Here is a 48,843-nt window from a genome sequence, read left to right on the forward strand (position 1 = left end):
CGCGCGAACCCGGCGGCAGCGAGGGGGCGGAGGCGATTCGCACCTTGCTGATGGAAGGCGCGGTGACGCGGTGGAGCGCGCATAGCGAAGCGTTGCTGTTCGCCGCGGCACGTGCCGACCATGTCGAGAAGACGGTCCGTCCGGCGATCGGCGCCGGGCGCTGGGTGATTTGCGACCGGTTTCTCGACAGCAGTCGCGCGTATCAGGGACTGGCGGGCGGGATCGACGATGCCGCGATCCTCGCGCTGCACGGTTTTGGGTCGCGCGGGCTGCTTCCCGATCGCACCTTCGTCCTCGAACTCACGCCGGACGCAGGCCGCGCGCGGGCCGAAGCGCGGGATGGCGCAGCGGCCGACCGGTTCGCGGCGCGGGGGGAGGCGTTCCATACCGACGTCGCGAGCGCGTTTCGCCGCTTCGCCACGAACGAGCCGGATCGGTTTCGCATCATCGACGCATCGCTCGACATTCACGCGGTCTCTGATGCCATCCTGGCGCAGCTCGCGGATTACCTGCCGTGACGATGCCCATCGGCAATGACGCTGCGCATGGTGCCTTTGCGGCCGCGATGCGGAGTGGGGCGCTGCACCACGCCTGGCTGTTCGCGGGGCCAGAGGGAATCGGCAAGGCAAGCTTTGCCCGCGCCGCGGCATTGCGATTGCTGGCGGAGGGTGCCGGCGCGGACTTGCCGCCCGGGTACGACGTTCCCGATACCGACCGGACGCGGTCACTGGTCGCTGCCGGGTCGCACCCGGATTATCGGGAACTGACTCGCCAGCCCAAGGAAGGCGACAAGACCGGGCTCGATCTCGCGCGCAGTATCCCGATCGCGCAGGTCCGGGCGCTGGGGCCCATGTTCGCGACTCGCCCGTCGATGTCCGAGCGCCGGGTGGTCGTGATCGACGCCGTCGACGATCTGGAGCGGCCCGGCGCGTCCAACGCCTTGCTCAAGAACCTCGAGGAGCCGCCACAGGGAACGATCTTTCTGCTGGTGAGCCACGCCCCCGGACGCTTGCTGCCGACGATCCGGTCGCGGTGCCGGACGTTGCGGTTCGACCCGCTGAACGACGCTGCGATGGCGACGGTCCTGCGCGAGGCGCTGCCGCGTGCCGACGACGCCGAGATCGCCGCGCTGATCCGGGGCGCGCAAGGATCGCCGGGGCGTGCGATGGGGTTTGCGGGACTGGACCTCGCCGCGCTCGATCAGGCGCTTTCCGCGATTGCGCAGGACGGCGACCCGACCAACGCACGCCGGGGGAAGCTCGCCAAGGCGCTTGCGCCCAAGGCGGCACAGCCGCGCTACGAGGCGTTCCTCGATCGTGTGCCGGCCTTCATCGCATCAGAGGCGCCATCGCGGCAGGGTCAGCGGCTGCGGACCGCGCTCGAAAGCTATGACGCGGCACGCGCGCTGTCCGCGACGGCACGCTCGCTCACGCTCGATTCCCAGGCGACGGTGTATGAAATGGCGGGGATCGTCGCTCGGCTCGCTGCCTGAGGCCTTCATTTCGCGATCGGCTTGCAGTAGGACGCGCCGATGGCAGACCCGTTTTATATTACTACCGCAATCAGCTATCCCAATGGCCGCCCGCATATCGGGCATGCCTATGAAGCGATCGCGACCGATGCGATCGCGCGCTATCAGCGCCAGCTGGGGCGCGAGGTGCGGTTTCAGACCGGCACCGACGAGCACGGCCTCAAGATGGTGCAGGAAGCGCGCAAGCGCGACCTGACCCCGCGTGCGCTGGCCGATGAAATGAGCGGCTATTTCAAGCAGATGGCCGACAGTCTCGATATTTCATACGATCGCTTCATCCGGACCAGCGACGAGGATCACTACCGCGCGAGTCAGGCGATCTGGCGGGCAATGGAAGCGGCGGGCGATCTCTATCTCGATCGCTACGAAGGCTGGTATTCGGTCCGCGACGAGGCGTTCTACGACGAGAAGGAACTTGTCGAGGGGGAGGGCGGCGCCAAGCTTTCGCCGCAAGGAACCCCGGTCGAGTGGACGGCTGAGGAGACGTGGTTCTTCCGACTGTCCAAATATCAGCAACCCTTGCTCGATTTCTTCGAAGCCAATCCCGATTTCATCCGCCCAGAAGCCCGGCGCAACGAGATCCTGCGGTTCGTCGAAGGGGGTTTGTCGGACCTGTCCGTATCGCGCACGAGCTTCGACTGGGGTGTTCCGGTTCCGGGCAGCCCCGGGCATGTGATGTACGTCTGGGTCGATGCGCTGACCAATTATCTGACAGGTGTGGGCTATCCGGACGACGTGGAACTCTATGAGACGTTCTGGCCGGCGAATATCCATATCATCGGCAAGGATATCGTGCGTTTTCATGCCGTTTACTGGCCGGCGTTCCTGATGAGTGCGAACATTCCGCTGCCGCGTGGCGTGTTCGGGCACGGGTTCCTGCTCAGCCGCGGCGAGAAGATGTCCAAGTCGCTCGGCAACGTCACCGACCCGATGGCATTGGTCGAGCATTTTGGGGTGGATGCGCTGCGCTACTTCCTGCTGCGCGAGGTCAGCTTCGGGCAGGACGGCAGCTATTCGGAAGAGGCGATCGTCACGCGCTGCAACGCGGACCTCGCCAACAACCTCGGCAATCTGGCGCAACGGTGTCTGTCGATCATCGCCAAGGCTTGTAACGGCCTCGTGCCGGAGGCGGGTGCGGTCACCGATGCGGAGACGGCGCTCGCGGACAGCGTCGCGGCAGCCGAGCGCGGTTTGCATGAGGCGATGAAGGACCTGTCGCTGCATAATGCGCTGGAGGCCGTCTGGTCCGCGGCGCGCGATGCGAACCAGTATTTCGCGGATCAGGCGCCGTGGAGCGTCCGCAAGACCGATCCGGCCCGCGCCGACACGATCCTGTACCATGCTGCGGACGCGATCCGGCGGATCGCGATTCTTGCGCGCTGGGCGATCCCGGGTGGCGCGGACAAGTTGCTAGATCTTCTCGCGCAATCGGCGGATGCGCGCCGGTTCGAAGCACTGGCGCATCCATTGGCGTCTGGGACGGTTCTTTCGGCACCGAGCGGCGTGTTTCCCCGGCTCGAAGCCCCGACGGAGACGTAAATGTTCGCCGACAGCCATTGCCACCTCAACTACAAGGGCCTCGGCGAACAGCAGGCGGAGGTGCTGGCGCGTGCGCGCGCGCGAGGTGTGGAAGCGATGCTCAACATCGCGACCCGGGAGAGCGAATGGGATGCGGTGGTAGAGACCGCGGAGCGCGAGCCCGACGTGTGGGCCACCGTTGGCATTCACCCCAACGAAGCCGATCAGCATCCCGACGTCGGGACTGCGCGCTTGATCGAACGAGCCGCGCATCCTCGGGTCGTCGGGATCGGGGAGAGCGGGCTCGACTATTTCTACGACCATAGCGATCAGGCACGGCAGCAAGCGAGCTTTCGCGCGCATCTCGCAGCGTGTCGTGCGACCCAGTTGCCAATCGTGGTCCACACCCGCGATGCCGAGGCGGACACTGCGCAGATCCTGCGCGAAGAGATGGAGCAGGGGGCCTTTCCGGGGGTCATCCACTGTTTCACTGCGAGCGGTGAATTTGCCGACATCGCGCTCGATCTTGGGTTCTATATCTCGATTTCGGGGATCGTGACGTTCAAGAATGCCAAGGACCTTCAGGAAACGGCCGCGCGGCTTCCGCTCGACCGGTTGTTGATCGAGACCGACGCGCCGTTTCTCGCACCGGTCCCGCATCGCGGCAAGACCGGCGAGCCCGCCTTCGTCGCCGACACCGCCGCGTTTTTGGCCGACCTGCGCGGGGAATCGATCGAGACGCTGGCCGCTGCGACGCGGGACAATTTTCACGCCCTGTTCTCCAAGACGATCGCGTGAAGATCCGCATTCTCGGTTCGGGAACGTCGTCCGGCGTACCACGGATCGGTAACGATTGGGGCGCGTGCGATCCAAAGGAGCCACGCAACCGGCGTACGCGGGCCTCGGTGCTGATCGAGACCGAGAAGACCAGAATCCTGGTCGACACCGGGCCGGACATGCGCGAACAGCTTCTGGCGGCGGACGTCTCGACCCTGGACGCGGTGATCTGGACGCATGATCATGCCGATCACACGCATGGGATCGACGATCTCCGGCAAGTGTATCATGCGCTCGGGCATCCGGTGCGTGGGTTGGCGAGACCGTCGCTGGTTACCCGCCTGACGGATCGATTTTCGTATATTTTCAGCGGCAAAGGCGGTTATCCTAAGGTCGTTTCGATCGAGCCGCTGAGTGATACCATGACGATCGGCGACATCAGCGTCGGTGTCGTCGACCAGCCGCATGGGGGAATTCAGTCCGCCGGATTGCGTTTCGAGGCCGATGGCGGCGCCATTGGGTATGCGACCGATCTGAGTGGCATGACGGATGCGATGCGCAGGTTGTACGCGGGGCTCGACATCTGGGTGGTGGACGCGTTGCGGCGTCGACCGCATCCGTCGCATCCGGACTTGCCGACTGTATTGACGTGGATCGAAGAGTTACGCCCCAAACGCACAGCGCTGACGCATATGGACCAGACGATGGACTATGCCGAGCTGGTCCGCACATTGCCGGACGGTGTGGAACCGGGGTTCGATGGGCTGGAGTTGTCGGCGTGAGCGCGTTCTTTACCGCGCTGTTGCTGATCCTGCCGATCAGTGCGCTTGCAGCCCGACGTTTGCCGCTGAGCACGACGATCAAAATGGCGTTGGTCTGGGTTGCGATCTTCGCAGTTTTCTTTCTGGTCGTGATGCTGTGGCAAAGAGGCACCGGAGTAGCGTGACGCCACCCTCAAACGCCATCTAATTTAACATAATGTGTATTATCGGACTTTAATGTATTGACGGGGAGGCCGGTTCGAACCGGTCCTCCCGCTTTCCATCAGGGCTTTGCACTCTCCAGACCATGCTTGCGCAACAGCGGCGCCACTTCCGGGTCGTGACCCGTCATGGTGCGGAACATGACGCCATAGTCCTGCGTGTGCCCGCGAGACAGCACCAGGTCGCGGAACCGCTGACCGTTCGCCCGGGTCATCCCGCCATGCTGCTGGAACCAGTCATAGACGTTCTGCTGGATCATGTCGGTCCACAGATAAGCGTAATAGCCCGCTGCATACCCCGAGCCCCAGATATGCGCGAAGTAGCTTGTCCGATACCGCGGCGGTACGAGCCCGACCTTGAGGCCGGTTTCGCCTAACGCCTTGGTTTCGAACGCATCGACGTCCTGCGGCACGCCGTTTGCCGGAACCGAATGCCACGCCATGTCGAGTTGTGCCGCCGTCAGCGTCTCGCCGAAACTATACCCCTGGTTGAACGTCTCGGATCGTTTGATCTTGTCGACCAATGCCTGCGGCATCGCGGCCCCGGTCTGATAGTGCCGCGCATAATGCGCGAGGACGCGCGGCTCCAGCGCCCAATGTTCGTTGAACTGGGATGGAAACTCGACGAAGTCGCGCGCGACCGCGGTGCCCGACAGCGTCGGATAGGTCTGGTCGGCGAACAAGCCATGCAGGCCGTGGCCGAACTCGTGAAACATCGTTCGTACTTCACCGAAGGTGACCAGCCCGGGTTGCCCGGCGGCGGGCTTGGTGAAATTGGCGGTGTTCGAGATGACGGGTTTGGTCCCGAAGATCTTGGCCTGGCGGACGAAGCTGTTCATCCACGCGCCACCCGACTTGTTGTCGCGTTTCCAGTAATCGAAATAGGTCAGGCCGAGCGGCTTGCCGCTTGCCTCGAACACTTCATAGACGCGGATGTCCGGGTGGTAGGTCGGGATATCGGTCCGGCGTTTGAAGCTCAGGCCGTAGAGTTCGTGCGCGGCAAAAAAAATGCCGTTTTCCAGCACGTTCCAGATTTCGAGATAGGGTTTGGTATCGTTGAGGTCGAGATCGTATTTCGCCTTGCGGACCTTTTCGGCATAGCGCGCCCAATCCCACGGCGCGAGCTTGAAGCCCCCCTGCTCCGCGTCGATCGCCTTCTGGAGCTCGCCGGCTTCGCGGCCCTGCGCAGCTGCCGTCGGGGCATCGAGTGCGTTGAGAAAATCGCGCGCCACGTCCGCGGACTTGGCCATCTGTTCGGCAAGCGAATAATCCGCCCAGGTCTTGTAGCCGAGTAGATTGGCCTTGCGCGTCCGCAGATCGATCAGTTGCAGGATCGATGCGCGCGTGTCGTTTGCATCCCCCTGCTCCGCGCGCGTCCAGCTCTTGGTGAACAGCGTTTCCCGCGTTGCGCGGTCCGACAGTGCCTCGAGCGCGGGCTGCGCGGTCGTGTTCTGGAGCGGCAGGATGTATTTCCCGGGCATCCCGCGGTCGGTCGCGTCGCGCGCGGCGGACTGGATTGCGCCCGGTGTCATTCCGGCAAGCTTGGCGGGGTCGTCCACAACCATCGCGCCAGCCTTGGTTGCGGCGAGCAACTTCTGACGGAACGCGATGCCGACGGTCGAAATCTGCGTGTTCAGCGCGCGCAAGCTGGTCTGGTCGGCAGCCGATAGCTGTGCGCCGGCGCGAACGAACGTCTTGTAGTATTCGTCGAGCAGGATCGCTTGCTCGGGGTTGAGGTTTAGCGAAGTCTTGGTGTCGAACAGCGTCTTGACCCGCGCGAACAGCTTGGGATCGAGGTAGATCGTGTCGGTATAGGCGGCCAGCTTGGGCGCCAGAGCCGATTGCGCAGCCTGAAGCGCCGGGTTGGTGTTGGCCTGTGCCACCTGTCCGAACGCGGCTTGCGCGCGTGCGAGCATCTGACCCTGGCGTTCCATCGCGACGATCGTGTTCTCGAAAGTCGGCTTGGCGCGATTGTCCGCGATCTTGCGGACTTCGGCCAGGCTTTCCGTCATCCCCTGCTCGATCGCGGGCTGGTAGTCGGCGTCGGTGATCCGGTCGAACGGCGGCGCTTCGTACGGCAACCTGCTGCGCGCCGCGAAGGGATTGTCGGCCTTTGCTGGCCCGGCCAAAAGCGTCGCACTAACAGTAGCTAATAGAATGCTGCGGAGCATGAAGGATCCTTCCCGGGTAGCCCCTTCGCTAGCGAAACCGACCCCGCCTTGTCGACCCGCTTCCGTTACATCACGGCCCGCTCCCTCCCCTGCCTCAGGGCTTGGCGTAGCCATCGATGAAGGGTTGCAGCCAGGCGCGATACGGCTCGGCCACCCCAAGTCCGTCGCGATTGATCGGGCGACGGACTTGTAGCGCGCTGGCGGTGACGACACGCCGCGGGTTGAGATGTGGTTCGTACACCGCCGGTTCGTCCGCCAGCCCGCAATGCGCCAGCAGGCGCGCCGTCCACGTGGACGGATCCTCGACCAATTCGCTATAGGGTATGACGAGCAGCCGATCGCCCAACCGCTGTTTCCAGAACGCCATCAACGCGTCCTCCAGGCGAAAATGATTGGCGATGTCAGCGAGATCGAAGCTCCACCCGACACCGTGAATGAAGAACGTCCGGAAACATGACCACGCGGTATCCAGCGGGTCCCGTCGCATCCACACCAATGGCGCATCTGGTAACACCGTCGCGATCAGCCCCAGGAAACGACTGGCATCGATCGTCTTGTCGACGATGCGCCCGCTTGGCCCGAACCTTTCCTGCAGCAGATGGAGGTAAAGCTCCGCGAGGCCGTTGAGCGTACCACCGCGCGCCAGATGCTGTTCGATCGCCGTCCCTGAGACGCCCCCGGCCGCGACGGCCACGTGCTGGATCATGTTGAGTTCGCCGCCGTCCTGCACCGCGCTATGGCTCGCGAGGATCTGTTCCACCAGCGTCGTCCCTGACCTCGGCAAGCCCGTCACGAAAATGGGACGACCAGTGGCGATCGAACCAGAATCGGCCTTCTGGTCGAGGCGCGCGCCGTCAAATCCTTCCATCGCGGCCGTCGCGTTGGCTGCGTCGGCATGGCAGTTATAGGAAACCTCCGCCTTGAGCAGCGCCGCACCGCGCACGAACGCAGCGAACGCCGCGCCATGTTCGCCCCGATCCGCATGAAGCTTGCCTAACGCATAGGAATAGCGCGCAAAATCACCCGCCCCCTGCCGCTCTGCCGCCGCTCCTTCCGCGAGCAGACGGTCGCCAATCGGCCCGTCGGCAAGGTTGGTTGCCGCGGCCAGTGTCAGCCACGCGGGTCCCCACCCTGGCCGGTGCGTAAGCGCATCGAGCAAATGCGCACGGGCAGCGTCGACGTTCCCCAGCGTCATCGCGGTATTCCCGAGTACATAAGCGTGGCCGGCGGCGTCGGGCACGGTAGCCGGTAAGTGCGCGAGCAAGTCGTGCGCCTCGCGGACACGATGCGCCTGCGTCAGCAGCACGACCTTCGAATAGACCGCCATCGGATTGTTGCCGGTAGCCGCGACGAACGCGTCGATCGCGCGCAACGCCAGCGTCAGCTCGCCGCTGGTTTGCATCAGCTGCGCGATCGCCCGCCAGTGCTCGCCGAGCGGCGCGCGGTGATCGAGCATTTCCGCGACGACGCGCCGTGTTTCGGCACGGTCCTTAGAGGCTAGCGCCCCTTTCAAACGCGCCATCAATTCCGGCAGAATGGTCTTTCCCGTCGCGGGCATGAGAGATCGGCAAACCCATTTTTCGAGCAGGTATGCCCGGTTCGAATCCCGTATGCCCAATGTGTTGCCCGCGTACAACAGCATCGCGCTTTAACGGTTTGGTCGGGTTGACAGTCCGGCGATCGACCAACATTCCTTTAGTTAACGGGGCGTTAACCAGGACTTGAGTCGAAAAGTCGCGTGACCGGGTAATCGAGGGGGACCTATGCGTATCAAGAGTTTCATGGCCTGCGGTGCGGCGATCATCGCCCTGACGGCAGCGCCGGTGATGGCCACGACGATCAATCTGATCGACCTCGGTGGCGTTAAGGGTTCGCAAGCCGAACGTGGTTTCAAGATCGCTGCCGCCTACTGGAGCTCGATGTTCACCAACAGCGCGGTGATCGACCTGGGCGTGAAATTTTCGCCGCTCGATCCCGGCATCATCGGCTCGACGGGCAGCAATCGCGTCGATTTCGCGACCGCGAGCTGGGCGCGGCAGCTCAATCTGACCAAGAGCGGGTCGACCATCGATCAGGGGATCGTCCTGCCGCGTCTGACCGACGGTGGCGCAAGCTTCATCACGAACGGCACGACTACGACCGCGGCCACGGCGACGACCCCTGCCGAGATCAACGACGACCTCAGCAAGCTCGCGTTCAATCCCGGCGCCACCACCAGCAGCCAGACGCTGTATCTCAACTCCTCGCTGGTCAAGGCAATCGGTGGATCGACCGGCCAGCAGCCCGGCGTCCGTGACGGCAACGTGACGTTCAGCAGCAACTTCGCGTTCGACTTCGATCCGACCGACGGCATCACCGACGACACGTTCGATTTCATCGGCGTCGCGATCCATGAGATCGGCCATGCGCTGGGGTTCGTATCGGGCGTCGACCTGTTGGACGTCTATGGCATCGGCAAGGGTCCCGGTTCGGGCACCTTGGGCTACAGCCTGAACGACACGTCGATCTACAGCGCGCTCGACATGTTCCGCTACAGCACGGATCCGACGAACGTCGTCCTCGGCACGGCGCCGGTGCTGGATCTCTCGGTCGGCGGGGACAAGTATTTCTCGATCGACGGCGGCAAGACCGCGCTGTTCGGCAATCGCTTCTCGACCGGCCGCTACAATGGTGACGGCCAGCAGGCGTCGCACTGGAAGGACGCGCCCGGTTGCGCGATCGGCAACGGGATCATGGATCCGACGTTCTGCTATGAGCAGACCGGCTATGTCACCGGGCTCGATCTCGCCGCATACGACGCGATGGGGTGGAACCTCAGCACCGACGCGCTGACCTACAAGACGACCTCGACCGCGCAGATCTACAGCCAGTTCGCCTCGTCCGTGCCCGAGCCCACGACGTGGGGGATGATGCTGATGGGCTTCGGCCTGGTGGGTGCGACGATGCGCCGCCGCGTGACCAAGATCAGCTACGCGGCCTGATCGCATAATCCGATAAGCGCGCGCGCCGGATCATCCAGGATGATCCGGCGCGCGCTTTACGCTGCGGGCAAGGACCCGAGCGTTTCGCTGATCCGCGCGCGCAAATCGGGTTCGCGAGTGATCTCCAGCATCGCGCTCAAGCTCTTGCGGGCGGCCGGGATGTCGCCGTCCACCAGTTGCAGCCGCGCCAGCTCCCACCACGCATGCGGGTAGGCCGGGGCGATGACGGTCATGCGGTCGAACAGCGTCAGCGCGCGCCGGCCCTGCCCCGCCGCCTCCGCGCGCTTCGCCTGATTGAGCAACAGCCGCACCAGAACCGCCCGGTTGGGCATTGCGGCGACATGCCGGACGGCAGGCCCCTCGCCCGGGTGCATGGCCTTGAGAAGCGTGACGAGTTGCTCTTGGCTGACCCGTTCGCCCCCGCGAAACGGATCGATCATGATCGGTGCCGCTTTGTCGCCGATCAGCACCAGCACGTGCCCGGGAACGTCAAGCGCATTCGCCATCCACCCCATTCGCCGTGCCGCGGAAACGTAGAGGATCGACAGGCTGACCGGCAGACCCCGCCTGCGATCGAGCACCCTGATCAAATCGGCGTTGGCGGAATCGTCATACGTATCGCGGTCGCCGAGGAAACCGAACGCCCCACCGATCACCTGCGCGAGCAGCTCGGCCTGCTCCTCTGCATCGGGCTCTGCGGCGGAAGCGGTGGCTGCGGCTTCTTCCAGCGCTTCGACAATCGCCTGGAACAAGTCGAGATACGGCGCATCGTCGGTTTCGGGGTGGTCGAGCAGCGCGAGTGCCAGCGCCGCTTCATCCAGAATGATCTCGTCGTCATCGACAAGTCCAAGGCGAACAAGGTCATCGTCTTCCATGCCTCCCACATGGGTGGCCGTGCCTGATCTGCAACGCATTCAACAGGAAAGATCACCAGAAGTGCTAATGCGATTGATAATCGTTCGCATCTACGTCATAGGCCGCGGCGTAGCAGTTGAGGACCCACGATGAACCGTTCGCTCGTTTCCGCCCTGATGTTGACGTCGGTTGCGTATGCAATGCCCGCGTTTGCCGAAACCGACGAGGACCAGGACGCCCCGTCGATCGTCGTGACGGGCGAACGTCCGCGCAACGAGGCGGCTGCGGGAACCAAGGGATCGGCTCCGATCGCGGAAACCCCTCAGTCGATCAGCGTGATCAGCGCGTCGGATATCGCCAATCTCGGGCTTTCCAACCTCAACCAGTCGCTGCGCTTCGTCGCCGGGGTCACCACCGAACAGCGCGGCTCGAGCGCGGAAGTCTATGACCAGTTCAAACTGCGCGGGTTCGATGCGCCGCAATTCCTCGATGGATTGAAGCTGATCGGTGGGGCCAGTTACTTGAGCCCCCAGATCGATGTGTCGCGGCTCGACCGGATCGAAGTGGTCAAGGGCCCCGCATCCGTGCTGTACGGCCAGTCCGGCCCCGGCGGCCTCGTTGCGCTGTCGAGCAAGTTGCCGGTCGACAAGGCGCTTTATGGCGCAGTCTCGGGCACCTACGGGACCTATGATCTTTACCGTGTCGATGGCGACATCGGGGGGAAGCTCGGCGAATCGGTGCTGTGGCGCCTCAACGGCAGCGTCAACGGCGCGCACACCCAGCAGACCTTCAGCGCGCGCGAACGTCAGACGGTGTCCGGCGCAGTGACGATCAATCTCGACCATGCGACCAAGCTGACGCTGCTCGGCGCCTATTCGCGGGATCCGCAAAACGGGTCGTACGGCGTCTTCCCGGCCTCGGGCACCTATCTGCCCAATCCCAATGGCCAAATCCCGACCAGCCGCGATTTCGGCGAACCCGGCAACTTCTTCGAGCGCGAGCAGGTCGCAGGGACCTATATCCTGACGCATGACCTCAACCCGGACTGGAGCCTCAAAGCGTCAGGCCGCTACCAGCATGCCACGTCGAAGCTGGGGATCGTCTACGCCGGTGGAACGCTCGCGGCGGCGAACAACGCCAGTTTGCAAATCTATGATCGCTATTCCTATTCCACCCGCGAGCGTGCCGGCTCCTGGGTGTTCGACAATCAACTGCGCGGGCGTTTCGCGACGGGCGAGGTCTCGCATGAGGTTCTGTTTGGGGTGGATTATCAGACCGGCAACGCACGGTCGGTCAACGCCTTCGGTTCGGCGACCCCGCTCAACGGCTATGCGCCCGTCTATGGCACGATGGTCGTACCGCAGTCGCCCGAGCAAGTGCCGAACAATTTCGGCGTCGCTGACAACAAGCCACGCTCGAACCAGGCCGGCGTCTATGCACAGGACCAGATCTCGTACGGAGCGTTGCGCGTCCTTTTGAGCGGTCGCCAGGATTGGGCGGCGGTGCGCGCCGCACCCGGCACTGCGTCGGAGGATTCGCAGAAGTTCACGTATCGCGCCGGTGCGCTGTACACGCTGCCGTTCGGGCTCGCGCCGTACGTCAGCTATTCAACGTCGTTCGAACCCAACGGCACGATCCGCACGACCGTTGGCGGTCCGCTCGTCGTTGCAAAGCCGAGTGAGGGCAAGCAGATCGAGGCAGGCGCGAAATATACCGTGCCCGGCACCCAGATCCTGCTGACCGGTGCGTGGTTCCAGATCGACCAGACCAATCTCATCACAACCGCGCCGCTTTCCAACGTCTCGACCCAAAGCGGCAAAGTCCGTTCGAGCGGCGTCGAGGTTGAAGCGATCGCACCGCTGCCGTTCGGCTTCAACGCGAGGCTCGCCTATAGCCGCCAGAAAGTCCGGACGATCGCCGATGCCAACCCTGCCAACATCGGGAACGGCATTCTTGGGGTCGGCCGGGGTGGCGTTTCCGCCAATCTCGAATGGGCACCGACAGAGGGTGCCTTGCAAGGGTTCGCGATCGGCGGCGCGGTCCGTCATGTCGACAGCATCTATGCCGGTACGCTCTTTTCCTCGGACGGCGTCGCTGGTCCACGGCAGAGCACACCGGGGTTCACCCTGGTCGACGCGCTGATCCGCTACGACCTCGGCAAGCTCGCGCCGCGCCTGCAAGGGCTTTCGCTCGCGGTCAACGCGCAGAACCTGTTCGACAAGAAATATGTCACGACCTGCTATCTCGATTATGCCTGGTGCTGGTACGGCAACCGCCGCACGGTGCAGGGAACGATTGCGTTCCGCTGGTAACAGCGCCCTCCCCCGGCCGACGGCGCTTCCGCCGCCGTCGGCCAGGGAGCCACGTGCGCGGAGGCGATTGAAACGCGCCGCCCGTCGTCATACGCACGCACCTTCACGAACCGTCGTGGCTGACCGCGACCGAGAAGGATGGGCATGATGATCGAACGGCTCGTGGAGATCATGGTGCGGCTGCGCGATCCCGAGACGGGCTGCAGTTGGGACGTCGCGCAGGACTTCGCGACGATCGCGCCCTACACGATCGAAGAAGCGTATGAGGTCGCCGACGCGATCGCGCGGAACGACATGCCTGACCTGAAGGACGAGCTCGGCGACCTGTTGCTGCAGGTGGTTTTCCATGCGCGGATCGCCGAAGAGGCGGGCCATTTCGCCTTGCCCGATGTCGTCGCTGCGATCAGCGACAAGATGGAACGCCGCCACCCGCATATCTTCGGCGACGGGGCCGAGGGCGGCCACCCTCTATGGGAGCAGATCAAGGCGAACGAACGCGCGGACAAGGGCGCGGGCGGCGCGCTGGACGGCGTTGCGGTTGGTTTGCCCGCGTTGCTGCGGGCCGGAAAATTACAGAAACGCGCTGCCCGGACCGGCTTCGACTGGCCCGATCCGGAGGGCGCGCGCGCCAAGGTTTTCGAAGAAATCGACGAAGTGGAGACGGCCACGAGCGCCGATCACCAAGAGGAGGAAATCGGCGACCTGTTGTTCTCGGTGGTCAATTGGGCGCGCAAGCTCGGGATCGAGCCGGAAGCGGCGCTGCGTCGCGCGAACGATAAATTCGAACGCCGTTTCAAAGCGATGGAGGCCGATGCTGGTCCGGCCTTCGAAAGTCTCGACTTGGCGGCGATGGAAGTCCTGTGGCAGCGTGCGAAGGTTTCGAACGAGCAGCGTTAAGCTACTCGTTCATCGGCGCGCGCGGAAAGGTTCATCATTCGCCGCGCTGGCAGAACCGTTCGTAATCCCGCTCGGCCATCCGCACTTCATAGATCGCGGTATCGCCGTCGATCGTCTGTTCGAACACCTCGCCATGCGCATGGAGCCAGGCGGCCGCCGCGCCGTCCGCAGCGTCCAACGTGATGACATAACGGCGGTGGCTGACGGTCAGCAGTGCCGCGACGGTATCGAGCAGACCTGCGACCCCGTCCCCAGTCAGCGCGGACAAGGCGACGACGTCGGTGCGCCGCGCAGCTTCGCCGAGCATCTCGGTCCGTTCGTCCTCGTCGAGCAGGTCAAGCTTGTTCCATGCCTCGATCCGCGGAACCGACGCCTCGACACCGATGTCGCGCAACACCGCCTCGACGTCGTCCTTCTGCGCGATGCTGTCCGGGTGCGCGATATCGCGGACGTGAATCAACAGGTCGGCCGAAACCACTTCCTCGAGCGTCGCCTTGAACGCCGCAACGAGTTGGGTCGGCAATTCCGAAACGAACCCGACCGTGTCCGACAGGATCGCCTTGTCGATCCCGGGCAGTGCGATCTGACGCAGCGTCGGGTCGAGCGTTGCGAACAACAGGTCCTCGGCCATGACATCCGCGCCCGTCATCCGGTTGAACAGGGTCGACTTGCCGGCGTTGGTGTAGCCGACCAGCGCAATCACAGGCCAAGGCGCCCGTTGCCGCCGATCGCGGTGAAGCCCGCGGGTTCTGGAGACCTGCTCGAGTTCCTTTTTGAGCCGCGCCATGCGATCTCGGATCAAGCGGCGATCCGCTTCGATCTGCGTCTCACCCGGACCACCAAGGAAGCCGAAGCCGCCGCGCTGGCGTTCCAAGTGAGTCCAGCTCCGCACGAGCCGCCCCGCCTGGTAATCGAGATGCGCGAGTTCGACCTGCAACCGCCCCTCGGCGGTCGCCGCGCGCTCGCCGAAAATTTCGAGGATCAAACCGGTCCGGTCGATCACCTTGGCCGACAACGCTTTTTCGAGATTGCGTTGTTGTACGGGGGTCAGGCTCGCGTCGAACACGACGAGCTCCGCCTCCGCCATCTGGACGGTCGCGGCAAGCGCTTCGAGCTGCCCCTTGCCGATCAGCGTGGAGGGTTGAAGCGCACGAACCTTGACCGCGACCCGGTCGACGACCTCGACGTGGATCGCCATCGCCAGTCCCGCCGTCTCCGCGAGCCGAGCATCGGCGTCGCGGGAGGATACTCCGGTATCGGGATACACGACGACGGCCTTGGCACCACGCGCGACGTCGTCCCGGTCGCGTTCAAATCCTGTAGTCAAAAACGGTCCTCAATCTTCGTCGGAACCCGCTGTTTCATCAGCAAGGTTCAAGGGGTGCGCAGGCTGGATCGTGGATACGGCATGCTTGTAGACAAGCTGTGCCATCCCATCGCGCTGGAGCATCATGCAGAACAGGTCGAACGCCGCGATCTGCCCTTGCAGCATCACGCCGTTCACCAGGAACATCGTGACATTGTCCTCGGACTTGCGCACCGCATTCAGGAAAATTTCCTGCAACAACGGTTGCTTGCGCTGCGCTTCGCCGATCGCGTTGACGATGGCGTCGACGTCGATCGTGTTCGCGGGCATGATCGTGGAGATCGCATGCTTGTAGATCAGCTGCGATTGTCCGTCCCGGCGCAGCAACACCGAGAAGTTATCAAACCAGGTAACGATGCCTTGCAGCTTGACGCCCTTGACCAGGAACATCGTGATCGGTGTCTTGGTGCGGCGGAGCGCGTTGAGGAACAGGTCTTGCAGCGAAGTGTGTTTGTCGGCCATCGGTCGATCCTTTGTTATTGGCGGGTTTTCCCGCGGCGCGCCGGTGCCCGGCGTCGGGTAGTCGTACTGCGCCAATCTAGGGACGCGGTGTCGCTTCGTCCACTGGAGCGAAGCGACTTTATCGGTTGGACGAGCGGATGTCGCGTCCGCGCGCCGGGTTACTCTTCGCGAACTTCCGTAATTCCCAACAGCTTGAGCTTCCGGTGCAGCGCCGATCGCTCCATCCCGATAAAATTGGCGGTGCGGGAGATGTTGCCCGAGAAGCGCCGGATCTGAACCCGCAAATACTCGCGTTCGAAGCTTTCGCGGGCCTCGCGCAGGGGGGCGCCCATGATCGCGGTCGCGCCGCTGCCCATTTCGCCCGGATCGCCGAGAATGTCCGGCGGCAGCATGTCGACGTCGATCCGCGCGAGCCGGTCGCCCGGCGCCATGATGATCGTGCGCTCTACGATGTTGCGCAACTGCCGGACGTTGCCCGGCCATTCGTAGGATTGCAGTGCGACCATCGCATCGGGCGCGACCTGCGGAGTCGCCACGCGCCGCTCCGACGCATAATGCGCCATGAAATGGTCAATTAGCACCGGAATGTCCTCGCGCCGCTCCGACAGCCCGGGAATCGCGACGGGAACGACGTTGAGCCGATAATAGAGGTCCTCGCGGAAACGCCCTTGCTCGATTTCGTGCGGCAGATCGCGCGCGGTCGCGGACACGACCCGGACGTCGACCTTGACGACGCGCTGCCCGCCGACGCGGTTGAACGCTTGCTCGGTCAGGACGCGCAGGATCCGGCCCTGCGTCGTCAGCGGCATGTCGGCAATCTCGTCGAGGAACAACGTGCCGCCATGCGCCTGTTCGAGCAGCCCGGACCGCACCAGCTGTCCGCCCTCCTCGACACCGAACAGCTCTTCCTCGACGCGTTCGGGCGTCATCCGCGCCGCGCTCACGACGACGAACGGCGCGGTCGCGCGCTGGCTCCAGCCGTGGAGCAACCGTGCCGCGACTTCCTTGCCGACCCCCGCGCCGCCCATGATGAGCACGCGGCTTCCCGTAGAGGCGACCCGTTTCAAGGTCGCGCGCACGCCGTTGATCGCGGTCGAGCTACCGGTCAGGTCATTGTCCCGCCCGACGCTCGCGCGCAGGCTCGCGACTTCGGCGCGCAGCCGCTCGGTCTCGGTCGCGCGCGCGACCATCAGCAGCAAGCGTTCTGCTTCGAACGGCTTCTCGATGAAATCCGCCGCACCGCGCCGGATCGCGGCGACGGCGGTATCGAGATTGCCGTGGCCGGAAATCATCAGCACCGGGATCGAGGGATCGCGTCGCTTGATTTCGTCGAGCAATTCGAGCCCGTCGAGCCGCGATCCGTGGAGCCATACGTCGAGCAGCACCAACGACGGCCGCCGCACCGAAATCGCCTCGAGCGCGGAATCGCTGTCGCCCGCGACGCGCGCGTCATAGCCTTCGTCCTCGAGGACACCGGCTACCAGATCACGAATGTCGCGTTCGTCGTCGACGACTAGGATATCGAGGGGCATGGTTCAGGTCCGGTTCTGTACGAGGACTGGCGCGTTCGGGGACGCGCCCGCGGCAGGATCTTCCCCGCCATCGAGTTTGGCGAGCTGTTCGGTGTCGAAGCACAGCGATACGATCGTCCCACCGCCCGGTCGGTCGGCGAAGCTGATCGTTCCGCAATGTTCTTCGACGATCTTCTTGACGATCGCGAGGCCCAGCCCTGTCCCGCGCGCCCGCGTGGTAACATAGGGCTCCACGATCCGGTCGCGCGCAGCCGGCAGGCCGACCCCGGTGTCCGCGACCGAGAGCACGATCTTCCCGTCGCCGGGTTCGATCGTCATCGCGATCCGCGTTTCGTGCGCGCCGGGATTGGCCTCGACCGCTTCCACCGCATTCTTGACGATGTTGGTCAGCGCCTGACTGATCTGGCGCCGATCGCAAACGAGCGAAGGGGTTTGCTCGGGGGCGTCGAGGCTGAAGCTGATCCCCGGATGCGCGACTTCGTGCAGGAACAGCGTCTGCCGCGCGAGCTCGACCAGCGATTCCTCGCGGAACACCGGCTTGGGCATCCGTGCGAACGACGAGAATTCGTCGACCATCCGCCGCAAATCGCCGACCTGACGCACGATCGTGTCGGTCAGCCGCGCGAAAGTCGTGTCCTCGGGATCGATTTGCTTGCCGTAGCGCCGTTGGAGCCGTTCCGCGGCAAGCTGGATCGGGGTGAGCGGGTTCTTGATCTCATGCGCGATCCGGCGCGCGACATCGGACCAGGCCGCACGGCGCTGGTCGAGCAACTGCCCGGTGATATCATCGAACGTCAGGATCGGCCCTTCGGCGGCGCGGGTGATCTTGACCGCGAGCGTCCGCGCGTCATTGCCCTGCCCCAGTTCGACGATCGCATCGCGCTCGTCGCGCTCGATCAGCGCGGCAAGCTCGGGCGAAACGCGGCTCAGCGGTTTGCCGACCGGGGTATCGTCCGTACTGTCGAGCAAGGAGATCGCAGACCGGTTGATGAGCCGAATGACGCCGTCGGGGGAAATCGAGATCACCCCCGCCGTTACGCCCGACATCACCGCCTCGATCAGCGCACGGCGGCTTTCCAGCGCGCCGGTTTGCGCCTGCAACCGTTCGGTCATCTGGTTGAACGCGGACCCGAGCGTGCCGAGTTCGTCCTGCACCTTGGTATCGGGAACGCGCGCGGTCAGGTCGCCCGTCGCGACCTTGTGCGCAGCAGCGACCAGCTCGCCAACCGGACGGACGAGGCGGTCCGCCACCGCAAGCGCGATCCACACCGCGATTGCGATGATGAACAGCGACATCGCCAGCAACGCCGCGTTGAACTTGAGCTGTAACGAACGCGATTTGGCGATGAGGTCGCGGTAGCTCGACAACACCGCGATGCTGCGCTTGGATTGCACCTCCATCACGTGCAGGTCGGAGATCGCGACGGTCAGCAGAAAAACGTTGGTGGTCCCCGGCACAAGGGTCACCGTCTGGATCCGGTCGCCCTTCACGGAGGTGAAGCTCTGTGTCCCGGTGCGCAAACGGCTGAGTTCCGCTTGCGAGACTTCCTTGCGGTAATCGAGGTTGTCCGGGTTCACCTGAACGATTTCACGCGACTCGCCCTTCGGTTCGGCGATGAAGAGAAAGCCGTCGGAAAGCCCGCGCAGATAGATCTGGTTGAAAAAGTATTTGGGAAACTCAGGCGACCGCAGTTTGATCTGGAGATCGTCCGAGATGTCGGCAGCCGCGATCACCGCCTGATCCTGCCAGCGTCGCAGCATCTGGTCGTACGACGTGCGGGCGACTCCCGTGGCGTTCTCGATCATGCTGCGGGCCTGATCGGAATACCAGAACTGCACGCCATATTGAAACAGCAGCGATGCGAACACGACCACGAACAGCGTCGGCACCGCTGCAATCACCGAGAACAGCGCGACGAGCTGGACGTGCAATCGCGCGCGCCCGCCGATCGGGAGCCGGGCGGCGCGGCGCATCGCGCTCCGCCGTCCAAGCAGGACGAGCAGCGCGCCGGCCGGGATCAGGTTCGCGACCAGCAGGAACGCAATCAGTGGCGGGCTGAGCAGCGCATGCGACGATGCGCCGTCGGTGATGATGAAGTAGGTCGCGATCGCGATCGCAACCGCAGCGCTCAGGACGAAAAACTCGATCGCGGGAAGAAGGCGAAACAGCGAGCGTCCAAGCGGCCTGAGCTGGTCGGGACCCGAACGCGTCAAAGGGGGCGTACTGCCTTCCATCGTGACATTGCTACAACGCTATTGTGGCGGAGAAAACACACAATCTGTTTCCGTCCATCCGATTGTCGGCTCCTCCGCCCGCACCTCATGGTTCAATTCCCAGTACATCCAGTCGCTTGCGGAGCGTGTTGCGGTTGATTCCGAGCGCTTTGGCTGCGCGGAGCTGATTGTTGCCATGCCGCGCAAGCAACGCCGCGATCAGCGGGCGCTCGACCTCCGCAATGATCCGGTCGTACAAGCTGCCGTCGTCGAGCGCCGCCGGCTCCTCGACCGCAAGCCGCGCGATCCGGGCGTGGATCGCCGCATCGATCCCGGTGTCGCCGACCGGCCGTGGCGGCGCGACGTGCCCCAGCATTCCGCGCACTTCGATGCCGTCGATGCGTTCGTCGCGCGCCAGCACCGACATGCGGCGCATCATATTCTCGAGCTCGCGGACGTTGCCGGGCCAGTCATACGCTTCCAGCACCGCCACAGCATCGGTCGTCAACTGCTTGCGCGGCAAGCCATCTTCGACTGCGCGATCGAGGAAATGGCGTGCCAGCAGAGCAATATCCTGGCGGCGCGCACGGAGCGCGGGCAAGGTGACCGGAACGACGTTGAGCCGGTAGAACAAATCCTCGCGAAACTGTCCCGTGGCGACCAGCTGCGCGAGCTCGCGGTTGGTCGCGGCAACGATCCGGACATCGGCGCGGATCGTCCGAGCGCCGCCCACGGTCGTGAACTCGCCGGATTGCAATACGCGCAGCAACCGGGTTTGCGCCTCCATCGGCATGTCGCCGATTTCGTCGAGGAACAGCGTGCCCCCCGCCGCCTGTTCGAACCGCCCGGCGGATCGCGCCTGCGCGCCGGTGAAGGCGCCGCGCTCATGCCCGAACAGTTCCGCCTCGATCAGTTCGCGCGGGATCGCCGCCATGTTGAGCGCGAGAAACGGCGACCGTCGGCGCGGCCCCAGATCATGGATTGCGCGCGCGACCAGTTCCTTCCCGGTCCCCGATTCGCCCGAGACGAGGACGGTCAGATCGTTCGAGACCACCCGCGCGATGATGCGATAGACGTCCTGCATCGCCGGGGACCGCCCGATCAGCGGGAGCGTATGGTCCTCGGCGTCGCTCGGTTCGAGGATTCCGCCCGCCCCCCGCGCCAGCGCGCTCTGGACGCTCTGCGACAGCGCATCGAGATCGAATGGCTTTGGCAGATAGTCGAAGGCGCCGACTTCGTTCGACCGGACCGCAGTAGAGAGCGTGTTCTGTGCCGACAGGACGATCACCGGCAGCCCGGGATGCGCGGCGACGACACGCTCGACCAGATCCAGCCCATTCCCGTCTGGCAGGATGACGTCGGTCACGAGGACGTCTGGCAGCCCTGCGGCCAGCTGGACTTCGGCTTCCGCGATCGTCGCCACCGTCGTCGTGCGGTGGCCGTCGCGTTTGAGCGCTTGCCCGACGACCGTGCGAATCGCCGCATCGTCATCGACGACCAGGATCCGGCCGGTTCGGTTTCCCATCCCCGTCATTGCAGCGCACGCTGGAGCATGATGCGAAACACGGTCATTGGGGGCGTTCCTTCCCGCGCATATTGGACAATCCCGCCCATGTCGCGAACGAGCTTGTCGACCAGCGCCAGACCAAGCCCCTGCCCCTCGGGCTTGCCCGAGATAAACGGGTCGAACAGATGGTCGGCAATGTCGGGCGGCGCGCCCGGACCATTGTCGATCACGCTGATCTCGATCGGCAGCGGTTGGCGTGGGCGCCCCGCCGCTGGGGCAATCGCCATGCCGTGGCGGTACGCGGTCGCAAGCGTGATCCGCGCATCCGCCTGCCCACGCATCGCTTCGCTGGCGTTCTTCAATAGGTTGAGCACGACCTGCAGGATCGAGTCCCGGTCGAGCAACGCCGGTGGCAGCGACGGATCGAACCGTTCATCGATCTTCACATGCTGTGCGAACCCCGCCAGCGCGACGCGGCGGGCATGGTCGAGCAGCGGGTAGACGTTCTCGGGAACGAGGTTGAGCGGTCGCGTGTCGGTGAAATCCTGCATCCGGTCGATCAGCGCCGCGACGCGGTCGACTTCGGTCGTGATCAGCGTGGTCAGTTCGGCCGCATCCTTCCCCTTGGAGAGCAATTGCGCCGCCCCTCGAATGCCTGACAACGGATTCTTGATTTCGTGTGCGAGCATTGCCGCCGCGCCGATCGCGGCACGCGCCGCCGCCGCACGATCCGCGCTATGCCCGAGCCGGCGCGAAGCCGCCGCGTGGTGCAGCGTGATCGTGCGCCAGCCGGGATGGTCGACAACCAGCGTCTCGACATAATCGACCCGCACGCTGCCGCCGCGGGTCAACATGATCTCGGCGTCGTAGGCTGACAGTCCGTGATTGTCGCGCGGGTTGAGTGCGTGCGGATCTTGCATAACCGACGCCAGGGGCTGGCCCAGCATCGCGCGCTCGGACAGGTTGAGCAGCGCCTCGCACTCGGCGTTGGCATGCGCGATCCGCGACTCCGGGTCTACCACCAGCACAGCCACCGGCAGCGCGGCGAACAGGTCCGCGAACCCCGGTCCGGCATCGGCCGGCGCGCGTGTTTTGGTCACGCAGCCGCGCGGCTGCGCCACGGCGCGTAAAATTCAGCGAGCATCGCCTGCACCACTTTCGGGTCGGGGATCTGGTTGACCTTGTTGCGGAATTCCGCCGATCCGTGCAGCCCGCGCGTATACCAGCCGATGTGCTTGCGCGCCATATTGACGCCGGTCTCGCTGCCATAGTGCGTCAGCATTGCATCGTAATGCTCTGCGATAACGTTGTATTGTTCTTCGATTGAGGGATCGTCACGACGTCGTCCGTGGGCGAACCATTCCACCACCTGACCTAGCAGCCACGGGCGTCCGTATGCACCGCGCCCGATCATCACGCCATCCGCGCCCGACTGGTCGAGCGCCGTCTCGGCGTCCTCGATCGAGCAGATGTCGCCATTGACGATCACGGGAATGGCGACCGCGTCTTTGACCGAGCGGATGAACGCCCAATCGGCGCTACCCTTGTACATCTGGTTGCGGGTCCGGCCGTGGACCGTCACCATCTTGCACCCCAGGTCCTGCGCGATCTTGGCAAGATCGGGCGCGTTCAGGCTCGAATGGTCCCAGCCCATCCGCATCTTGAGCGTCACCGGCACCGTCACCGCATCGACCACGCCCTTGATGATCGCGGCGGCATTGTCGAGATCGCGCATCAGCGCTGACCCGGCGTCGCCGTTGGTCACCTTGCGGACCGGGCAGCCCATGTTGATGTCGACGATCGCCGCGCCGCGATCCTCGCTCAGCTTTGCGGCTTCGCCCATCTCATAGGGCGTACAGCCGACCAGCTGCATCGAGACGGGATCCTCGATCGGATGCCACGCCGCCTTCTGGATCGACTGGCGTGTTTCGCGGATCGCGGCCTGGCTCGCGACCATCTCGGTCACGTTGAGCCCCGACCCATAGCGCCGCACCAGCGTGCGGAACGGCATGTCGGTCACTCCCGTCATCGGCGCGAGGATGACCGGGGACGCGATCGTCACCGGTCCGATCTGCAGGGGGGGAAGCGTACGCGGGGTCACGGGAGCCTGTTCTGTTGCGCACGGGTGCGTGCCTGAAAAACAGGCAGCCTATAGCCGGGACAGCCGGTAGCGGCAAGGCTGGCGGGACGGCGCGGCATCGGCTAGGCGCGCGGCATGTCATCGACCACAACCGCCGCCATCATTGTCGCCGCCGGGACCGGCGCGCGCTCCGGGAGCGCGGTCCCCAAACAATATGCACCGCTCGGCGGACGCGCGATCCTTGCGCACAGCTACGAGGCCTTGCAGCGCCATCCCGCAATCGGACGGATCGTTGTCGTGATCGGGGCGGGGCAGGAAGCGGCGTTGCAGGCGGCGGTGGGCGATGTGACCGCCGTGATCGGCGGGGCGACCCGTCGCCTGTCGGTCCTCGCCGGTCTCGAAGCACTTGGCGGCGCGGTCGACCGCGTCCTGATCCACGACGCCGCCCGGCCCTTCCTCAGCGCAACCGTGATCGACGCGCTGCTGGCGGCGCTTGATACGCGCGATGGTGCGGTCCCCGCCCTTCCCGTCGCCGATACGCTCGCGCGCGATACCGCGCTCAGCGGGACGCTCCTTGGCGGAACCGTCGCGCGCGACGGGCTGCACCGCATCCAGACCCCGCAGGCCTTCCGTTTCCCCGCGATCCTCGCCGCCCATCGCGGCTGGCGTGGCGACGAACCCACCGATGATGCCCAGATGGTCCGCGCCGCCGGCGGGGCCGTCGCGCTGGTCCCAGGAGATCCCATGCTCGAGAAGATTACTCACCCCGCCGATTTCGCCGCCGCCGAGGCGCGGCTCGAAGCCACGCTGCGGACGCGGATGGCGACCGGCTTCGACGTCCACCGGCTCGAAGTCGGCGAGGAACTGTGGCTCGGCGGCGTGCTGATCCCGCACGACAAGGGCCTGTCCGGGCATAGCGACGCCGACGTCGCGCTCCACGCGATCACCGATGCGCTGCTCGGCACGATCGCGGCGGGCGACATCGGCACGCATTTCCCGCCGAGTGACCCGCAATGGCGCGGGGCCGACTCGGCGCAGTTCCTGCAACATGCCGCCAGCCTCATCACCGGGCGCGGCGGCATCATCGATTTCATCGACCTGACGTTGATTTGCGAGGAACCCAAGGTCGGCCCGCACCGCGCCGCCATGCGCGATCGCATCGCAGAGTTGTTGCGGTTGAAGCCCGGTCAGGTCAGTATCAAAGCGACGACGACAGAACGGCTTGGCTTCACCGGACGCGGCGAAGGCATTGCCGCGCAGGCGGCGGCAACCGTGCGAGTCCCGGAGGATCAGGCGTCATGATGAAGCGCGCGCTCGCGGCGACCTGGCTGGCGCTTACCGCCACCGCAGGGATGGCCGCCCAGCCGCAGGTCAGCCCGTGCCTGAGCGCGTCCGAGGTGTCCGATCTCGCGCAAGTCATCCTGCCCGAGGCGATCGGCGCTGCGGGGGTTGCATGTGGTTCGGTCCTCCCCGCCAGCGCGGCGATCCGCCAGACCAGCAGCGCGATGCTGTCGCGTTATCGCAGCGAGGCGGACCGGGTGTGGCCGCAGGCGAAGCGCGTGATCGGCAAGATCGGCGGAGTCGAGGATGTCGGCATGCTCGATTCCGAACTCGTCCGCCCGATCCTCACGACCATGCTGGTCGCACAGGTGACCAAGACGATCAACGTTCGCGACTGCGCCTCGATCGAGCGGATCGTCAGCGCCCTCGCGCCACTGCCCCCGCGCAACACCGCCGACGTGGCGGCGCAAATCCTGATGCTCACGATCCAGGCCAAGACGCGCAGGGGCGAGAAGATCGACCTGCCCGTCTGTTTCGAAACGGCGAAATGACGATGGACACCATCCTTCCCCCCGAACTGGTCGAAGCTGCCCGCAAGGTGGTCGAGGCCAATCTCGCCGTCGGTCGCCGTGTCGCGCTGGCGGAGAGTTGCACTGGAGGACTGGTCGCGGCGGCGCTCACCGAAATTCCGGGATCGTCCGAAATGTTCGAATGCGGCTTCGTGACCTATTCGAACGACGCCAAGACGACGATGCTCCGGGTCAGCGCGGACGTGATCGAAACCTTCGGCGCGGTCTCGGTCGCGACCGCGTGGAGCATGGCGCAAGGCGCGCTGGAGCGCAGCGGCGCGGATATTGCCGTGGCGATCACCGGGGTTGCAGGACCCGGTGGCGGTTCGGAGAAGAAGCCGGTCGGCACCGTCGTGTTCGCGCGCGCCGAGCGCGGTGCGGATCCGGGCAACGTCGTCGCCGATCGCAAGGATTTCGGCGATCTCGGTCGCGGTGGCGTCAGGCTTCAGGCGGCGCTGTGCGCGCTCGAACTGCTGCTGCCGCCGACCGAACCGGACGGCGACGCAGCACCGTAAAGCACCTTCGCCCGGTCCTCGAACGCACCGATCATCTTGCGGAGTGCGGTACCGAACACCTGCCCCGCAAGCATCTCGAACACACGGTTCTTGAACGCGAAATCGACCGTGAAGTCGACCGCGCACCCTTGTGGCTCCGCGCGGAAGACCCAGTCGTTGCGCAGATATTTGAGCGGTCCGTCGAGATAATCGACGTGGATGTGGCCGGGCCGCTCCATCTCCACCTTCGACGTGAAGGTTTCGCGCAGGCCCTTGAACCCGACGATCATGTCCGCGACGAGCTGTGTCTCGCTCCGCGACCGCACGCGGATCTGCGACACCCAAGGCAGGAACTCGGCATAGCGCCCGACGTCCGCCACCATGTCGAACATCTGCTCTGGCGTGTACGGCAAATGCCGTGTTTCGGAATGGCGCGGCATGTCAGGCGCGGGCCAGCTTCAACTCCCGCGCGGCGCGCAGCCGGGCGAAGTCATCCCCGGCGTGGTAGCTCGACCGCGTCAGCGGCGAACTCGCGACGAGCAGGAAGCCCTTCGCCCGCGCGATCGCGGCGAATGCGTCGAAGGTCTGCGGCTTGACGAAGTCCATCACCTTGGTGTGGCGCGGCGTCGGCTGCAGATACTGCCCCATCGTCAGGAAATCGATGTCGGCCGAGCGCATGTCGTCCATCACCTGATGGACCTCGAGCCGCTCCTCGCCCAGCCCCAGCATCACGCCGGACTTGGTGAAGATCGACGGGTCGTGCCGCTTCACGCTCTCCAGCAGCCGCAGCGACGCGTAATAGCGCGCGCCGGGGCGGATCGTCGGGTACAGCCGCGGGACAGTCTCGAGATTGTGGTTGTACACGTCGGGCCGCGCCGCAACGATCGACTCGACCGCCGCCTGCGTCTTGTTGCGGAAGTCGGGGGTAAGGATCTCGATCGTGGTATTGGGCGTCGTGCGGCGCAGCGCCTCGATCACCTTGACGAATTGCGAGGCACCACCGTCCGGCAGATCGTCGCGATCGACCGAGGTGATCACGATATGCTCAAGCCCCAGCTCGGCCGCGGCGTCGGCGGTGTGCTGCGGTTCCAGTGCATCGACCGCGCGCGGCATTCCCGTCTTCACGTTGCAGAACGCGCAGGCGCGGGTGCAGGTGTCGCCAAGGATCATCACCGTCGCGTGCTTCTTGGTCCAGCATTCGCCGATGTTCGGGCACGCCGCTTCCTCGCACACGGTGGCAAGGTTGAGGCGGCGCATCAGCGCCTTCGTCTCGGCAAACGCGGCGCCGCCGGGTGCCTTGACGCGGATCCAGTCCGGTTTGCGTTCCCGCGCCGGACGCGTGGGGGAATCGGTGCCGGATTGCGCTGCAAGCGGGGTGATCTCGTTCATGGGTGCCAGATAGCGATTGCTGCGCGTGCTTGCCACCCCTTGCATGTTTCGGATATTCAGCTGCCATGACCGATTTTTCTGATCTTGTCGGCGGGTATCACCGCTTCCGCGAAACCGACTGGGCACGCCAGCGTGACCGATGGTCCGAACTGTCCCGCGGGCAAAGCCCGAAGGTGATGGTGATCGCCTGTTCGGACAGCCGAGTCGATCCCGCGCAGGTGTTCGACACGTCTCCGGGCGAGATCTTCGTGGTCCGTAACGTCGCCAATCTCGTCCCCCCGTTCGAACGCGACGGGTCGCGCCACGGTGTCTCGGCAGCGCTCGAATTCGCGGTGACGCAGCTCAAGGTTTCCGAGATCGTGGTGATGGGCCACGGCTCCTGCGGCGGCGTCCATGCCGCGCTGACCGACGCGTTCGCGGGCAAGCAGCCCGGTGAAGGCGGCTTCATCGCGCACTGGGTCGACATGCTGGATGAAGCCCGCGACCGGATCGTCGCCGAGCATGGGACTGGCCCAGAGGCCATTCATGCGATGGAACTGGAGACCGTTCGGGTCAGCCTCGCAAACCTGCGCACTTTCCCATTCGTGCAGGAAGCCGAAGCGGCGGGGACGCTCAAGCTGCGGGGCGCCTACTTCGCGATTGCCGATGGCGTGCTGCACGTGATGCGCGACGATGGAGCGTTCGGCGCAGCTTAGGTCTCGACGGGGCAAGACCGTGGTGGTTCCGCGGTCTCGTTCGTTTCGGGTGCAATCGCGACCCAAAATATCCGGATTTTTGTGCTGTCTTGATGCGCACGGGATGCGAAGCGTCGGGAAAATCGTTTCCGTTGCGTGTGCGCTATTCCCCGCCTAGCCTTGCGCGATGAGACCCAACACCCTGCGCGCCTTGCGGCGTTACCACACCTATCTCGGGCTGTTCTTCGCGCCGATGATCCTGCTGTTCTCGGTCAGCGGCGCGTTGCAGACCTTCCGGTTGCAGGAGGCGAAGGGGTATGGCGGTCCGCCGCCGAACTGGATCGTCTGGCTTGCGAGCGTGCATAAGGATCAGGGGCCGCCACGCGAGGCGAAACCCGAGCGCCCCAAGCCGACGGGTGCGGCTGTCGCAACGGCGAAGCCTGAAGGCGGGCCACGCAAGGACGCGAAGCGGCCGTCGCCGCTGCCGCTCAAGATCTTCGTCGTGCTGCTGTCGATCGCCCTCGCCGCATCGACGGTGGTTGGCATCATGATCGCGCTCTCGATCAAGGGGTCGCGGCGTGCGTCGCTGATGCTGTTGGCGCTTGGGGCGGTGGTGCCGATCGCGCTGCTATGGATCTAGACCGGTGACCCGTACGGTGCGCGCTATCGCGCACCGCCGTCCCCGCCGCTAAATTCCCAAAGCCTTGCGTGCGACCTTCTCGATCTCCGGGTCAAGTTCGGGCGGCGTCATGTCGACCTGCGCTTCCAGCGCTTCGGCGATCGCGGTCAGCGCGGCGATTCGCCCGGCCTTCTTGTCGTTCCCGTCGATGATCGTCCACGGTGCCGCCTTGGTATCTGTACGCTTGAACATGTCGTGCATCGCATCGAGATACTGGTCACGCTTGTCGCGATTGCGATAATCATCGATCCCGGTTTTCCAGCGCTTCCATGGCGACTCCAGCCGGTCTTCCAGCCGCTTGTCCTGTTCCGCCTGCGTCACATGGACGAACAGCTTGACGATCGTCGTCCCCGAATCGACCTGCTGCGCTTCGAACGCGTTGATCTCGTCATAGCCGCGCTTCCATTCGTCCTTGCTGGCATAGCCTTCGACGCGCTCGACCAGGACACGACCGTACCAGCTGCGGTCGAACACTGCGATGTCGCCGCATGCAGGAAGCTTCTGCCAGAAGCGCCACAGGAAATGATGGTCGAGTTCGTCCTGCGTCGGCGCTTTGATCGGCCAGACCTCGAAATTGCGCGGGTCCCATTCGGCGCAGAGCCGCTTGATGATCCCGCCCTTCCCCGCGGCATCCCAGCCTTAGAATACGACGATCGCGCGCTTGTTGCGGACGATATGCGCGACCTGAACATGCGCCAGACGCTCCTGCAGCGCGTCCAGATCATCACCATACTCGCCGTGATATTTCTTCCCGGCTTCGTAATCGTCGAGGTGCAGCGTCATCGGGATCGGCCCTTTATCGTGGAACGGCGGCGGGGTGCCGCTCTGTTATACGCAACGCCCCGCCATTCGATCCGGACAGCCCCGACGATCGGGTTCAGCTCGCCGCTTCGCCTGCCGCCTCGACCGCCTTGGCGCCATCGCCGGTCACGCGCAGGTTGAGTTCCTTCAGCTGCTTGGGCGTCGCGAAATTGGGCGCGCCCATCATCAGGTCTTCCGCCTTCTGCGTCATCGGGAAGGTGATGACTTCGCGGATGTTGGGCTCGTCCGCCAGCAGCATGACGATCCGGTCGACACCCGGCGCGGAGCCGCCGTGCGGCGGGGCGCCGCACTTGAACGCATTGATCATGCCCGCGAAGTTCAAGTCGACGTCGGCCTGGGTGTAGCCGGCGATCTCGAACGCCTTGTACATGATCTCGGGCTTGTGGTTCCGGATCGCACCCGACGACAGCTCGATCCCGTTGCAGACGATGTCATACTGGAACGCGAGGATATCGAGCGGGTCCATCGTCTCGAGCGCTTCCATCTCGCCCTGCGGCATCGAGAACGGATTGTGGCTGAAGTCGACCTTCTTGGCGTCCTCGTCATATTCGAACATCGGGAAATCGACGATCCAGCAGAATTCGAAGCGCTTGTCGTCGATCAGCCCGAGCTGGTCGGCAACCCGCGTCCGCGCCAGACCCGCGAGCTTGGCGGCCGACGCTTCCTTGCCCGCCGAGAAGAAGATGCCGTCGTTCGGACCGAGCCCGAGCGCCTCGGCGATCGCCTTCATCCCGTCCTGCCCGTGGTTGTTGGCGATCGGCCCGCCGAACACGCCGTCCTTCTGCGTCGCATAGCCGAGGCCGGGGAAGCCTTCGCTCTGCGCCCAGCTGTTCATCTCGTCGAAGAACTTGCGGCTCTTCTCGTGCGTGTTGGGTGCCGCCAATGCGCGGACGACATCGCCGCCTTCGACCATCGACGCAAAGCGCCCAAAGCCCGAGCCACGGAAGTGTTCGGAAACGTCGGTAATGACGATCGGATTGCGCAGATCCGGCTTGTCATTGCCGTATTTCAGCATCGATTCGCGGTACGGAATGCGCTTGAACGGCAGCGGCGAGACGGTGCGTCCCTTGCCCTGCCAGTCGGCGAACTGCTCGAACACGCCGTGCAGCACCGGCTCGATCGCCGCGAACACGTCGTCCTGCGTCACGAAGCTCATCTCGAAATCGAGCTGGTAGAATTCGCCCGGGCTACGATCGGCGCGCGCGTCCTCATCGCGGAAGCACGGCGCGATCTGGAAATAGCGGTCGAAGCCCGCCACCATCAGCAGCTGCTTGAACATCTGCGGCGCCTGCGGCAGCGCATAGAACTTGCCCGGATGCACCCGGCTCGGCACCAGATAATCGCGCGCGCCCTCGGGGCTCGACGCGGTCAGGATCGGCGTCTGGAATTCGGTGAACCCCTGGTCGACCATCCGCGTCCGCAACGACGCGATCACGTTCGAGCGTAGCAGGATGTTCGCGTGCAACCGCTCACGCCGCAGATCAAGGAAGCGGTAGCGCAGGCGGATATCCTCGGGATATTCGTTCTCGCCGAACACCGGCATCGGCAGCTCGTGCGCCGACGACTGGACCGTCACTTCCCGCGCCCGCAGTTCGATCTCGCCCGACGGCAGGTTCGCGTTCACCGTATCGGCCGAGCGCGCGACCACGTCGCCCACGACGGTCACGACCGACTCGGGCCGCGCCTTGTCGAGCATCGCATGCGTCGGGCTGTCGCTGTCGGTAACGATCTGGGTGATGCCGTAATGGTCGCGCAGATCGACGAACAGCAGATTGCCGTGGTCGCGCTTGCGGTGAACCCAGCCCGACAGCTTGACCGAGGAGCCAACGTCGGCGGCGCGCAGCTGGGCGCAGGTGTGCGTGCGATAAGCGTGCATCGTTCTTCTTCTCATGTGCGTCACCCCGGGAGACCGGGGCCGCGCGCGAACCGGGCACGACGCCCGCTCCACAAGGGTGAAAGGGATGCCCTGCGCTTCCCTCCCTCACCCACCTTTGTCAAGGCGCTGCACCGTCGCTATGGGGGGGTGATGCACATCCATCCGCTCATCACCGACACCGCCACGCTCTCCAATCTCTGCACGCGACTGGCCGAAGCCGACTTCGTCTGCATCGATACAGAATTCATGCGCGAGAACACCTTCTGGCCGGAGCTCTGCCTGATCCAGATCGCCGACAGCAACGAGGCCGCCGCGATCGATCCGATGGCGCCGGGGCTCGACCTCGCGCCGCTACTGCAGCTGATGGTCAACAACGACGAGGTGCTCAAGGTCTTCCACGCCGGCGGGCAGGACCTTGAGATCATCTACAACCTCACCGGCAAGACCCCCTATCCGCTGTTCGATACGCAGGTCGCGGCGATGGCGCTCGGCCAGGGCGAGCAGATCGGCTATTCTAACCTCGTCGACGCGTGGCTTGGCCTGACGATCGACAAGGGCGCGCGCTTTACCGACTGGAGCCGCCGTCCGCTCGACGCGCGGCAGATCGAATATGCGATCGGCGACGTGACGCATCTGGCCGAAATCTTCCCCAGGATGCTCGCCCGCCTGCGCAAGACCGGGCGCGGCGCGTGGCTTGATCAGGAGATGGAGCGGATCGGCGACCCCAAGAATTACGCCAACGACCCGGAGGAAGCGTGGAAGCGCATCCGAATCCCGAGCCGCAAGCCCGAAGTGCTCGGTCGCCTCAAGGCGCTCGCGCGGTGGCGCGAGATCGAAGCCCGCGCGAAGGATCTGCCGCGTGGCCGGATCGTCAAGGACGAGACGATCGCCGATCTGGCGGGCCACGCCCCGCGCAAGCAGGCGGATCTGGCGAAGGTCCGCGGCCTCTCCGCGACCTGGGCACAGAACGACATCGGCGCGCGCTTGATGGCCGCGATCGAGCATGCCGAACCGATGGCGGCGGAAGACCTGCCCGCGCGTGACGATCGCAAGCCCGGGCTCGGCAAAGACGGCGCGCTGGTCGCCGACCTGCTCAAGCTGCTGCTCAAGATCCGCTCGAAGGAAATCGACGTTGCCGCGCGGCTGCTCGCGCGGACCGACGATCTGGACGCGCTCGCCGCCGGGCAGCGCGAAGGCTTGTCGATCCTCGAGGGCTGGCGCTTCGATCAGTTCGGCCGCGACGCGCTCGATCTGGTCGAGGGGCGCCTCGCCTTCGCGGTCGTCGGCGGCAAGCTCAAGATGACCCGCACCGAGGCCGTCACCTGACCGTCCTCAGCGGTCGCGCGGCGCCGAACAGGACGGGTTGAGGACCCTGCCCTCGACACAGGCGCTTCGCTCGAGCCGCGACACCAGCGGCGGCCCGAACGGCCCGACGAAGAAGTCGAGGTTCTCGCCGTCGTCCGGCAACAATCCGGCGGCTTGCAGATCGCTCAAGGGTTGTTCCGCAAACCGTTGGATCATATAGAGATTCGATGTCTTCGGCAGGTCGAGCCGATCCTTGCCGACGGTCGGGATCGCGGGCGCATAACCCTTCGCCCAGGCGTTGTTGGTCTGTCCCGACAATGTGATGATCGGCACCCGGCACGTTTCGCGCTGGTCCGCGAACTTGCACGCTTCGTCCGCGATCACCGCACCGCCCTCCCCGCTGACGACGATCACGCCCCGCGGGTCCTTCAGCACTTGCGCGACCGCCCCCTGCCAGTCCTCCAGCTCGAACCCCGACTGCGTCGCCCACAGGTTCGCCGCGGTCAGCCCCGTCAGTACGCCGGCGGCGAGCAGGAATGTCCGCAGGCTCCGCAGCGTGCTCAGCCACGCACAGGCGAGCGTGACCGGGAAGATCGCGATCCAGACCAATGTCCGTTCGACGATCACGGGCTGTTTCAGGCTGAACAGGATGAACAGCGTAAGCATCCCGATCCAGCACGCCGCCGCGAGTTGCGTCGCCTTGCGGTGGATCGTCCGCGTAATCCCGAACAGCGCGGCGCCGAAAACGACGGTCGCGGCAATGCTCTGCATCCCCCACGGGTCCCGCATCAGAAGCGTGCTGGCCCAGAAGAGCTCGAGCGAGATGGGCACGCCCGGGAAGTGCAGCCACGACAGATTGGGGTTGGGCACCCGCGTCTGCCAGTAGATGATATAGAGCGCCCACCCCGACCCGATCACGATCACCAGATCCGCAAACGCCAGCCGTAACCAGTCGCGCCCGACGAAGGGAACGAACCGCCGGTCCACCGCCATCAGCGCCAGCGTCGCGACCGGCACCCAAAGCACCGCCGTGCCATGAAGATAGACCGCCGCGATCGCACCCCCGACATACCCCACCCACGACGTCACGCGCTGCCGCGTATTGCTTTCGTTCGCCGCGACGATCCGCATCAGGCTGAAGAACGAGATCGTCAGCGCCACCGCAAGCATGCTGTAGCCACGCACCTGATGCGCATAGGCGATCTGTTGCGCGGATACCGCGAGCAACAGCGCGCCCGCTGCCGCACCGCGTTCGCCATAGTGCCGGGCCAGCGCGAAATAGCTCACCGCAATCAGCAGCAGGCTCGCCATGATCGTCGGAACCCGCAGCGTGATCCGGTCCATCGGCCCGACCAGGAGCAACCATCCCCGCAGGATCGAGTAGAACAATGGCGGATTGGTTTCCCGGATCATCCACGCGCTCCACAGCCGTGCGAACGGCTGATGCGCGAAGAACAGCGACGCATATTCGTCGAACCACAAGGCGTAGTCCGACAGCGCGAACCGCAGGACCGCGGCGAGCAGCAGAATCACCGCGAACGCCGCCAGCCCGTGGCGCGAGCGTGCTTGCTTCGTCCGTACGCCCGCTGCGCGTTCCGTCGACGCGGCGCTCATCGACGCTTCCGCCACGTGAAGAGCGACGACATCGAATAATTCCACACCGTCGTCACCGCGATCCCTGCCAGCGCGGACAGCACCAGATAATTATGGTGCTGGTACAACCAGCGAGCGACCCCGACGTTGGCGAACAACCCGAACCCGCAGACGATGTTGAAGGTAAGCCACCCCCACCACAGACGCGGCCCTTTGAGACGCTGATCGCTGTACGTCAGGATATTGTTGAGGAAGAAGTTGCTCGACGTCGCGACCAGCGTCGCCACGCCCTGTGCGATCGCGAACCAGCGGTCTTCGTCCGCCGCGCCGAACAGCGCCAGCAGCGTCTGCAAGACGGAGGTCAGCACCAGGAAATGCACGACCACGCCCGACCCACCCACCAGCGCGAAGCTGACGAACCGGATCGGCACGACATGGCCGATCATCTTGTCGAGCAAGAGCTGGAGATATTCCCACAGCACCAGGCCATCGAGCTTGCTCTCGCCATGTTGGCGAGTGCGGAAGGTGAAGGGCACTTCGGCGACCCGCAACGGGGTCGGCGACGATGCCGCGATGTCGAGCAGGATCTTGAACCCGACCGACGAAAGACCGGGCAAAGAGCCCATGAACGCCTCGCGCGTGAGCATGAAGAAACCGCTCATCGGGTCCCCGATCGCGGTCTTGGTCAGCGTGTTGGCAAGGGTCGTCGCGAACCGGCTCATCGCGATTCGCTGCCGGGTCCAGTCCCCCATCCCGCCGCCCTCGACGTAGCGGCTGCCGACCACCAGATCGACGTCGCCACTACGGAGGCGCGCCAGCATGTCGCGCAGGATGGTCTCGTCATGCTGCATGTCGCCGTCCATCACCGCGACATACGGCGCCGACGTCGCCAGAATGCCCTCGACACAGGCAGAGGCAAGGCCTCGTCGGTCGAACCGATGCACGACGCGGACTCGGTAATCCTCCAGCGCAAGCGCGCGGGCCCGGTGTGCCGTGCCATCCGGCGAATTGTCGTCGACGAAAACGACTTCCCAACGGATGTCGCCCAAGGCGGTGCGCAACGCCTCGACCAGCAGCGGCACGTTTCGCGATTCGTTGAACGTCGGGACGACGATCGCCAGTTCCGCGGGCAATCTGGAAGCCGTCTTCTCCCGATCGGCGCGAGCCTCTGCCGCGTTGGTCAGCCGATCCGCGAACGGTTGCATCACATTCCCCCAACGGTCAGCCACGACGTCGAACCGGGGTTTATGCTAACCCTCTTTTCAATTGGTAACCATTCGTCCGCCCGCCAACGACAGAAACGGCGCGATTTCGTCCTAAATCATGCTGGAACCGTGTCGATCCGTCAGTTCGGCGGCGTCGAAGCGAGCGCGATCTTGCGCCCCAACGACGTTGCCAGCGCCGAATGCCGACGCTCGACGGTTTCGCTATACAAGGGGCGGTCGGCTTCGGCGACCCGCAGCGTCAGCATCGTTCCATCGTCGTGCAGCGACGTCCGCAACAACGGCCCCGCAAGTCCGCCGCTCATCCGTTGCCCCAGACGCATCGCAAGCCCCCATTGCACCGCACGCTTCAGGTCCGCGGGCGGCGCCAGCATCGCAAGCGGAGCTGGCGTGTCCAGGCCGCCCCCCAGGCTGGTGAACAAGGCCTGCGCCATCACCGCGCGCCCGCGCGCGTCGACCGCGACCCAATTGCCATGAAGCGCAATCTCGACCCCGCGTTCGGCCCGGAATTCCGGGTTGGCGCGCCAGCCGACGTCCGCCAGCAGGCATGCAGCCAACCGCAGCCGCACCATGTCCGGCGTGTCGCGCTGGAACGGTCGCGCGATCCAGCTGTCGAGCAGATCGCCATGTTCCGGAAAGCGTCCGTGCCGCTGCCCCTCGTCGCGCGCCGCGACGATGAGCGGATCCTGCGCGCGCACGGCGGGGTCGAGCGCGTCAAATATCAGGCCTTCGCGGAGGCCGAAGGCCGAAACGACCGTCGTCTCGGTGCCGAGATGTTTCATCAGTACGCCCAGCAAAGCCCCGGCATCGCCGAGCGTCGCGGCTCGGCTTGCCGACAGACCGGGGACAGCGCGCAGCCATGCTTTATTGACGTGGCTGATCGTCCGGCCGAGCCGGTCGATCGCGGCGCGCGACATCGCATATTGATGGATCACCGGCAGCGGATAGCTGTTGATGTGCATGTCGAGCCGCGCGAGCGCGCGCCACGATCCCCCGACGAGATACAGTGGAAGCCCGGCCCCCTTGCCCGACCAGCCCGACTCGCGCAGCGCCTGCTCGACCACGCGCTGCAGCGCGCCCGGCCCCTTGTTGCGGATCGCGCCGATCCGCAGGACGCCAAGCGGGAAGGAAATCCGGTCGCGCACTTCTCCGCCCGAAACGCGGATCAGTTCAAGGCTTCCGCCGCCCAGATCGCCAACGATCCCATCGGCATCCGGGATCGCGGACAGCACGCCATAGCCCGCGCCGGAGGCTTCCTGTTCGCCCGACAGCAATTCCACGTCCAACCCGAGCGCGCGCGCGGTGGCGAGCAACTCAGCGCCGTTGCTGGCATCGCGCACCGCGGCGGTTGCGACGGTACGGAGGCGAGTCACCTCCATTTCGCGGGCAACGGCAGCAAATCGCGCCAAAGCGACCGAGCCCGTTGCCAAAGCGTCGCGCGCAATCGCACCGGTTTCGGCCAACCCGCGACCGAGGCCCGCCATCACCTTCTCGTTGAACAGCGTCGCCGGCAAGCGTTCGGGCCCCTGATACACCACGAGGCGGATCGAATTCGATCCGATGTCGATGATGCCCATGCGGTCCTCGCTGGCGGCGGGCGCAGCGGGAGGGCTCGCCGGCTTGGGCGTGCGGAAAAAGGTCGTCGCCATGATTGTGCCTAACGCCTGCGCCGAAGCGACAATTTGGGGACGGATTCGCTCGCCGCGAGCGCCGCACCGCGCCCGGATAGCGACGGGTTGGTCATGAAATAGCGGTGGAGATTGAACGGTCGCTCGCCCGGAATGACGCGGACATAACTGCCATCCGCCTGTAATTCCCAGCTTTGTTCGTCGTCGATGAGGTTCGCCACCATCACCTGGCCAAGGATCTGATCATGGACCGTGCGGTTTTCGATCGGCAGCATATATTCGATCCTGCGATCGAAATTGCGCTGCATCCAGTCGGCCGATGTGATGAACAGGCACGCATCGGGGTTGGGCAGATCCTTGCCGTTGCCGAACGCCCAGATCCGGCTGTGCTCGAGGAACCGCCCGATCACCGACTTGACGCGGATGTTCTCGGACAGTCCCGGAACCCCCGGACGCAAGCAGCAGATCCCGCGGATGATTAGTTCGATCTGAACCCCGGCGGCACTTGCTTCGTAAAGTTTGTCGATTGTCTCGGGATCGACGACCGAATTCATCTTCGCCCAGATCGCGGCGGGTTTGCCCGCATGGGCATTGGCGATCTCGGTATCGATCAAGTCCATCAGCCGCGGGCGCATGTCGCGCGGCGACAGGCTGATCAGCGCCATATTCTCGGGCTCGACATAGCCGGTCACGTAATTGAACATCTGGGCGGCATCCCGCCCTAAGCGAGGATCGGCCGTGAAGAAGCTGAGATCAGTGTATATTTTTGCCGTTATCGGATGATAGTTGCCGGTCCCGAAATGACAGTATGTGCGATATTGACCATTTTCGCGCCGGACCACCATCGAGACCTTGGCGTGCGTTTTCCAGTCGATGAAGCCATAAACCACCTGCACCCCGGCACGCTCCAGCGCCGACGCCCACAGCAGATTCTGCTCCTCATCGAAACGCGCCTTCAGTTCGACCACGGCCGTCACCGACTTGCCGGCCTCAGCCGCAGCGATCAGCGCGTTGATCACCGCCGACTGCTTGCCCGCGCGGTACAACGTCTGCTTGATCGCAACCACATCCGGGTCCGCCGCAGCCTGTTTGAGAAACGCCAGAACCACGTCGAACGTCTCGTACGGGTGGTGAACGACGATGTCCTTGGCGCTGATCGCCGCAAAGCAATCGCCGCCATATTCGCGGATTCGCTCCGGAAACCGGGGGGAGAAGGGCGGGAACTTGAGGTCCGGCCGATCCTCGTCGACGATCGCCTCGAGGTCGCCCACGCCGAGGAAGGCGCCGCTTTCGGTGACGAAGCAATCCGGCCCGCCGAGTTCATCGCGCAACACCGCGCCAAGCCGCTCGGGCATCCCGCTCTCAAGTTCGAGCCGGATCACGCGCCCCCGCCGCCGTCGCTTGATCGCGTTGGCGAAGTAGCGAACCAGATCCTCGGCTTCTTCCTCAATTTCGATATCGCTGTCCCGAAGCACGCGAAACTCGGCCGCGCCAAGCACGCGGTACCCCGGAAAGATCAGCGGCGCGAACCGCTTCACCAGCGATTCGACCGCGACATATCGCGCGGAGGTGCCGGGCAGTCGCAGGAAACGCGGCATCGGCGCCGGAAGCATGACGAGTTCGCGGATCGGCTGGTCGTCCGAAATGCGAACCAGATCGAACATCACCGCAAGGCCCTTGTTCGATATGAACGGGAACGGATGCGCGGGGTCCAGCGCTTGCGGCGTGAGGATCGGAAAGATCTGTTCGCGAAACTGCGTTTCCAGCCAGGACAACTCGTCCGCGGTCAAAGCCTCGTCGATCGTGCGCGAGCTCAGCACGCCGATCCCGGTTTCCGCAAGCAACCGCCGGAGTTCGCGCCAGACGATACGCTGACTTTCGATCAACGCGTCCGCCTCCGCAACGATCGCCGATAGCTGCTGGCCCGAAGTAAGGCCATCGCTCGAACGACGTCCCACGTCCTGGATCTGCTGGCCCTTCAGACCGGCAACCCGCACCATGAAAAACTCATCAAGATTAGACCCTGAAATCGACAGGAACCGCAAGCGTTCAAGCAGCGGGTGCGCGGTATTGGTCGCCTCCTCCAGCACCCGGCGATTGAACGCCAGCCACGACAATTCCCGATTGAAATACCGGTCACTACCGTCGGTCCCGACGAATGGGTCGTCGTCGCGATCAAGGCTCGCGATATGGGCGGGTCTCGTCATGGATGCTCTGCCGGGTCTGGAGCGTGGCCGCCGATCAGCCCCGCCTCTTGCAATGTTGCCCGCGCGAGCGGGATCGACAAGCGCTTGCGACGCTCTAGCACGACCTGATCGAGCAGGTCGACTGCGCGTAGCAACGCAACGTGCGTGCGTTCGACGCGCGCAACCAGCCATTGAATGAGGTCCGGGCGTGCATCCAGCCCGCGGCGCAGGAACTGTCGTTCGAACAGCGCCGCCATCAGCACCTCATCCGGATCCCCGATCCGCAGCATGGGGCTGGCGACGAGCCGCGACCGCAAATCCGGTAGCTTGATTTCCCATTCAGGTGGCGGCGCGTCCGCGACGACCACGACGGGACGGCGTTCTTCCTGCGCTCTGTTCCACGCATGGAAGATCACGGCTTCATTCTGCCGTTCCGCATCGTCGATCAGCCCGCCGCCGGTCTTGGCGGCAAAGATCCGTGCGATCAGGCTCCGTCCCGATTTACGCGGCCCGGTAACCACCACCGCCATTACGGGCCATGTGCTCCAATGCTCGAGCTGCTGGACAGCCCGAGCATTCGAGGGTCCAATCAGGAATTCATCATCACGCGGATCGGCCGGCCAGTCGAATGGCAGCGCCATCTGCGCAGAAAGGGTCATGAGCGTCGGGTCGGACATCGCGGCATCAGCCGGTCGTGTCGTCTGTGGAAGCAGCCTGCGCTGCCGGCGTTGCAGGCGTGTTGCGACGGATGCGGAGGGTCGTTCCGCTTCCGACTACGGTCCAGCCCCGCGCTTCAAGCGCCGTATGAAGTACGGCGGGATCCGAATCGAATTGAACCCGCATCACTGAAACACCACCGAGAGCAAGGCTCGTTGTGATAGCCGAGCGAACTCCTGGAACGCCCTGCAACTGCAATTCGGTCGCTGTAACCGACGCCGCGGTGGGCGTGTCCACCTGTACAGTGATCACCGATCCGGTCGCACCAGCCATCCCGTCGGCTCCGGGCAGCGGAAGTTCGGTCGGCGTTGCAAGCGGCGTCGGTGTCGCGACTGGCGCCACGTAGGAGAGCCCAGAATCCCCCATCAGAGCACCGTTCCGCAGCGCGGCCTGATACGCATCGTCGATCCGCTTCACGCCGGCATCGAGCAGCACCGGCAACGCATCGCCGTTGTCGACCCGCAGCGTGAATTGCGCGATTAAATGATTGTCCGGGCCGTGCCGCGCCTGGAACGTACCGATGATCGGCCCCCCGGGCCATTCGCGGCGGATCCGGACGGTAGGAACAAGAACATCCGTCGCGCCATATTGGTCAAGCACGACGCGCCACCAACCACGCCCACGCCGCTCGGTCTGGCCAAAAGTGAGCAACAGAGGATCAGTCCCGGTGCCCGTCGGCCGGATATAATCGATCAGGCTATTGCCCGTCCGATAGCGAAGCCAAGCGTCCTGCCACGCCGTCTTTTGCTCGAAGCCGACGGCCGCGCCGCCGCTCATTTCGATCGGAATTGTCAGCATCGGCTGCGAACGCGTGGCTTCAGCCGCAACACCAAGAATCGATCCCGCCCGTGCGCGACTGAATAATACCCCCAGCTTGGCGACGTATCGATTGGGACCGATCTGCTCGTTTTCGACGACGATCCCGGACACCATGCTATCAAGAGCACCGTCAGACAGCATGGCGCCGCCCCCGCCAAGGCGCCTGGACAGGATCTGCCAACCTTTACGCTGTGCAAGCCGCCACCCGGCGAAGCGGGCTTGATCCGCAGACTTGCCTGTAACGTCGACTGCGACTCCACTGACCTCGTAGCTTCCAGAATCATCCGCTGACGCCAGGCCTTGAGTCGGATTGTCGCCCTGTGCGAGCCCCAACCCACCCGTCACCGCAATGCCGAGTACGGCTGCGAGCCCCAAGGGCCGGAAAAAGCGGTGGATCGACATGTCGGCGCCCTTTTGGCGAAGGAGGCGTGGAAATCCAAGCGGGATATGGCTAGGCGGGCATCATGAGCGAAAACGAACCGGACAAGGCGTCCTACACTTATGCCCAGGCGGGCGTCTCAATTGCGGCCGGCAATGCGCTGGTCCGCGCCATAGGTCCGATGGCAAAGGCCACGCGACGTGCTGGTGCGGATGCCGATCTCGGCGGCTTTGGCGGATTTTTCGATCTCAAGGCGGCCGGATTTGTCGACCCACTGCTGGTCGCTGCAAACGACGGCGTCGGCACCAAGCTCAAGCTCGCGATTGACCAGAACGCGCATGACGGCGTGGGGATCGATCTGGTTGCGATGTGCGCCAACGACCTGATCGTGCAGGGCGCGGAACCGTTATTCTTTCTGGATTATTACGCGACCGCAAAAATTGATCCCGTGGTGGCCGAACGAGTCATTGCCTCGATCGCCCAGGGATGTCTGCAGGCGGGTTGCGCGCTGATCGGCGGAGAGACCGCCGAGATGCCGGGTATGTACGTGCCGGGCGACTACGATCTCGCGGGCTTCTGTGTCGGTGCGGTCGAGCGGGACAAAGTATTGACCGGTCACGATATCGCGGCAGGCGATGTGATCCTCGGGCTTGCCTCATCGGGCGTGCATTCCAATGGCTTCTCGCTGGTTCGGAGGCTGGCTGCGGACAAGGGATGGAAGCTCGATCGCCCTGCCCTGTTCGACAATGAAGTCCGGCTGATCGACGCCCTGATGGCGCCCACTCGGATCTATGTGAAATCCTTGCTCCCATTGCTCGCAGATCGACAGATCAAGGGCCTTGCACATATTACCGGGGGCGGCTTGTTAGAGAACATCCCGCGCGTTTTGCCAGACGGCGTCCACGCACAGGTCGACGCCAACGCCTGGCCGCAGCCCAGGCTGATGGCGTTCCTTCAAGCCCAGGGAAATATTGAACCCGAAGAGATGGCCCGGACGTTCAATTGTGGTGTCGGCATGGCGGTCATTGTCGCGGCGGAGAACGTTGGAGCCGTCACTGCGGCGTTGCAGGCGGCCGGTGAGACGGTATTTTCGATCGGCTCACTCGTCCCGGGGGCGCGCGGATGCACCGTTTCAGGCTCGACCGAAACCTGGGGCGGCAAAGCTGATTGGACTGCCACACACAACCATGGATAAGCCCGCATTTTCGATCGATTCGGCATTCCACCCCTGGAACGGGTCCGTCCGTTCTGGAGCAGGATCGCCTGGTCGAGGCCTTCGAGCCTTGATCAGCTCGATGGCCGGAACTGGGAAAGCTTGAATGTCCGGTCAAAAAACCAGGGTCGGCATTCTCATCTCCGGTCGCGGATCGAACATGATTTCCCTGGTCGATGCGGCGCGGGATAATGCGTGCCCATACGAAGTCGTTCTGGTGGCGTCGGACAAACCGGATGCCGCTGGCATCGCTTGGGCCAAGGATCACGACATAGCGACCTGGACGCTGTCCCCGAAAGGGATCGGCAAGCCTGCGTATGAAAGCGCTCTCCAGAATGCCCTGCGCGAGGCAGGCGTCGAAACGATCGCCCTCGCCGGTTACATGCGGCTGGTGTCAGACACGTTCGTCGAAGCGTGGCGTGGAAGGATCGTCAACATTCATCCCTCTCTTCTTCCAAAGTATAAAGGTCTCGACACACATGCGCGCGCTCTCGCGGCCGGCGACGCAGTGGCAGGGTGTTCGGTCCATGTCGTCACCGAAGAACTCGATGGTGGCGAAGTACTAGGACAAACCGAGGTCGTGATCGAGCCGGGGGAGACGTCCGACACGCTTGCGGGGCGCGTTCTGGCAGCGGAACATCGCCTCTATCCTCGTATCCTGGCGGAGTTTGTAACTCGATGATCGTCGATCCGACCCCCCTGATTGAACGCATCCGGACGCTGTGCTTGGCGCTCCCGGAGGCCCTCGAGCGCGAGTCTCACGGAGCGCCAGGCTTCGTTGTCGCTGACGGAAAGTTCTTTGCCTATTTTTGGCACAATCATCATGACGATGGCGAGACGGCATTGATCGTGCGGACGACCGGCGGAGATGAACAAGCGCAACTGATCGAGTTCGATCCGAAAACGTATTACAAACCGGCTTATCTTGGAGCGTCCGGCTGGATCGCCGTACGGCTGAATGGTGATACGGTAGACTGGGATCGTGTCGACGACCGGATTGCGATCAGTTGGGAACTTGCGGCACCGCAGCAGGTGCTGGAGGCAGGCGGTCGATGAGCGAGTCTCCTGAGCCGAACCTCCCTGTCACCAAAGCCGAGAAAGCGGAAGCGGCGGCCATCCGTCGCCGATGGGTGTCACTGGCGGAGATCGTAAGCGTGGCAGGTGTCGCGATCGCGGCTCTGGGGTTATGGTTGACCTGGTCGGACAGGCGGAGCGAACAAGCCGAGAAGCAAACACAGTCGGTCACGCAAAGCCGTGAGGCTGCGCGCTATGCCATCAAGGCGACAGTCGCGCGCAATGGCGACCTTGTCCTTGTAACAGACGAGCGGCATCCGTTGGGCGACGTGACCGCAGTCTTTCCCAACGCGTTAGGAGTCGCGCCGCAGACGTCTCCTACGCAGACGATCAGCCGGGATGCATATGAGCGCGCCTTGTTGAAGGTTACCGATGGTCGTGAAGATCGCGCGACCGGCAAACTGCCCGTGCTCCTCACCGTTCAATATTGGAACGACGACAAACTCCAAACGACAAACGGAATTTACGACATCGTGTGGCGCACCAAGAGCCGCCCGTTGCTTGGTCGAGACCTCAAGATCGAAGCACTCCGCTTGCGTACCCCCTCTGCAACAGAAACCGCTCTGGAAGCGGCATGGGCGGCGGAAAAGCCAAAGGGGTAAAGCCGTCAGAAATACTGTGCGGTTTCCCCTTACACGGCCAGCACATGATTGCGATACGTCGCCCGCAGCGCAGTCTTCAATAGCTTGCCCGTCGCGGTATGCGGAAGTGAATCGACGAACAGGATCTCGTCCGGCAACCACCACTTTGCGACATGCGCCGACAGATGCGCAGTGATCTCCTCGGCAGTGACGATACTATCCGATTTTCGGACGACGAGCAGCAGCGGACGCTCGTCCCACTTTGGATGATAGACGCCGATCGCCGCCGCTTCCGCAACCCCGCCACACCCGACCGCGGCGTTCTCCAGGTCGACCGAAGAAATCCACTCCCCCCCGGATTTGATGACGTCCTTCGCCCGATCGGTAATCTGCATCGTCCCGTCGGAATGAAGCACAGCCACATCGCCGGTATCGAACCACTGTTCGGCGTCTACAGCGTCTGATTCGGCCTTAAAATAGCGTTTGACCACCCAGGGACCGCGCACCTGCAGACGCCCTGAACTGGCCCCGTCGCGCGGCAATACCGTATCGGCATCGTCGACCACACGAAGCTCGATCCCGAACGGAATCTGCCCCTGCTTGCAGGCGTGGTCGAGCTTGGCGTCGCGGCTCATCGTTTCCCAATGCGGTGGGTAGCACCCCGCCGTCCCGATCGGCGACGTCTCGGTCATTCCCCAAAGATGCTTTACGGTCGCACCCATCCCCATGATCCGGTCGATCATCGCGCGTGGTGCGGCCGACCCACCGATCGTGACTTGGCGTAGGTGCTGCGGGGCCTCTCCACCGGAATCGATATACTGGAACAGCGCGAGCCACACCGTCGGAACACCCGCGGAATGCGTTACCTGCTCGTCGTTCATCAGGCGGCATAACACCGCGGGATCGTTTGCCGCGGAATAGACCACCTTTGCTCCGGCCATCGCGGCCGCGAACGGCAAGCCCCAGGATGCGGCGTGAAACATCGGCACGACGGGCAAGACCACTGAGTTCGAGAAAAGGTCGAACACCCACGGGGCGACTTCGGCCATCGCGTGAAGGACGGTCGAGCGATGTTCGTACAGGACCCCCTTCGGGTTTCCGGTCGTCCCGCTGGTGTAACACAGCATGCACGGATCCCGTTCGGGACCCTCTACCCAGTCGTACGCGCCATCCTCCGCCCCGATCAGTGCTTCGAACGCGCCGTCGTCAAAGCAGATGTAATGCTCGATCGAGGGCCACTGCGCCTTCAATCGGTCGACGATCGGCTGAAATTGCCGATCGTAGAACAGCACGCGGTCCTCTGCGTGGTTGGCGATGAACGCGAGTTGCTCGTCGAACAGCCGCGGATTGATCGTGTGGACCACACCGCCCATTCCGATCACACCGTACCATGCGACCAGATGGTGCGCGTGGTTCATCGCCAGCGTCGCTACGCGATCTCCCGGTTTGATCGACAGGCGTTCAAGCGCTTGCGCCAGTTTGCGGGCATCGCGCGCAATTCCGGACCAATTGGTTCGGGTCTCGATCCCGGATGCCCAATACGTGACGATCTCGCGGTCGCCGTGCTCGCGCGCAGCGTGATCGACCAGACGCGGCACACGCAATTCGAAATCCTGCATTCCGCCGAGCATCGTCTCTCTCCAGACCGTCGGTGGGGTGCTGGTTCACCCCACCAGAGCCAGCCGCGCTTCGGCGGTTCTCAGCTCTACCTGGCTGACATCCTGCAAGCCTTCGATGCGCTCGGCAAGCTCTCCGTCGAGCAAAAAGTCGCGTCCGAGCAAGACACGCGCCTCGCCGCCATCGGCGACGGGGACGGTCGCCCAGACTTCGCCGCGCGCCCCGCGCACGTCGCTGAGGACGCTTGCGAGGGCCGCGATGCCGATCGGGCTGTGGATGCGGACTTCCAGCGCGAAGCGTGCGCTGTTGGCGAGCTGTTCGAACGGCTGGATCCGCTTGATCGAGACGCGCGGCGTTTCCTCGCCGGGCCGGCGGTCGAGTTCGACCGTCAGCAGCCCGCAGCCGTTGTTGCGCGCGGCTTCCTCTAGATCCGCCGCAACCGCGTCATCGAAGCAGGTTGCGATGAACTGACCCGAAGGATCTGAACAGGTTGCCATCAGATAGCGCTTGCCGCGCGCCGAGGTGCGCCAGCGCGCGTCCTCGACTAAAGCGGCCATCGTTGCACCTGCGCGCGTCCCGTCGTCGGGAATAGAGAGCTCGCCCAAAGCGGCGAAGCTGCGGGCGCCGTGCATCTTGGCGAGGTGGCCGTGGCGGTCGACGGGGTGCGCCGAGAGGTAGAAGCCGAACGCGTCCTTTTCCTGGTCCATCCGTTGCGCGACCGACCAGTGCGCCGAGCGGGGGAGTTTGATCGGGGGTTCGGCGGCGTCGGCGGTGCCGAACAGGCCGCCCTGCCCGCTGACCTTCTGGTCGTGGATGCGGGCGGCGGTGGCTAAAATCGTTTCGGCACACGCGTGTAGCCCCGCACGGTTCTCGTCCAGGCAATCGAACGCGCCGGCCGAGGCGAGCGTCTCGACCTGGCGCTTGTTCATCAGGCGGGGGTCGACGCGGCGGGCGAGATCGTCGATCGACTCGAACTTGCCGTTCGCCTCGCGCTCCTGAACGAGCTTTTCCATCGCGCCCTCGCCGACCGATTTCAGCGCAGCCAAAGCGTAGCGGACGCCCAACCCGTCGCCGGTGTCCTCGACTGTGAACTCGGCTTCGCTGCGGTTGATGTCGGGGGGCAGCAACGCGACTTCCAGACGCCGCATGTCATCGACGAAGATGCTCAGTTTGTCCGTGAGCGTCATGTCGAAACACATTGATGCGGCGTAGAATTCGTGCGGATGATGCGCCTTCAGCCAGGCCGTCTGGTACGACAGCGACGCATAGGCCGCGGCGTGCGATTTGTTGAAACCGTAGCCGGCGAACTTGTCGATCAAGTCGAACAGTTCGTTCGCCTTGGCCTTGTCGATCCCGTTGATCGTCTTGCAGCCCTCGACGAAGCCGGCGCGCTGCGCGTCCATCTCGGCCTTGACCTTCTTGCCCATCGCGCGGCGCAGCAAATCCGCCTGCCCCAGCGAATAGCCCGCGAGGATCTGCGCGGCCTGCATAACCTGTTCCTGGTACACGAAAATCCCGTAGGTCTCCGACAGGATCCCCTCGAGCAGCGCGTGCGGATAGACGATCGGCTCCAACCCGTTCTTGCGCTTGCCGAACATCGGGATGTTGTCCATCGGGCCCGGGCGATACAGCGACACGAGCGCGATGATATCGCCGAAATTCGACGGCCGAACCGCGGACAAAGTGCGCCGCATTCCCTCCGATTCGAGCTGAAAGACGCCGACCGTGTCGCCTTTCTGCAGCAATTTGTACACGCCCTCATCGTCCCATTCGAGCGCGTCGAGATCGAGCACGACCCCGCGCACCGCCAACAGGTCGATCGCCTTCTTCAAAACCGACAGCGTCTTCAACCCGAGGAAGTCGAACTTCACCAGCCCCGCGCCCTCGACATATTTCATGTCGAACTGCGTGACCGGCATGTCCGAGCGCGGATCGCGGTACAACGGCACCAGCTCGGCGAGCGGACGATCGCCGATCACCACGCCCGCCGCGTGGGTCGAGCTGTGGCGCGGGAGCCCCTCGAGCTTCATCGCGAGATCGAGCAGGTGGCGGACGTTGCCGTCCTGCTTATACTCGCTGTGAAGCTCAGACACGCCGTCGATCGCGCGCTTCAGCGTCCACGGGTCGGCGGGCAGATTGGGGACGAGCTTCGCGAGCCGGTCGATCTGGCCGTACCCCATCTGGAGCACGCGCCCGGTGTCCTTCAACACAGCGCGCGCCTTCAGCTTCCCGAAGGTGATGATCTGCGCGACCTGATCGCGGCCGTATTTCTGCTGGACGTAGCGGATCACTTCGCCACGCCGGGTTTCGCAGAAATCGATGTCGAAGTCCGGCATCGACACGCGTTCCGGGTTGAGGAAGCGTTCGAACAGCAGCCCCAGCTTCATCGGATCGAGATCGGTGATCGTCAGCGCCCAGGCGACGACCGAACCCGCGCCCGAACCACGGCCCGGGCCGACCGGGATGTCGTGATCCTTCGCCCATTTGATGAAGTCCGCGACGATCAGGAAGTAACCCGGGAACCCCATCTGGATGATGACGTCGAGCTCGAACTCGATCCGCTCGCGGTACGGGGTGCGCCAGTCGCCGGTCTGCTCGGCACTCTGGCCCCCGGCGGACAACAGCCCGAGCTCGGCGATCCGGTCGAGCCGGCGCTCGAGCCCGGCGCGCGCATCGACGCGCAGTTTCTCGGCTTCCGCCTCGCGGTCGCCCGCAAGGCTCGGCAGGATCGGCTTGCGCTTGGGCGCGGCCACGCCGCAGCGCTGCGCGACGATCATGGTGTTGTCGATCGCCTCGGGAAGATCGGCGAACAACGCCTTCATTTCCTTGGCGGGTTTCATCCACGCATCGGGCGAACTGCGCGGGCGGTCATCGCTCGCGATATAGGTCGAGTTGGCGATGCACAGCAAAGCGTCATGCGCCTCGCTAAAATTCTCGTTCGCGAAACAGCACGGGTTGGTCGCGACCAGCGGCAGGTTCCGGTCATACGCCAGGTCGAGCAGATGCGGTTCGGCCTTGCCCTCGATCTCGCACGCGCGGCGCGTCAGCTCGATATAGAGCCGGTCGGGGAACAGCGCCTGCAACCGATCGGCATAAGCGAGCGCGCGGCTCGGCTGGTCCTCCGCGAACAGCCGCGCGAGCCCGCCCTCGCGCCCCGCGGTGAGCGCGATCAACCCGTCCGAACACGCCGCCAGCGCGTCGAAATCGACATGCGCGGCGAGTTCGAGCGGACGATCGAGATGCGCGCGCGAGACGAGCTTGCAGAGATTGTCATAGCCCGTCTTGTCCTGCGCGTAGAGCGCGATCCAGTCGATCACCGGAGTCGCCGCCTCGGGCATGTCGGGGCGGCAGAGCCCGAGCATCGTCCCGATCACGGGCTGGACGCCCGCCGCCATCGCGGCGTCGGAATAGGCCATCGCGGCATAGAGCCCGTTGCGATCGGTCAGCGCGGCGGCGGGAAAACCGTGTTCCGCCGCGCGCTTGGCGATCGCCTTGGGCTCGATCGCGCCGTCGAGCATGGTGTAGCAGGAGAAGATCCG

Annotated in this window: 39 protein-coding genes and 3 pseudogenes; 20 read left to right on the forward strand and 22 right to left on the reverse strand. The window is 64.4% G+C overall.

Going from position 1 to position 48,843, the window contains the following annotated elements; genetic code table 11:
* The 6 genes from tmk to QBJ92_RS16530 form a co-directional block, all read left to right on the forward strand.
* A partial coding sequence (gene tmk / locus QBJ92_RS16505; protein ID WP_277970800.1) for a dTMP kinase occupies positions 1–518 on the forward strand: 518 nt, incomplete at its 5' end.
* Positions 515–1,492, forward strand: a complete 978-nt coding sequence (locus QBJ92_RS16510) for a DNA polymerase III subunit delta' (protein WP_277970801.1) — start codon at positions 515–517, stop codon at positions 1,490–1,492. The genes tmk and QBJ92_RS16510, both read left to right, overlap by 4 nt.
* Before the next feature lie 39 nt (positions 1,493–1,531).
* Positions 1,532–3,070: a methionine--tRNA ligase gene (metG, locus tag QBJ92_RS16515; RefSeq protein ID WP_277970802.1), complete on the forward strand. Its 1,539-nt coding sequence runs from the start codon at positions 1,532–1,534 to the stop codon at positions 3,068–3,070.
* The gene (locus QBJ92_RS16520; RefSeq protein WP_277970803.1) at positions 3,071–3,847 is read left to right on the forward strand and encodes a TatD family hydrolase; all 777 of its coding nucleotides are present in this window, start codon (positions 3,071–3,073) and stop codon (positions 3,845–3,847) included.
* A complete protein-coding gene (locus QBJ92_RS16525; protein ID WP_277970804.1) occupies positions 3,844–4,608 on the forward strand; it encodes an MBL fold metallo-hydrolase in 765 nt (254 codons plus the stop codon). The genes QBJ92_RS16520 and QBJ92_RS16525 overlap by 4 nt, the downstream gene beginning before the upstream one ends.
* On the forward strand, positions 4,605–4,772 hold the full coding sequence (locus tag QBJ92_RS16530; RefSeq protein ID WP_277970805.1) for a hypothetical protein: 168 nt from the start codon (positions 4,605–4,607) through the stop codon (positions 4,770–4,772). The genes QBJ92_RS16525 and QBJ92_RS16530 overlap by 4 nt, the downstream gene beginning before the upstream one ends.
* Before the next feature lie 98 nt (positions 4,773–4,870).
* On the opposite strand, the gene QBJ92_RS16535 is transcribed toward QBJ92_RS16530, so the two are convergent.
* Together QBJ92_RS16535 and QBJ92_RS16540 are read right to left on the reverse strand one after the other, a co-directional pair.
* Entirely contained in the window at positions 4,871–6,979 is a 2,109-nt protein-coding gene (locus QBJ92_RS16535) for a M3 family metallopeptidase (RefSeq protein WP_277970806.1), read from the reverse strand.
* Between the two features lie 94 nt (positions 6,980–7,073).
* The gene (locus QBJ92_RS16540) at positions 7,074–8,501 is read right to left on the reverse strand and encodes a tetratricopeptide repeat-containing sulfotransferase family protein (protein ID WP_277970807.1); all 1,428 of its coding nucleotides are present in this window, start codon (positions 8,499–8,501) and stop codon (positions 7,074–7,076) included.
* A 304-nt stretch (positions 8,502–8,805) separates the two neighbouring features.
* Between QBJ92_RS16540 and QBJ92_RS16545 the strand changes: the two are divergent.
* Together QBJ92_RS16545 and QBJ92_RS20675 are read left to right on the forward strand one after the other, a co-directional pair.
* Positions 8,806–9,780, forward strand: a pseudogene (locus QBJ92_RS16545) (NF038122 family metalloprotease); the annotation flags it as partial.
* 78 nt (positions 9,781–9,858) lie between these two features.
* Positions 9,859–9,960, forward strand: a pseudogene (locus QBJ92_RS20675) (PEPxxWA-CTERM sorting domain-containing protein); the annotation flags it as partial.
* A gap of 56 nt (positions 9,961–10,016) precedes the next feature.
* On the opposite strand, the gene QBJ92_RS16550 reads toward QBJ92_RS20675, so the two are convergent.
* On the reverse strand, positions 10,017–10,835 hold the full coding sequence (locus QBJ92_RS16550; RefSeq protein ID WP_277970809.1) for a transglutaminase-like domain-containing protein: 819 nt from the start codon (positions 10,833–10,835) through the stop codon (positions 10,017–10,019).
* 129 nt (positions 10,836–10,964) lie between these two features.
* Between QBJ92_RS16550 and QBJ92_RS16555 the strand changes: the two genes are divergently transcribed.
* Positions 10,965–13,127, forward strand: coding sequence for a TonB-dependent siderophore receptor (locus QBJ92_RS16555; protein WP_277970810.1), 2,163 nt, complete (start codon positions 10,965–10,967; stop codon positions 13,125–13,127).
* A gap of 147 nt (positions 13,128–13,274) precedes the next feature.
* Entirely contained in the window at positions 13,275–14,024 is a 750-nt protein-coding gene (gene mazG / locus QBJ92_RS16560; RefSeq protein WP_277970811.1) for a nucleoside triphosphate pyrophosphohydrolase, read from the forward strand.
* A 34-nt stretch (positions 14,025–14,058) separates the two neighbouring features.
* On the opposite strand, the gene hflX is transcribed toward mazG, so the two are convergent.
* The 7 genes from hflX to dusB all read right to left on the reverse strand — a co-directional run bounded on the left by hflX (position 14,059) and on the right by dusB (position 23,206).
* Positions 14,059–15,351, reverse strand: coding sequence for a GTPase HflX (gene hflX / locus QBJ92_RS16565; protein WP_277970812.1), 1,293 nt, complete (start codon positions 15,349–15,351; stop codon positions 14,059–14,061).
* Positions 15,352–15,360: 9 nt separating this feature from the next.
* Complete coding sequence (hfq, locus tag QBJ92_RS16570) at positions 15,361–15,852, reverse strand: RNA chaperone Hfq (protein ID WP_431358425.1); 492 nt, start codon at positions 15,850–15,852, stop codon at positions 15,361–15,363.
* Between the two features lie 158 nt (positions 15,853–16,010).
* Positions 16,011–17,384, reverse strand: coding sequence for a sigma-54-dependent transcriptional regulator (locus QBJ92_RS16575; protein ID WP_277970814.1), 1,374 nt, complete (start codon positions 17,382–17,384; stop codon positions 16,011–16,013).
* A 3-nt stretch (positions 17,385–17,387) separates the two neighbouring features.
* Positions 17,388–19,619: a sensor histidine kinase gene (locus tag QBJ92_RS16580; RefSeq protein WP_431358426.1), complete on the reverse strand. Its 2,232-nt coding sequence runs from the start codon at positions 19,617–19,619 to the stop codon at positions 17,388–17,390.
* A gap of 85 nt (positions 19,620–19,704) precedes the next feature.
* Positions 19,705–21,132: a nitrogen regulation protein NR(I) gene (ntrC, locus tag QBJ92_RS16585; protein ID WP_277970816.1), complete on the reverse strand. Its 1,428-nt coding sequence runs from the start codon at positions 21,130–21,132 to the stop codon at positions 19,705–19,707.
* On the reverse strand, positions 21,129–22,226 hold the full coding sequence (locus QBJ92_RS16590; protein ID WP_277970817.1) for a two-component system sensor histidine kinase NtrB: 1,098 nt from the start codon (positions 22,224–22,226) through the stop codon (positions 21,129–21,131). The genes ntrC and QBJ92_RS16590 overlap by 4 nt, the downstream gene beginning before the upstream one ends.
* Positions 22,202–23,206 carry a tRNA dihydrouridine synthase DusB gene (dusB, locus tag QBJ92_RS16595; protein WP_277970818.1) on the reverse strand — a complete coding sequence of 335 codons (1,005 nt, stop codon included), beginning with the start codon at positions 23,204–23,206 and terminating at the stop codon, positions 22,202–22,204. The genes QBJ92_RS16590 and dusB overlap by 25 nt, the downstream gene beginning before the upstream one ends.
* Positions 23,207–23,320: 114 nt before the next feature.
* On the opposite strand from dusB, the gene QBJ92_RS16600 reads away from it, so the two are divergent.
* Genes QBJ92_RS16600 through QBJ92_RS16610 form a run of 3 tightly spaced genes read left to right on the forward strand, consistent with a single transcriptional unit; the run spans position 23,321 to position 25,550 of the window.
* Complete coding sequence (locus QBJ92_RS16600) at positions 23,321–24,487, forward strand: bifunctional 2-C-methyl-D-erythritol 4-phosphate cytidylyltransferase/2-C-methyl-D-erythritol 2,4-cyclodiphosphate synthase (RefSeq protein ID WP_277970819.1); 1,167 nt, start codon at positions 23,321–23,323, stop codon at positions 24,485–24,487.
* Positions 24,484–25,017: a hypothetical protein gene (locus QBJ92_RS16605; protein ID WP_277970820.1), complete on the forward strand. Its 534-nt coding sequence runs from the start codon at positions 24,484–24,486 to the stop codon at positions 25,015–25,017. The genes QBJ92_RS16600 and QBJ92_RS16605 overlap by 4 nt, the downstream gene beginning before the upstream one ends.
* Complete coding sequence (locus tag QBJ92_RS16610; RefSeq protein WP_277970821.1) at positions 25,014–25,550, forward strand: CinA family protein; 537 nt, start codon at positions 25,014–25,016, stop codon at positions 25,548–25,550. The genes QBJ92_RS16605 and QBJ92_RS16610 overlap by 4 nt, the downstream gene beginning before the upstream one ends.
* Here QBJ92_RS16610 and QBJ92_RS16615 read toward each other — a convergent pair.
* Together QBJ92_RS16615 and lipA are read right to left on the reverse strand one after the other, a co-directional pair.
* Positions 25,481–25,969: a type II toxin-antitoxin system RatA family toxin gene (locus QBJ92_RS16615; protein ID WP_277970822.1), complete on the reverse strand. Its 489-nt coding sequence runs from the start codon at positions 25,967–25,969 to the stop codon at positions 25,481–25,483. The two genes, QBJ92_RS16610 and QBJ92_RS16615, sit on opposite strands and share 70 nt — an antisense overlap.
* Before the next feature lies 1 nt (position 25,970).
* Entirely contained in the window at positions 25,971–26,918 is a 948-nt protein-coding gene (gene lipA, locus QBJ92_RS16620; protein ID WP_277970838.1) for a lipoyl synthase, read from the reverse strand.
* Positions 26,919–26,983: 65 nt separating this feature from the next.
* Between lipA and QBJ92_RS16625 the strand changes: the two genes are divergently transcribed.
* Entirely contained in the window at positions 26,984–27,613 is a 630-nt protein-coding gene (locus QBJ92_RS16625; RefSeq protein ID WP_277970823.1) for a carbonic anhydrase, read from the forward strand.
* 166 nt (positions 27,614–27,779) lie between these two features.
* A complete protein-coding gene (locus QBJ92_RS16630; RefSeq protein WP_277970824.1) occupies positions 27,780–28,232 on the forward strand; it encodes a hypothetical protein in 453 nt (150 codons plus the stop codon).
* 48 nt (positions 28,233–28,280) lie between these two features.
* On the opposite strand, the pseudogene QBJ92_RS16635 reads toward QBJ92_RS16630, so the two are convergent.
* Positions 28,281–29,054 (reverse strand): annotated as a pseudogene (locus QBJ92_RS16635) (polyphosphate kinase 2 family protein).
* Positions 29,055–29,148: 94 nt separating this feature from the next.
* Positions 29,149–30,969 (reverse strand): aspartate--tRNA ligase, encoded by a 1,821-nt coding sequence (gene aspS, locus QBJ92_RS16640; RefSeq protein ID WP_277970825.1) that lies wholly within the window; start codon positions 30,967–30,969, stop codon positions 29,149–29,151.
* Positions 30,970–31,119: 150 nt separating this feature from the next.
* On the opposite strand from aspS, the gene rnd reads away from it, so the two are divergent.
* The gene (rnd, locus tag QBJ92_RS16645) at positions 31,120–32,295 is read left to right on the forward strand and encodes a ribonuclease D (protein WP_277970826.1); all 1,176 of its coding nucleotides are present in this window, start codon (positions 31,120–31,122) and stop codon (positions 32,293–32,295) included.
* A 6-nt stretch (positions 32,296–32,301) separates the two neighbouring features.
* Here rnd and QBJ92_RS16650 read toward each other — a convergent pair whose 3' ends face one another.
* From QBJ92_RS16650 to QBJ92_RS16675, 6 genes are all read right to left on the reverse strand, one after another.
* Positions 32,302–33,888 carry a glycosyltransferase family 39 protein gene (locus QBJ92_RS16650; RefSeq protein WP_277970827.1) on the reverse strand — a complete coding sequence of 529 codons (1,587 nt, stop codon included), beginning with the start codon at positions 33,886–33,888 and terminating at the stop codon, positions 32,302–32,304.
* Positions 33,885–35,072 carry a glycosyltransferase family 2 protein gene (locus QBJ92_RS16655; RefSeq protein WP_277970828.1) on the reverse strand — a complete coding sequence of 396 codons (1,188 nt, stop codon included), beginning with the start codon at positions 35,070–35,072 and terminating at the stop codon, positions 33,885–33,887. The genes QBJ92_RS16650 and QBJ92_RS16655 overlap by 4 nt, the downstream gene beginning before the upstream one ends.
* 140 nt (positions 35,073–35,212) lie before the next feature.
* Positions 35,213–36,739 carry a Ppx/GppA family phosphatase gene (locus QBJ92_RS16660; protein WP_277970829.1) on the reverse strand — a complete coding sequence of 509 codons (1,527 nt, stop codon included), beginning with the start codon at positions 36,737–36,739 and terminating at the stop codon, positions 35,213–35,215.
* 8 nt (positions 36,740–36,747) lie between these two features.
* Positions 36,748–38,925, reverse strand: coding sequence for an RNA degradosome polyphosphate kinase (locus QBJ92_RS16665; RefSeq protein WP_277970830.1), 2,178 nt, complete (start codon positions 38,923–38,925; stop codon positions 36,748–36,750).
* Positions 38,922–39,545 carry an HdaA/DnaA family protein gene (locus tag QBJ92_RS16670; protein ID WP_277970839.1) on the reverse strand — a complete coding sequence of 208 codons (624 nt, stop codon included), beginning with the start codon at positions 39,543–39,545 and terminating at the stop codon, positions 38,922–38,924. Before QBJ92_RS16670 ends, QBJ92_RS16665 begins: the two co-directional genes overlap by 4 nt.
* 43 nt (positions 39,546–39,588) lie before the next feature.
* Positions 39,589–40,842, reverse strand: a complete 1,254-nt coding sequence (locus QBJ92_RS16675; protein WP_277970831.1) for a heavy-metal-associated domain-containing protein — start codon at positions 40,840–40,842, stop codon at positions 39,589–39,591.
* 62 nt (positions 40,843–40,904) lie between these two features.
* On the opposite strand from QBJ92_RS16675, the gene purM reads away from it, so the two are divergent.
* From purM to QBJ92_RS16695, 4 genes are all read left to right on the forward strand, one after another.
* Positions 40,905–42,014, forward strand: coding sequence for a phosphoribosylformylglycinamidine cyclo-ligase (purM, locus tag QBJ92_RS16680; RefSeq protein ID WP_277970832.1), 1,110 nt, complete (start codon positions 40,905–40,907; stop codon positions 42,012–42,014).
* 124 nt (positions 42,015–42,138) lie between these two features.
* Positions 42,139–42,714, forward strand: coding sequence for a phosphoribosylglycinamide formyltransferase (gene purN / locus QBJ92_RS16685; RefSeq protein WP_277970833.1), 576 nt, complete (start codon positions 42,139–42,141; stop codon positions 42,712–42,714).
* Positions 42,711–43,088 (forward strand): MmcQ/YjbR family DNA-binding protein, encoded by a 378-nt coding sequence (locus QBJ92_RS16690; protein WP_277970834.1) that lies wholly within the window; start codon positions 42,711–42,713, stop codon positions 43,086–43,088. The genes purN and QBJ92_RS16690 overlap by 4 nt, the downstream gene beginning before the upstream one ends.
* On the forward strand, positions 43,085–43,708 hold the full coding sequence (locus QBJ92_RS16695; protein ID WP_277970835.1) for a hypothetical protein: 624 nt from the start codon (positions 43,085–43,087) through the stop codon (positions 43,706–43,708). Before QBJ92_RS16690 ends, QBJ92_RS16695 begins: the two co-directional genes overlap by 4 nt.
* A 29-nt stretch (positions 43,709–43,737) precedes the next feature.
* Here QBJ92_RS16695 and QBJ92_RS16700 read toward each other — a convergent pair whose 3' ends face one another.
* Both QBJ92_RS16700 and dnaE read right to left on the reverse strand, forming a co-directional pair.
* Positions 43,738–45,318, reverse strand: a complete 1,581-nt coding sequence (locus QBJ92_RS16700; RefSeq protein ID WP_277970836.1) for a long-chain fatty acid--CoA ligase — start codon at positions 45,316–45,318, stop codon at positions 43,738–43,740.
* A gap of 33 nt (positions 45,319–45,351) precedes the next feature.
* Positions 45,352–48,843, reverse strand: a 3,492-nt coding sequence (gene dnaE, locus QBJ92_RS16705; protein ID WP_277970837.1) for a DNA polymerase III subunit alpha, incomplete at its 5' end; no start/stop codon positions are given.

Source organism: Sphingomonas echinoides (assembly GCF_029623395.1).
Classification (GTDB): domain Bacteria; phylum Pseudomonadota; class Alphaproteobacteria; order Sphingomonadales; family Sphingomonadaceae; genus Sphingomonas; species Sphingomonas echinoides_A.

Coding starts and splice junctions, on each gene's coding strand:
- QBJ92_RS16615 (WP_277970822.1), bottom strand. CDS start 25,969: ATGCCGCGCCATTCCGAAACACGGCATTTGCCGTACACGCCAGAGCAG.
- QBJ92_RS16605 (WP_277970820.1), top strand. CDS start 24,484: ATGATGAAGCGCGCGCTCGCGGCGACCTGGCTGGCGCTTACCGCCACC.
- mazG (WP_277970811.1), top strand. CDS start 13,275: ATGATCGAACGGCTCGTGGAGATCATGGTGCGGCTGCGCGATCCCGAG.
- hfq (WP_431358425.1), bottom strand. CDS start 15,852: ATGGCCGACAAACACACTTCGCTGCAAGACCTGTTCCTCAACGCGCTC.
- QBJ92_RS16700 (WP_277970836.1), bottom strand. CDS start 45,318: ATGCTCGGCGGAATGCAGGATTTCGAATTGCGTGTGCCGCGTCTGGTC.
- QBJ92_RS16695 (WP_277970835.1), top strand. CDS start 43,085: ATGAGCGAGTCTCCTGAGCCGAACCTCCCTGTCACCAAAGCCGAGAAA.
- QBJ92_RS16520 (WP_277970803.1), top strand. CDS start 3,071: ATGTTCGCCGACAGCCATTGCCACCTCAACTACAAGGGCCTCGGCGAA.
- rnd (WP_277970826.1), top strand. CDS start 31,120: ATGCACATCCATCCGCTCATCACCGACACCGCCACGCTCTCCAATCTC.
- QBJ92_RS16660 (WP_277970829.1), bottom strand. CDS start 36,739: ATGGCGACGACCTTTTTCCGCACGCCCAAGCCGGCGAGCCCTCCCGCT.
- lipA (WP_277970838.1), bottom strand. CDS start 26,918: ATGAACGAGATCACCCCGCTTGCAGCGCAATCCGGCACCGATTCCCCC.
- QBJ92_RS16630 (WP_277970824.1), top strand. CDS start 27,780: ATGAGACCCAACACCCTGCGCGCCTTGCGGCGTTACCACACCTATCTC.
- QBJ92_RS16625 (WP_277970823.1), top strand. CDS start 26,984: ATGACCGATTTTTCTGATCTTGTCGGCGGGTATCACCGCTTCCGCGAA.
- aspS (WP_277970825.1), bottom strand. CDS start 30,969: ATGCACGCTTATCGCACGCACACCTGCGCCCAGCTGCGCGCCGCCGAC.
- purN (WP_277970833.1), top strand. CDS start 42,139: ATGTCCGGTCAAAAAACCAGGGTCGGCATTCTCATCTCCGGTCGCGGA.
- QBJ92_RS16575 (WP_277970814.1), bottom strand. CDS start 17,384: ATGCCCCTCGATATCCTAGTCGTCGACGACGAACGCGACATTCGTGAT.
- QBJ92_RS16650 (WP_277970827.1), bottom strand. CDS start 33,888: ATGAGCGCCGCGTCGACGGAACGCGCAGCGGGCGTACGGACGAAGCAA.
- QBJ92_RS16580 (WP_431358426.1), bottom strand. CDS start 19,619: ATGGAAGGCAGTACGCCCCCTTTGACGCGTTCGGGTCCCGACCAGCTC.
- QBJ92_RS16655 (WP_277970828.1), bottom strand. CDS start 35,072: ATGCAACCGTTCGCGGATCGGCTGACCAACGCGGCAGAGGCTCGCGCC.
- QBJ92_RS16555 (WP_277970810.1), top strand. CDS start 10,965: ATGAACCGTTCGCTCGTTTCCGCCCTGATGTTGACGTCGGTTGCGTAT.
- QBJ92_RS16535 (WP_277970806.1), bottom strand. CDS start 6,979: ATGCTCCGCAGCATTCTATTAGCTACTGTTAGTGCGACGCTTTTGGCC.
- metG (WP_277970802.1), top strand. CDS start 1,532: ATGGCAGACCCGTTTTATATTACTACCGCAATCAGCTATCCCAATGGC.
- QBJ92_RS16540 (WP_277970807.1), bottom strand. CDS start 8,501: ATGGCGCGTTTGAAAGGGGCGCTAGCCTCTAAGGACCGTGCCGAAACA.
- QBJ92_RS16670 (WP_277970839.1), bottom strand. CDS start 39,545: ATGGCGCTGCCATTCGACTGGCCGGCCGATCCGCGTGATGATGAATTC.
- QBJ92_RS16690 (WP_277970834.1), top strand. CDS start 42,711: ATGATCGTCGATCCGACCCCCCTGATTGAACGCATCCGGACGCTGTGC.
- QBJ92_RS16550 (WP_277970809.1), bottom strand. CDS start 10,835: ATGGAAGACGATGACCTTGTTCGCCTTGGACTTGTCGATGACGACGAG.
- QBJ92_RS16600 (WP_277970819.1), top strand. CDS start 23,321: ATGTCATCGACCACAACCGCCGCCATCATTGTCGCCGCCGGGACCGGC.
- ntrC (WP_277970816.1), bottom strand. CDS start 21,132: ATGACGGGGATGGGAAACCGAACCGGCCGGATCCTGGTCGTCGATGAC.
- QBJ92_RS16610 (WP_277970821.1), top strand. CDS start 25,014: ATGACGATGGACACCATCCTTCCCCCCGAACTGGTCGAAGCTGCCCGC.
- QBJ92_RS16665 (WP_277970830.1), bottom strand. CDS start 38,925: ATGACGAGACCCGCCCATATCGCGAGCCTTGATCGCGACGACGACCCA.
- purM (WP_277970832.1), top strand. CDS start 40,905: ATGAGCGAAAACGAACCGGACAAGGCGTCCTACACTTATGCCCAGGCG.
- QBJ92_RS16675 (WP_277970831.1), bottom strand. CDS start 40,842: ATGTCGATCCACCGCTTTTTCCGGCCCTTGGGGCTCGCAGCCGTACTC.